The sequence below is a fragment of the Streptosporangium amethystogenes genome, assembly GCF_000721075.1.
GTDB lineage: Bacteria > Actinomycetota > Actinomycetes > Streptosporangiales > Streptosporangiaceae > Streptosporangium > Streptosporangium amethystogenes.
This window is the reverse complement of the sequence record NZ_JOEQ01000042.1, coordinates 1-51965: the sequence shown is the minus strand read 5'-3', so window position 1 is coordinate 51965 and position 51965 is coordinate 1. Positions and strand designations below refer to the sequence as shown.

Here is a 51965-nt window from a genome sequence, read left to right as displayed (position 1 = left end):
GTACGCATCCGCGGCGAGAAGGGCATCCGCTGGGGCGGACGCCCTCTCAAGGCCGCAGCCTGACAAACCCGGCGAACCAATGCGGTCACGGCACTAGCGAGGACAAACGACGGGCCGCACGCGCCGCGGGCGCCGTCGCCGTGCTCGACACGAGCGCCCAGAGCCTCAAGGACGCGGCCCGCGAGTTCTCCAACGGCGGGGTCGACCTGGTCTACGACCCGGTGGGCGGCGACCTGGCGGATCCGGCCCTGCGGTCGCTTCGGGTGGGCGGCCGTTATCTGGTGATCGGGTTCGCCTCGGGGAGCATCCCGTCGCTGCCGCTCAACCAGGTGCTGCTGCGCAACCGATCGGTCGTCGGGGTCGACTGGGGCGCCTGGTCGATGTCGGACGCCGCCGGTCAGCACGCCCTGCTCACCGAACTCCTGGACCTCGTCGCCGCCGGCCTCCTCACCCCGGCCGCCCCGGCGACCGCCCCGCTGGAGGCCGGCGCGCAGGTCCTGGACGACCTCCTGCAACGCCGGGTCACCGGCAAGGTCGCCCTCGTCCCCTGAGTACGGAGGCCTCGGGGGAAGGTGCAGGCAATCATCGGACGACGACTCCCCGACTCCCCGGCTGCGGGGCGACGGCTCGGCCAAGGTCTTGGCCGGCTCCGGTGACGACAGCGACGTGCAAGGGGGCAGCGATGGTCATTCCGTCAGGGTGGACAGTCGCTGCCCGAGGTCACCTCGGTCGGCAGGAGCCGAAGGCTCATCTGATGAGGCCGGGCCCGCCGCGCATGCGCCGCACGAGGTCGCCGGCGGCCTCCGGCCACTGGGCGTGGTCGAAAGCGAAGCCCGCTTCGAGCAGGCGGCCGGGGACGACCCGGCGGCTTTTCAACAGGAGTTCGGTGTCCGAGCGCAGCGCGAACGCGCCGAGCTCGGCTATCCACCTCGTTGCGGGCAGGCCCACCGGGACACCCCACGCGGCGCGCAGCACGCGCATGAACACGCGCTGTGGTAGGGGAACGGGAGCGGCGAGGTTCATCGGCCCGGCGAGGTCGTCCCGGTCGGCCAGGAACTCAACAGCGCGGACAAAATCGCGGTCGTGGATCCAGGACACGTACTGCGCGCCGCCCGCGACCGGGCCGCCAAGACCGAGCCGCGCCAGCCGCAGCAAGACGTCGAAGACGCCGCCGCGATCGGGACTCATCACCATGGCAGAGCGCATGGCGACCTTGCGCGTGTGCGGGGTTTCGGCTCGCTCCTGCGCCTGCTCCCACGCTTTGGCGATCTCGACGCTGTAGGCCCAGTAGCCCGGGACGCCGAGTTCGGTGCCGCCGAGCACGCCGGTCGCCTCGTCATTGGGCGCGTCGAAGCGGTGGGAGTAGACAGTGGCGGTGCTCATCTGCAACCAGACCCGGGGAGGCCGCACGGCGGCTGCGATCGCCTCACCCACAACCCGGGTGGAGCGCACCTGCGAATCCATCATGGCCTGCAGATTGGCTGCGGTGTAGCGACAGCTGACGCTGCGTCCGGCCAGGTTGACCACGATGTCGCTGCCGTCGATCTCCTCCGCCCACGGACCCAGGGTCTCGCCGTCCCAGCGGACTTCATGGTCGCGCACCGGCCCTCTGGTCAGGACCACGACCTCATGGCCTGCGGCGGTCAGCGCGTGATTCAGGATCGTGCCTACCTGCCCGGTTCCCCCGGGTATCACTATCTTCATCAGGCTTTCCCTAGGTGTGTGGGAAGAGCCTAGCGCAGTGAGTTGAACGCGTTCAAAAGAGAGTCGATTGATCCCGCGCTCCACTACGTGGCGCTCGCGGTGGTCATCCTTGTCGAACCTCGGCGGACGACCGCCGCGCGAGTCCGGCTTCTTGCGGTTATGGTGCGGCAAATGCCGCGTCGGCGCGGGTAGGCGCGGTTCGCGCGGGAGCCGTGGGCCTTGTCGGCGCGGACGTCGATGCCGCGTACGACGAAGTAGCCCGCAGAGCACCGAGGACGGAGAACGCCACGAAAGTCGGGCGTGCGCCCTCCAGGCCACCGACTGGAGGATGCACGCCCGATACGGCCAGGTTGCTCAAGCGGACTCGAAGCCGCGCTCGGCTCGGCCGGTGTGTTCGCCGGATTTCACGGGAGCATCAGCACATCCGGGAGTGGGGTGCGCGTCCCTGGATCCGTCCCGCTTCGGAAGGCGCTGTCAGCAGAACAGTTCTACGTGGTCGGCCCGATTGTTGTTCACGTCCCTGACGTAGCTCCAGCTCGAGTGCGGGCCCGAACTCCAGAGGGAGTAGTCAAACTGATGACCGTAGGCGGGGTTGCCCAGATCATCGTGCTCGTAGTAGGCCACCTGCCAGTTGGTGTTGTTGTGCACCGAGGTCGTGCGGTCGCTCCACCCCCACGTGGCGAGGTCCTGCCAGCCACAGGAGGAGAGCTTTCCCCGTGGGTATCCGAAGTCCTTCCCGTCGTAGAAGCAGTACCAGTTGGACGGGCAGTCGGCGACCGCGGCCAACGTGACCTGACCTGGGAGGGCGTAGGTCACCACGAACGTGCCGTTCGCGTAGGAGATCTCGTTGCGGCTCGTTTGCACGCCTCCCGGGGCGCTCTTCAACTGAAGCGCCATCTGCTGACGCAGTTCTGCCTCTGAGCGGGCCTGCCGGTGCGGAAGGGACGGGTCGTCCGCCGTGCTCACCGTGCTCGAGTCCGTGCGGTCCGCTCCGGTCGAGCCTGTCGTCGCGTATACGGCCGGGCCCGTCAGGGTGACCGCCCCGGCCACGCAGCCGGCCAGCAGGCCGGCGGCGATCCTCGATTTCGACATGCGTACCTCCAGAGATCAGGCGGAAGTTTTTCGTTCCCCAGTCGGGGACGAAGCCTTGATCGGCTCGGGTTGAGCATCAGACAGGCCGGTATACGTGCGGTATAGGCCCTGGTAGAACCCGCTTTGGCGGCTGCGGATCGGTCCGGCACAGGCAAGGGATCATCCTTGACCGAATGATTGACAAATTATGCGGCGGTCCAGGATTCTTCATTCCGAAGTCCGATGGGGGCGGAATCCGAGTGGAATTTCATGTTCTGGGGCCGCTCAGCGTCTCCCGTGACGGCGAGCCGGCTCCTGTCGGCGGAGCCCCCAAGCTTCAGCTCACCCTTGCCGCATTGCTGTCCAAGGCCGGCCAGCCGGTGTCGATCGACTGGCTGGTCGCCGCCGTCTGGGGTGATCGGCCGCCCGCGTCCGCTCGGCGCAACATCCACCTCTATGTCCACCAGTTACGGCGGGCGTTCGGCACCCACGTCCTGCCTGGCCGGCCGGGCGGGTACGCGATCGTCACCGACGCGCTCGACGCGGCACGTTTCCGCAGCCTCGCCGCGCAAGGGAGCGCGGCCCTGGACAGCGGAGATCTCGAATCGGCCCGTGACCGGCTGCGCGCGGCGCTGAACCTGTGGCGGGGGCCGGCGTTCGCGGAGTTCGGCGATCACGCGCTCATCGCTGAGGAGGCCCGGCGCCTGGAGGAGGCGCGGCTCACCGTTCACGAGAGGTTGGCGGAGGCCGAGCTCCATCTGGGGCGGCATATCGAGGTGACCGCCGAACTGGCCGACCTCACCCGGCAGCATCCATACCGGGAGAGCTTGCGGGGTCATCTCATGCTCGCGCTGTACCGGTCCGGCCGTCAGGTCGAGGCGCTGGAGGTATTCCGCCAGACCCGCGACCTGCTGAACGCTCAGCTCGGCATCGAACCGGGCCCTGTGCTTCAACGTCTGCACGAGGCGATACTCCGCGGCGACGAGGGACTCCTCCCGGACCTGGGTCCGCCGCCGCGGCTGCCGGCCACGCCGCACGAGACGGAGGGATGGGCTGCGGACGACTCCCCGTACCGGGGTCTGATGGCATTCCAGCCGGAGGACGAAGCATGGTTCTTCGGCCGCTCGCAGCTGGTCGACCGGCTCCGCGAGCTGGTCGACCGGCTTGCGGTGGTCGGCGTGTTCGGGGCGTCGGGAAGCGGAAAGTCATCTCTCCTGCGCGCCGGTCTGCTGGGGACGATCGCCGGTGCGCAGGGCACGACGGAGCCCTGGCGGGGCCTGATCATGACGCCCGGCGAGCATCCGCTGGACACGCTGGTCGACCTGGTCGCCAAGACGTCCGGCGGCGATCCCAAGGCGCTTCACGACGGCCTGTCCGATGATCCCGGCTCCTTGAACGCCGCCCTGGACATCGCGCTGTGTGGCGCGCAGGAGACCCGCCTGCTGCTGGTGGTGGACCAGTTCGAGGAGACCTTCACGCTCTGCGCCGACGACGGCGAACGCCACCGATTCATCGAGGCACTTCTGGGTCTGGCACTCGGCGCAGGCCACCGCACCGTCCTCGTGCTCGGCATACGAGCCGACTTCCTCGCCCACCTGACCCAGCATCCCGGTTTGGTCGAGGCTCTGGGCGGCGAGGCCCAGTTGCTCGTCGGACCTGTGTCGCCGGCGGACCTTCAGCAGATCGTCGTCCGGCCCGCCGCCCAGGCAGGGCTGACGGTGGAACCCGACCTGCTGGCCACGGTGCTGGCCGACGCCGCCGAGGAGCCGGGCAGCCTGCCGCTGGTGTCGCACGCGCTGCTGGAGACCTGGCGGAACCGCGCCGACGGCAGGCTCACGCTGTCGGCCTACCGGGCGGCCGGCGGCGTACGCGGGGCCATCGCGCAGAGCGCGGAACGGGTCTTCGACGAGCTCGCCCCCGCGGAGCAGCAGACCGCACGCCGGATCTTCCTGAGACTGACCGCGCTGGGAGACGGCACAGAGGACACCAGGCGCCCCATCTCCCGGGCGGAGCTCGTCGGCGTGGCCGACTCCGACGTCACCTCCGGAGTGCTGGACCGGCTCGCGGTGGCACGGCTGGTCGTCCTCGCGGAGGAGACGGTGGACGTGGCGCACGAAGCGCTGATCCGGGCCTGGCCCCGGCTTCACCGCTGGCTCACCGACGACCGCGAGAGCCTGTTCGTCCATCGGAGGCTCACCGACGCCGCGCAGACGTGGCGGGAACTGGGGCGTGACTCCGGGGCCCTGTATCGAGGCGCGCAGCTTCTCGCCGCCCGGACCTGGGCGGAGGATCACCCGCAGGAGCTGAACGACATCGAGAGCGCCTTTCTGCGGGTGAGCCGTGCGCTGGAGGAGAGCGAGCGCACCGCGACGAGACGCCGCACCCGGCTCCTGCAACGCCTCCTGGCCGCGATGGCCCTCCTCTTCCTGCTTGCCCTGTCCGGCGGAGGCGTGGCCGTACGGCAGGGCCAGGAGGCGGGCCGCCAGCAGTTGGTCGCCCTGTCCCGCCAGCTGTCCCTGAAGGCACGGTCACTCCTCGGCACCGACCCCGATCTGGCCGGTCTGCTGGCGATCGCCGCGTTCCGCCTCAATCCGGAGGCCGAGACGCGGGGCGCTCTGCTGAGCGTGTCGGCTGCGGCGCGCCGTCGGATCGAGCTCAACGCCGAAGGGCCGGCGATCTTCGGGGTGGCGTTCAGCCCGGACGGCTCGTGGCTGGCTTCGGCCGGCACCGACGGAACGGTCGGGCTCTGGAACCCGCGCAGCCGTACCCGTGTCGCGACCTTCTCCGCGAACGCGGGACTCGGCGGGAGGGGTGAGGTCCATGCCAGGGCGGCGGCGTTCAGCCGAGACGGCAGGCTGCTCGCCTCCATCATCAGGGAGGCCGCGCTCGGGGCCACCAAGGGCGCGATCGTCGTGTGGGATCTGGGCTCCCGCCGGGCGGTGTTTCAGCGGACACGGGCGAAACTCACCGACGCGCTGGCGCTGAGCCCCGACAGGACGAAGATCGCGGTCGGAGTCGGCAAGGGGGCGATCGAGGTGTGGGACCTGCTCGACGGGAGCAGACGCACCCTGAAAGGACACCGGGAAGAGGTCGTGGCTCTCGCGTTCAGCCCCGACCAGGCGTTTCTGGTGTCGACCACGGGCGGAACCGAGAAACCCCTCGTGTGGGACGTCGCCTCCGGGGCCAAGGTCGCCACGCTTTCCATCAAAAACGTCCACAGGCTGGGCTTCGACCCTGCCAATGGCACCCTCGCCACGGGGTCGTCACATTACGGGGTGCGATTCTGGCGAATCGCTCACGACGGTGTGACCTTTCTGTCCGCGCTGCCCAAGCAGTCGCCGTACACCTGGGACATGTCCGCTCCCGCCGCCGGTCGGATCGCCGTCGCCGACGAGGACGGCCTGATCACCGTCTGGGACATCGCGCGACAGCAGCCCGTCGAGACCTACCAGGACAGAAACCGCACTGAAACGCTGTCCCTCGCCTTCAGCGCCGACGGCTCGATGCTCGCCTCGGCCGGATTGGGCAGGACCATCGTGATCCGCGAGCGTGCCCTCCCTCCGTTCAGCGGACACAGCCGGGCCGTGAACGACATCGAGATCAGCCCGGACGGCCATCTCGTCGCGTCCGCGAGCAGCGACGCCACCGTCCGGCTGTGGGACGTGCACGGAAACCCGATCGCCACGCTCGGTGACCACCCGGATCACGTCCGGGCCGTCGCCTTCAGCCCGGACGGCCACCGGCTCGCGACCGTCACCCGCAGCCACACGCTCACCCTCTGGGATGTCGACAGCAGGCGGAGGCTCACCACGATCACCTACCGGGGGCTCGGCGCCTCCACCGACGTGGCCTTCGACCCGCACGGGCGCTTTCTCGTCGCGACCGCGCTCGGCCGGTTCCGCTGGGACGTCCACGATCCGCGGAGCGCATCCGAGGTGCCGTTTCCGGTTCCTGGGAACCTGTCCTCGGCCCTGGCGTTCAGCCCGCGCGAGCCGCTGCTCGCCACCACCGGCCCCGCCGGAGACCTGCTCGTCTGGGACCTGGCCAAGGACCGGCAGGTCCGCGCCCTCAGAACCAGGCAGGGCTCGGTGCTCGACGTCGCCTTCAGCCCGGACGGCAGGCTGATCGCCACGGCGGGGGCCGACCGGACCGTCAAACTCTGGGACACGCGGACCGGGGAGCCGTACGCCACGCTGCCCGGCCACACCGCCCCGATCCAGGTCATCGCCTTCAGCAGGGACGGCCGCGCACTCGCGTCCGCGGGCGACGATCGTACGATCACCGTCTGGGACCTGGCGTCCAGGAGGTCGACGGCGACGCTCACCGGCCACACGGCTCCGATCAAGGGCCTGGCCTTCACCGCCGACGGAGATCTGATCTCCGGAGGAGACGACGGCAGAGTCATCCGCTGGTCGCTCCAGCCCGATCCGCTCGTGGGAAGGCTCTGCCAGGAGATCGGCCGCGACCTCACCCGCGAGGAGTGGGCCACCTACCTCCCCTCCATGGACTACCTGCCCACGTGCTGAAGGGCCGTACAGCAGATCTCTCCCCCTGGCCGTACCCGCGCCGGAGCCGTCGTCGCGGTTGCGGTACGCAACGAGTGTGCCCAGCGACGCGCTGTCGGTGTCCACGTCAAGCGGTCGGACGCCCCGGCACCTCGAAGTGCTCCGATACGCGTTCGGCCTCGAAGGCGCCGCGCTCGGTCACGATCCTGGTCACCAGGTGCGGGGGAGTGGCGTCGAAGGCCGGGTAGTGGCCGGTCACGCCCTCGCCCGCGGTGCGCCTCCCCAGCACGTGCAGGACCTCGTCGCCGTCCCGACGTTCGATGACGACGTCGCCGATCCCCGGCGCCCGGGGGTCGGGCGCCGGGATCACCACGTAGTACGGGACGTCGAAGGCGCGGGCGGCCAGCGCCACCCCGAGGGTGCCGACCTTGTTCACCACGTGGCCGTCCATCGTCACCCGGTCCGCCGCGGTCAGCGCCACGTCGGCGAGCCCGTCGGCCAGCACCGAGGCGACCATCCCGTCGGTGATCAGGGTGGGCCGGTAACCCATCTCCACCAGCGTCGGCGCGGTCAGCCGCGCTCCTTGCAGGTAGGGCCGGGTCTCGGTGCAGACGAACTCCAGTCGCTTGCCCGCCTGCTGCGCGGCCTCGACCGTCGCGATCAGATAGGTGTCGGCCCAGCAGTGGGTGAGGACGCGGGCGCCGTCCTCCAGCAACGCCGCCGCGTGCCTGCCCAGGGCCGCGCTGCTGGCCCGGTAGGCCGCGTCGTGCTCGGTCGCGGCCCGGGTCACGGCCTCCACGAGTTCCTTTCCCGACGCCTCGGGGAGCGGCCCGTCCACGGTGGCGGCCAGGACCGCGTGGACGGCGTCGCGGATGTGGTTGTTCGTGGGCCGGGTCGCGATCAGCCGGTCGCCCGCCCCGCGCAGCCGGGCCGCCGCCAGGGCCGGCGGCTCGTCACGGGCCTCGCGGGCGGCCAGGACCATCCCGGCGGTCGCCGCGAAGGAGGGGCCGGTGCTCTGGGTGACCATCCGCTCGATGGCCACCGCGACCTCCTCGCTGTGGCGCAGCGCACCCAGCGGTGCTCGAAGGGATAGACGCGGCGGTCGAGGATCTCCACGGCGTCGTCGGTGATCCTGACGGAGTCGGCGAGGACGGGCCGTCTCCCGGTTGTCTTCATGGGGGCCTCCATCGGCGGGGGGACCCGATCACGGTACCGGCGTCACCGCGATCCGGTCGTGCCCCTCGCTGCTGCCCTCCTCCGTGCTGTTCGAACGGTGGCCTGCCGCCGAGCGGCGGGCCGCTCGTACGCCGACCGCGTCCCCGGGGGGCGAAGATTTCGGCCACGAGATCTCCGGCTCCGGCGGTGCGCCAGGTTCCGGGGCTGTCCCGGACGCGCCCTCGGGCGGGGGAGCGTCCGAGGGGCGGTCAGGGAGCCCAGGGCGCGCTGACGGCCCAGGTGGTGTCGGCCAGGTAGCTGGCCGGGTTGTCCCAGGTGTGCGAGCCCCCGTTGCTCGCGATGTAGACCTCCGCGCCGATGTGGCGCAGGTAGGTGCCGGGGATGTTGTACGACGACAGTCGCAGTGCGCCGGGCGGTCCCTCGGCGCAGAAGGTGGCGTCGGCCCTGAACAGCGCCGTGCCGTCGTTGGCGTCCTTGCGCACCCGGAATTCCTGGTGGCGCAGGAAGTGGCCGGGGAAGTTGCGCGACTCGAATGAGTAACAGCTCGCCTCCGCCAGGCCGGGCCGCACCACGAAGGTCGAGTCCTGCTTGAGTAGGGCGTCGCCGCCGGAGCCGACCACGTCGGTCCTGGCCAGGCTGAGCTGGTGGCGCAGGTAGCGGTCGGTGTAGCCGGGCGTGGTGACCCGCAGCGAGACGGCCGTGCCCGAGGTCAGCGGGCGCGTCCCCTTCGACAGGGCGATGAGCGCCTGCTGGGCCGACTTGATCCGGCCGAGGTCGACCTTCGCCACCTGGCGGTCGTAGGTGTAGATGCCGTTGAGCTCGTTCTCCACGTCGGTGATCTGGGTGTAGATCGCCGCGGACAGCCCGAACCTGGTCATCCGGGTCTGGACCTGGCCGAGCAGGTTGAGGTACTGGGCCGTCACGTCGTTGGTGTCGGAGGAGCCCACCGGGGTCCAGGTGTGGCCCTGCAACTGCTTGCGGATGCCGCCGTACTCCCCGAGCACCGCGGCCCGGGTGCCGCTCGGCTGCTGGGTGTCGCCGGGACCGGGGTAGACGTGGTCGTCGATGACGTCGCCGTTGCCGCCGTCCCAGCCGCAGCAGTTGGACCCGGAGTTGTTGTCGACCAGCCGGGACGCGTCGAGGCTCTTGACCAGGTCGGCGTTGGCGGCGGGCTCGTACTCGCCCCAGCCCTCGTTGAACGGGATCCACATGACGATCGACGTGGTGCTGCGCAGCTGGTCGATCATGCGGCGCATCTCGGCCTCGTGGTACTGCCTGCCCAGGGTGTCGGAGCCCCCGGACGGCATGTCCTGCCAGACGATGAGGCCCAGCCGGTCGGCCCAGTAGTACCAGCGCTGCGGCTCGACCTTGATGTGCTTGCGCACCGTGTTGAAGCCCATGTCCTTGTGGGCCTGCAGGTCGAACCTGAGCGCGTCGTCGGTGGGCGCGGTGTGGATGCCGTCAGGCCAGAACCCTTGGTCGAGGGTGCCCATCTGGAACACGTACGAGCCGTTGAGCACCGGCCGCAGCACCCCGCCGACCGAGGCCAGAGCGATCGAGCGCATCCCGCTGTAGCCGCCGACCGTCTCGACGACCGTGCTCCCGCTTCTGAGCTCGACCCGCAGGTCGTACAGGAACGGGTCGTCGGGACTCCACAGGCGCGCGTTGGGGATCGGGACCCGGATCTCGGCGCCGACGGCCCCCGAGGCGGTGCCCACCGCGGTGCCCCCGGCCGAGGCGGTCACCTGCGCGGTGTGGCCGGAGGTCCCGGCCCCCCTGACGATGACGTGCAGCTGCCCGGCGGGCACGTCGGGGGTGATGTCCAGCCGGGTGACGTGCGCCGTCGGAGTCGGCTCAAGCCAGACCGTCTGCCAGATGCCGGAGGTGGCGGTGTAGAAGATGGCGCTCGGGTTGAGCGTCTGCTTGCCGACCACCTGGGAGGTGCCGGTCGCGTCGTACACCGAGACGACGACGGTGTTGACGCCGCCGTTGAGCAGCGGGGTGATGTCGTAGCCGAAGGAGTCGTAGCCGCCGGTGTGGGCGGAGCCGGCCTGGACGCCGTTGACCCAGACCGTGGTCTGCCAGTCGACGGCGCCGAAGTTCAGCTGGACCCGCTTGCCGCTCCAGCCGGCCGGGACGGTGAAGGTGCGCCGGTACCAGAGCCGGTCGTTCCCGGTGATCTTGCGCATGATCCCGGACAGCGCGGACTCGGCCGGGTAGGGCACCCGGATCTGCTCGCTCCAGGCCGACGGCTGCCCCGCGTCGCGGCCGGTGACGGCGAAGTCCCAGATCCCGTTGAGGTTCTGCCAGTCGGGCCGGGTCAGCTGCGGTCAGGGGTACTCCGGCAGGGGGTTGTTCACCGGAACCTGCGAGGTCCAGGGGGTGCTCAGCGGCGGTGTCTTCGGCGTCCAGGCGGCGGCCGCCGCCCTGGTCACGGTGACCGCCGAGGCCGGCCGGAGCGGGAGGCCGGCGGGCAGGAGGATCAGCAGGGCGGTCACCAGGACGGTGGCGCACCGGGGTAAGGCGTACCGGGATAAGGAGGGCATGGTGGCAGGTGACACGGCTACTCCGAGGGGGGTGTCCCGAGCCCCCTGGGAGATCGGCGGCCCGGTGAGGGGTGGTTAACCACGTTGATACATTCATTGACAAATGAGGTCAATGTCCGATCGAATCTGATCGAGTTTGAATGCTCGCGTCGAGTCACTCCTCGTCGACACCGGTGGGGCGGGCCCCATCACCGGCACTCCCGGTGGTCACCCCGGCCTCCCGATCCCAGGTGGCCGGGGTGATCCCGGCCTTCCTGAGCTGGAACTTCTCCACCTTCTGGGTGGGCGTCTTCGGCAGCAGACCGAGGAACTCGACGTACCGGGGGACCAGGTGCGGCGCGGCGTTGCGGGCGCAGTGCTCGGTGAGTTCCTCGGCGGTGAGGCTCGCGCCGGGGCGCAGCACGACGCAGACCTTCAGATCCTCCTCGGTCAGCTCACTGGGCACGCCGATGGCCGCGGCCTCCAGCACGCCCGGGTGTCCCTCCACGACCTGCTCGACCTCATAGGCGGAGATGTTCTCGCCCCGGCGGCGTATCCCGTCCTTGGCGCGACCGCAGAAGTAGAGGTGGCCGTCCTCGTCGAGGCGGCCGAGGTCGCCGGTGCGCAGCCACTCGCCGTGGAAGGCGGCGGCGGTGGCCTCGGGCATCCCGTGGTAGGAGTTCATGACGAGGCCGGGCTCGCGGGGACGGATCAGGATCTCCCCGATCTCACCCGGCGGCAGTGGTGAGCCGTCTTCCGCGCCGATGGCGAGTTCGTACTGCGAGATGACACGACCGCACGCCCCGGGACGCCGAGGGGCGTCGAGCGGCTCGTAGACCGGTACGCCGCCGTCGGTGAGCCCGTAGACCTCCAGCAGCGGGAACCCGAACCGCTGCTCCCACCCGTCCCGCCAGGCGGGCATCGGCACGCCCCACGCCAGACGGACCCGGTGCGCCCGGTCCTCCGGCCGAGGTGGGCGCTTCCACAGGATGGTCAGGGTAGCGCCCATGAAGTTGAAGACCGTGGCGTCGAAGCGGCGGACCTCGTCCCAGAACCTCGACGCGCTGAACCCGGCGCCGATCGCCGCGACGGCCCCGAGCGACAGGGCCGCCACGACGGTCAGCGTGGCGGCGTCGATGTGGAACAGCGGGAACGGGCAGTACAGGACGTCCTCGGCGGTCAGCCGGAGGTTCTCCGCGTGCAGCTCGCCCTGCCGCACGAGGTAGCGGTTGGAGAGCACGCACGCCTTGGAAGGGCCGGTGGTCCCCGAGGTGAACAGCATCATCGCCGGTGCGAGCGCGCCGGTCTCCGCCGGTGCCACGGCCACGCCGGGGAGTGCCGCCCGCTCGAAACGGGCGACGCGCGCCGCGCCGTGCCAGGCGGGAAGGGCGTCCCCGGCTCCGCGCACCAGGAGTGTCTCCAGCCCGGACGGCTCGTGCGGCAACGCGGCCAGGCCGGGCAGCAGGTCCGCGTCGACCACCGCGACGCGCGCCCGGGTCACCCGGAAGGCATGGGCCAGGCCGGAACCGATCAGCGAGGTGTTGACCGGCACGTGCACCGCGCCCAGTCGGGCGACCGCGAACCAGGTCAGCACCGCGTCGGCACTGTTGCGCATCAGTACGGCGACCGGCTCGCCCGGCCGCACCCCGAGCGCCGCGAGGCCCGCGGCGAGCGCGCGGGACCGCTCCTGGAACTCGGCGTAGCCGAGGTCGCCCTCACCGGTGCGCAGGAACACCTTGGCCGGGTGCCGCCGGGCCCGCTCGTCGAGCAGCCGGACGATCATGACCGCCGTTCCAGGCCGAACAACCGGGCCGCGTTGCCCGCGAACAGCGCTTCCAGCGCGGGCTCGGGCAGGCCGGACGCACGCCATTCGGCGAGCGCGCGGGAGGGCTCCATCACCGGCCAGTCGCTGCCGTAGAGAACCTGGTCGCGCAGCACCGTGGACATCATGCCGAACATAGCGTCCCATCCGGTGCCCGGACGGGCCACGTACTTCGGGGCCAGCCCTCCGAACTCCAGGTAGACCGTGGGGTGCCGGCGCGCCACGGCACAGAACTCGGTGGCCCACGGCCATCCCGCGTGGCAGGCGACGAGCCGCAGATCAGGGAAGTCGCACGCCACCTGGTCCAGCAACTCGGGACGCTCGTGCCTGATGGGATGCATCCGTGAGTAGGTGATGCCGGTGTGCACCGCGACGACCAGGCCGAGATCCTCGGCGCGCGAGTACATCGGGTAGAGCGCGCGGTCGTCGATGTCCAGGCCGAAGAAGGCGGGCTGCACGGCCACGCCGAGCAGCCCCCGGGCGGCCGCGGCGGCGACCTGCCTGGCCGCACGCGTCGGGCGGGGCGGGTACAGGTCCACGGTGCCGATGCCCGAGAAGCGGCCGGGATGCTCGGCGACCACTTTGACCAGCGCCTCGTTCAGCGCCTCCGCGGACTCGCCGCCCTCGGACTCGGCGTGCATGACCGCCCGGTCGATGTCTTCCGCGTCCATGGCGGCCAGCAGGTCGGGCAGCGTGCCGTCGTTCATTTTGCCGGTCAGTCCCAGCACGCGGTCGTACTGCTCGGTCTGCCGAAAGGGGGCGTTGTAGGTCGCGGTCTCACGCAGGTGCTGGGGGAGCCGGACCCGCGCGTCGATGATTCTCATACGGAGGCCTTCGCGGATCGGCATGACAGAAAGCCCGATCGATCGATTGGCGATGAGGGTGATCTCTCGCCGTCACACCTTCATGAGCTTTGCTTTCATGCCTTGATTTTGCAGCCGGGGTGGCCTGGGGAAGAGTATCAATCAATCGATCGATTGGCCATCATGGGGCCGGTGGTGCGGTGACCCGGTGCCGGGCCACCGCACCACCACTCTCCCGGTACGGGCGGACGGATCAGCCGGGAAGGTCCCGGTGGTCGGAGATGCTGTCGAGCCAGGCGCGGTGCAGGCCGGCGTAGCGGCCCGCCCGCCCGACGAGCTCGCCCGGTGGGCCGTCCTCGACGATCCTGCCGCCGTCCATCACCAGCACCCGGTCGGCGATCTCGACGGTCGACAGGCGGTGCGCGATGATCAGGGCGGTCCGGTCCGCCAGGATCGTCTGCATCGCCCGCTGCACCAGCCGCTCGCCGGCGACGTCCAGGCTGGACGTCGCCTCGTCGAGGATCAGCACCGCGGGGTCGGCCAGGAACGCCCTGGCGAACGCCACCAACTGCCGCTGCCCGGCCGACAGCCGGCCACCCTGCTTGCCGACCTGGGTGTCGTACCCCTCGGGAAGCGCCGAGACGAACGCGTCGGCGCCGATAGACCGGGCCGCGGCCATCACGTCGGTCATGCTCGCGCCCGGCCGGCCGAACCTGATGTTGTCCGCCACCGAACCGCTGAACAGGAAGTTCTCCTGTGTCACCAGGACGATCGCGGCATGCCGCGACTCCTCGCCGAGGTCGCGCAGGTCGATCCCGTCCAGCAGCACCCGCCCCGCCACCGGGTCGTAGAACCTGGCGACCAGTTTCGCCAGCGTGGTCTTGCCCGCCCCGGTGGTGCCGACCAGGGCCACGGTCTGCCCGGCGGGGACCACCAGGTCCAGCCGGGGCAGTACGGGGGTGCCGTCCAGGTAGGAGAACTCCACGTGCTGGAACTCGACCCGGCCGCGCGGGCGCTCCAGGATCACCGGGGCGCCGGGCTCGGCCACCGAGGGACGCTCCTGCAGCACGCCGGAGAGCTTCTCCAGCGCCGCCCCCGCCGACTGGAACGTGTTATAAAATTGCGAGATTTCCTGCATGGGCTCATAGAACTGGCGCACGTAGAGCAGGAACGCGGCCAGCACGCCCACCGTGACCCCGCCCTGGATCGCCAGCATGCCGCCGTAGAACAGGACCGCCGCGACCGTCACGTTCCCGATCAGCTTGACGCCCGGAGAGAAGACCGCGATCAGCTGTGAGCCCCGCAGGTTGGCGGCCCGGTAGTCGGCGTTCAGCTGGGCGAAGATCGTCTGGTTGCGGGGCTCCCTGCGGAAGGCCTGGACCGCGCGCATGCCGGCCATCGACTCCACGAAATGGACGATCACCAGGGCCACGGCCTCCCGGGTCCTGCGGTAGATGATGCTCGACTGCCGCCGGAACCAATTGGTGAACAGCGCCAGGACCGGCAGCGGCAGCAGCGCGACCACGCCGAGGTGGACGTCCAGGACGAGCAGCAGGACCGCCGTGCCGACCAGCGTCAGCACGGCGGTGACGAGGTCGTCGAAGCCCGACTGGAGCATCTCGGAGATGGCGTCGATGTCGGAGGTGAGGCGGGAGACGACCCGGCCCGAGGTGTAGTCGTCGTGAAACGACAGCGACAGCCGCTGGAAGTGGCGGAAGACCCGTCGCCGCAGCTCCAGCAGGATGCTCTGGCCGATGCGTCCGGCCATCCTGAGGAATATCTGCCGGGTCACCAGCTGGATGACCGCCGCGGCCAGGATCGCCGAGACGACGGTCACCAGCGTCCCCGGCCCCGCGCCCGCGACCATCGGCGGGATGCCCGCGTCGATGCCCACCTTGACCAGGTAGGGGATGGCGAGCGAGGCGACGTTGCAGGTCACGATGATCGCGACGAGCAGGACGATCTTCCTGCGGTACGGGCGCAGCAGCTCACCCAGCAGCCGCCTGGACCTGCTGCGCAGCAGGAACGACACCTGTTCCGACAACTCGTCCTGGTTCTCGGCGGCGACCCCGCGCCACTCCCGGGAGCCGTTCCCGGTCTCTGCCTGGATCTTCGCGGAGGTCTCCGCCGGGGGAGTCGTGCCGCTCACAGCCGCGCCTCCTCCGCGTCGGGGTCGGCGGACAGCAGCGCGCGGTATTCGGGCACGCTCGCCATGAGCTCGTGGTGCCGGCCGACGTGCGCGATCGTGCCGTCCAGCAGCAGGGCCACCCGGTCGGCGAGCAGCACCGTGGAGGCCCGGTGGGCGACGACGATGCCGGTCGCCTCGCGCAGCACGTGCCGCAGCGCCTGCTCGACCAGGGCCTCGGTCTCCACGTCCAGGGCCGACAGGGTGTCGTCCAGAACGAGGATCCTGGGACGGCTGAGAACCGCCCTGGCCAGTGCGAGCCGCTGACGCTGTCCGCCGGACAGGGACATGCCCTGCTCGCCGATCCTGGTCTCCAGGCCCCACGGCAGCTCGTACGCGAATCCGGCCTGGGCGATCCGCAGCGCGGTCGCGATCTCCTCCTCGGTCGCGTCGTACCGTCCCAGCGTGAGGTTCTCCCTGACGCTCATCGAGAACAGCGTCGGCTCCTCGAAGGCGGTGGCGACCAGCGAGCGCAACTCGGGCAGTGGCAGGTCGCGGACGTCGACGCCGTCGATCGTGATCCGGCCCGTGCTCACGTCGTACAGGCGCGGCACCAGGGAGGTCAGGGTGGTCTTGCCCGACCCCGTCGCGCCCACGACCGCCACCGTCTCCCCCGGGCGGACCTCCAGCCAGATGTCGTGAAGCACCGGCTCGGTGGCGCCGGGGAAGCGGAACCCCGCGCCCTCGAAACGCAGGTGTCCGCGGGGCCGCTCGATCACGCGGGTACCCCCGACGATCTCCGGTTCGGTGTCGAGCACCTCCATCACCCGGTCCGCCGCGGTCATCGCCTCCTGACCCGCGGTCAGAATGAAGCCGAGCGCCGAGATGGGCCAGACCAGTTGCAGCATCAGGGTGGCGAAGGCCACCAGCGTGCCCAGCGTCAGGGTGCCGGAGCCGACCGCCAGCGCGCCGAGCAGCAGCACGAGCGCGAGGGTGATGTTCGGGATCACCTCAAGAAAGGTGAAGAACCTCGCGGACAGGCGGACCTTCTCCATCGAGGTCCCGTAGATCTTCACCGCCCCCTCCTCGAAGATCCCCGAGACGTGCCGGCCACGGCCGAACGCCTTGATCGTCCGGATGCCGGCCGCCGACTCCTCGACGACGGTGGCGAGGTCGCCCTGCTCGTCCTGGACCCGGCGGGAGATGAGGATGTACCTGCGCTCGAAGTGCAGCGAGGTGAGCACGATCGGCACCGCGGAGACGACGACCAGCAGCCCGAGCGGCCAGTACATCCGGAGCAGCAGCCCGGTCACCGTCACGATCTGGACGGTGACCAGGACGAGGAAGAGCAGGCCGAAGCCGAGAAAGCGCCGGATGGCCGACAGGTCGGTCGTCGCCCGGGACAACAGCTGGCCCGACTGCCAGGAGGCGTGAAAACCCATCGGCAGCCGCTGCAGGTGGCTGTAGAAATCGTCGCGGATGCTGGTCTCCAGGCCCAGGACCGCGTCGGCCAGCAGCCACCGCCGCAGGAAGACGAGCAGCGCCTCGGCCATGCCCAGCCCCAGGGCGAGCAGTGCGAGGGGAAGCAGTGCCTCGCTGTCACCCCGGGCGACGGGGCCGTCGATGATCTCCCTGCCGATCAGCGGGATGGTGATGCCGATCCCGACCGCGGCGAAGGCCGGCACCCAGACGAGGACCAGGCGGGTGGCGTAGGGGCGCAGGTAGGACCTCAACCGCCACAGGGAGCGGGCCCCGCGGAGGCGGGGGAGGGGTGGGGACGGCCGGGTTCGGGACTCTGTTTCGGTGTCCGAGATTTCTGTGTCCGAAGTATCAGGAGGCATCAACAGGCGGCACGCTCCTCACGGTGCTCACACCGGGTGATCGCCGTTCGAGGGCATGGCGAATCGGAGACCCATCCCCGCTCAACCGTTCTCCCGCACCACCGCTCCAGGTGGACGCCCCGTCGGATCACCCTCACCCGCACGGCGCGGGCGACCATTCAGTTTCCGTGCCCGAGTACGGGGTCGGCAATTGATGTGACGGCCCCCATCCTGTAACCGCCAGGTCAGAAAGGCCGATGACCCCGTGCCCTCCACCGGGGCACGGTCCGGGACCGGTCCCCGGCTCGAACCTCGCCGGGGACCGTCGCCGTGTGTCCGGTTTTTGGGGGTCCGTTTCAGCGGAAGGCGAGGCTCAGGCCCCGTCGCGCTTGGTCAGCCGAACCTCCAGGAGGATCCCATCGGTGTGGACGTCGCAGGTCCGGAAGGCACTCTCGGCGGCAAGGCGTTCGAACCCGGCCCCTGAGTAGGCACGGCGCCGGAGCGCCGTCAGCGCCATCCTCGTCACGAGGGAGTTCGGCCCGCTGAGCCCCATGCCCTTGATCTCCCGGTCGATGTCGGCACGGGAGGCGTCCCTGTTCATGTCGTGGATCACCGCCGTCCCACCGGTGCGCAGCACGCGGTGCATCTGGTCCAGGGCGCCGACGGGCCGCCCGAAGTTCTTGAAGGCGGCCTGGCAAACGACCAGTTCGAAGGAGTCCGCGTCTAAGGGAAGGTCGGCCGCGTCGCCCCACAGGAAGTCGGCGTGGACGCCTGTCCGGCGGGCCTTCTCGGTCGCGATCTCGACGAACGTGCGGCTCATATCCAGTCCGGTCACCGCGAACCCGAGCCGTGCCATCTCGACGGCCAGATATCCCGGGCCCGGAGCGACCTCCAGCACGGCGGCTCCGTCCGGCAGGCCGCCGGTGAGCTGTGTGGCCTGCCGCCTGACCGCCGCGACCTGGGGTGCCGAGCCGCGCTGGCGGGCGTACCACCGCGCCATCGCCCCCTCCATCTGTGGGGCCTGGGACTGCCTGTGACGTGTCTTCTCCATGGTTCCTCCGGTTTCGGATGTTGCGTGTCCGAACCGGCCCTGGGAGGAGCCCGGCTATTCTTGCGGTTGCCACCTTGTGGCCGGGTTCCGTTCCGCGGGTTTCGGTTCGAGGTCGACGACCCGGCGGCGGTGTTCCCGCACCCCGCCGGGTCCGTTCTCGTCGATCAGTCGGTGACGGCGCCCCTCTCCGTGAGCTCCTCGATCTCGGGCGGTATCCAGCCCGTCTCGTGCCAGGTCCGCCACATCGCGAGGTCCGGGAACGAGCCCGTGGTGAGCTCGTCGAGCAGCGACCGGGTCCAGTTCATCTCGGCCTCGCGGATGGCCAGGTCGTACTCGGACTCGACGAGGAACAACCGTGGGATCTCGCGGCTGCATCCGGCCAGGGCCTCCCGTTGACCCGCGACCTCCTTCTCCAGCAGGGCGAGTCGCTGTTGGAGCAGTCCCGTCACCTCGTCCGGTGGGATGACTCCCCAGACCGAGAGGCCGGCTTCGAACCGCGGCTGCTCCCGCTCGGGCACCGCGATCAGCTCGCGTACCCAGTCGACGAGCTCCTCGCGCCCGGCATCGGTGATGCGGTAGATCGTGCGCTCGGGGTGCGCGCCGTCCCTGATGCTCTCGACCACCGCGAGGAACCCGTGTTTCTCAAGGTTTCGCACCACGGTGTAGAGCGAGCCCCACTTGAACCTCATGTCCTGGTCCTTGCCGCGTTCGCGCAGCACCGAGGCCATCTCGTAGGGATGCATCGGCTTGGCGTAGACCGCCGAGAGCACGGCCAGGGCGAGCATATTGCCGACCTTGCGGCGCTTGGCCATACCACCACCCCCTTTTCTCTTCCTACTCGCCTGCGAGTATATGCAGACGAGTATGCGTTCCGCCATGACCGTGCCCGAGTGAAACGACGGGTATCCGCAGGACCGGATCCTCATACGGGCGAGAGCGGTGATCCTCTGACTTTCGGCGGGGAGAACGGGCGCCCGTACCCCGTGGGAAAGACGGCGGGAAAAAGGGGAGGCGGCGGTCGGCGAGGAGGTTGTAGGGTCGGCGGCATGACCTGGCGACATTGATCCTGAACCAGAGGCCGGTCCGGCGCGCGCTGCCGCGGACCCCCGGAGATGCCGAGCATCCCGAGTCCGTACAGTCCCCGCGAGAAGGACCCCGTGACCATTTCTTCTCTTCGCGTGCCCGGCGGGCGCGCGAAGCGCCTGGCCGCGACGCTCTACGCCTACACCTTTCTTGATGAGTTCGTCCTGCTCTACCCGTTCTATACGTTGCTCTTCGTCGACACGGGCCTGCCGACCGCCGAAATCTCCTCGCTCCTGGTGGTCTGGTCACTGACCTCCGTCGTGATGGAGGTCCCGTCAGGAGTGTGGGCCGACACCGTCTCACGGCGTGGGTTGCTCGCCCTCGCGCCGCTACTGGCCGCCTTCGGCTTCGGCCTGTGGGTCGCCGCCCCCTCCTACTGGGTGTTCGCCGCGGGCTTCGTCCTGTGGGGCACCTCGGGAGCGCTGCAGTCGGGCGCGCTGGAGGCGCTGGTCTACACCGAGCTCGACCGGCTGGGCGCCGCCGGCCGCTATGCCGCGATCATGGGCCGGGCCCGCGCGATCGGCACGGGCGCGGTCATGGCGTCCATGGCCGTCGCCGCCCCGGTGTTCGCCGTTGGCGGCTACCCGCTGGTCGGCGCCGGTAGCGTGCTGGCCTGCCTGCTCGCCGGGGCCGTCGCGCTGACCTTTCCCGAACATCGCCTACCCGGGCGGCGGGAGGAGACCTCCCCGGATGGCTACGCCGCGACCCTGCGCGCCGGGCTGCGGGAGGCGCGCGCCGACCGGACGACGCGCCGGGCGCTGCTGCTGGTGCCGGCGGTGACGGCACTGTGGGGATCGCTGGAGGAGTACGTCCCGCTGCTCGCGGTCGGCGCCGGGGTCGCCACGCAGGCCGTGCCACTCGTGGTGCTCCTGGTCTCCGCGGGGGTCGCGGTCGGCGGCGCGCTCGCGGCGACCGGGCGGAGCTTCACCGGCAGGGGGTTCGCGGCCCTTCTCGCGTTCGGAGCGCTGGCGCTCGGCGCGGGTGCGGCCAGCGGGGTCGCGGCGGGGTTCGTCGCGGTCGCGGCGGCCTTCTGTGCCTTCCAGATGGCGGGGGTGCTGGCCGACGCGCGGCTGCAGGAGAGCATCACCGGCCCGGCCCGCGCCACCGTGACCTCGCTGGCCGGGCTGGGCACCGAGGTGGGCGCCATCCTCGTCTACGGCGGCTACGCCGCGGCCTCGGCACTGACCGGTCACGCCACGATCTTCACCGCCGCCGCGGTGCCGTACGCCCTTCTCGCCCTGGTGCTGTTCCTCGGCGGGTCCCGCTCGGCGGTCCGTGAATCCGGGTGAGCCGAGCCGGGCCCATCGCGGCCCGGCTCGGCTCAGTGGCCCGTGAACCGGGGCAGGCCGAGTTCGGCGAAGACCGGGCGGTGGTCGCTGTCCGGCAGGGGGTGGACGCCGAAGCTGTTGACCGCCATGCGCGAGTCGGCGAGCACATGGTCGATCGTCACACCGGGCAGGGGCTCCCAGCCCTGCTGTGGCCAGGTGGGGATCAGGCCGTGCCCGGTGACGTCGGCCGCGTCGCGGTAGCCGCTGCCGAGCAGGTCACGTACCAGTCCGTGGTCGAGGGTGGCGTTGAAGTCGCCGGCCAGTACCCGCAGCTGCCCGCCCGCCCTGGGCAGCGCCCGCAGCCCCTCGTCCCAGCACCGGACCTTGTAGTCGTACCTGGGCGCGCAGGGGTGGACCGAGACGACCTCGATCTCGTGGCCGCTCGGATGCCTGATCACCCCCCGTGCCTGCCGGAACCTGCCCAGCGCGATCAGGGGTTTCTCGGTGATGGGATGCTTGGAGTAGATGCCGGAGCCGTGCACCCCGTCGACCGCGCGATCCACCACATGGGGCATGCGCCTGCGCAGGCCGACCGCCTCCAGGCGCTCGCGCGCGGCGGGAGTGAGCTCCTGGAGGGTCAGCACGTCCGGATCGAGGGATCGCACGAGATCCATCAGGGCGTCGGTGTCTCCCGAGCCGACGGCCAGGTTCGCGGCGAGCACCCGGAGCCGCCCGTCCGAGGCGGGTTGGTCGCCGTCGGCGAAGTGACGGGGGAGCACGGCCGCCGCCAGTACCGCACCGGTGACCAGGGCGAGGGCCGCGGCCGCCCAGCGGCGCAGCCCCAGGGCCAGGAGCAGCGGGATCACCGAGGCCACCGCCGCGTACGGGGTGAAGGCCACCAGGGGGACCCACTGCCAGACAGGGATCCAACCGCTCGTCCTGAGCGCCGCCCACACCGCGAACGGCAGCACCATCGGCCAGACCAGCAGGCCCACCCATCTCGATCTGATCATGAGCCCGGAGCGTAACGGTCCTCTGTGCAGATTCGGTGGAGATTAGCGGCTTTATCCGCGTAAGTCGGTGGCCTCGGACGAGGCGGCCGGAGCCGATGCCCGGCCGTCCGACCTGCGAGGGAAGATCCTGGCCTACGTCACCGGGGGCACCGCGAAGAACGACGGCCTGCCCGCCGAGCTGGAGTACGCCCGCCACCTGCGGGACCACCCCGTGGACGCGCAGGTGTTCTTGGTGCCCCAGGGGTACCACGATGGGACTGTGGCGCGCCCGCGCCGCATCCCGCCGACTCGGAGCAGGAGTGCCCGATGCCGATAGTCCTTCCCGAGGATCCGTTCCACCGCCGCCTGCACCACATCACCCCGGGCGGGCTCACCTCGGAGACCGCGCAGACCGGCGGCATGCACCGCCGGGCGGCGATCAGCGGAGCCACCACCGGCTCCAGCCGCCTGTGGATGGGCCAGACCCACGTGGCGCCGGCCACCGTTTCGGCCAACCACCACCATGGCGACTCCGAGACCGCCATCTACGTGGTCAGCGGTACCCCCTCGTTCGTCTTCGTCGACATCGAGGGGGAGGAGCCCGTCGAGGTGCGCGTCGACACCGCACCGGGCGACTACATCTTCGTGCCGCCCTTCGTTCCGCACCGGGAGGAGAACCCCGATCCCGACCTGGAGGCGATCGTGGTCATCGCCCGCAGCACCCAGGACGCCATCGTGGTCAACCTGGACGATCTCGTCTGGACGGGACCCGTGCTGACCTCAAGGTGACGACGGGCCCGGGAGCCGCCGGGTGGTCAGCCCGTGCCCGGCTCGCCGGAGACGTATTCCGCCGGCCGCTCGCCTGCCCGGACCCCGGTGTACACCAGGGCGGGCGGCACGTTGAACCAGATCGGGCCCAGGGTGTCGACGGTGGCGAAGGTGTCCTCCATGAGGCCGCGGAAGTGCCGGAAGCGCTGGAGCGGCAGCACGGTCAGCGTCGTGACGGTGCTGAAGGTGCCGCCGGGGACGAGCGAGGCCGAGATCTCCTCCAGGACGCGCCTCTGCCGCGCCTCCTCGAACAGGGTCCAGGGAAGGGAGGAGACGATCGCGTCGGCGTGGGACAGACCGGCCTGCCTCAGCAGCTTGCCCAGGTCCCCCGCGTCGGCGGCGATCACCTCAAGCCAGGGCCTGCTGCGTCGCAGATGGCTCACCATGCCCTCGTTGACCTCCACGGCGAGTTGTCGCCCTCCGGGCGGCAGGCGGTCGCGGATCGCGTCGCTGATCACCCCACCGCCGGCGCCGAGTTCGACGACCACGGCTCCGGGAGTGGCCGGGACCACCGACGCGGCCAGGCGGGCGACGGCCTTCGAACTGGGTGCGATCGCGCCCAGCTGCTGGGGATTACGCATGATCGCGCCGAGAAAGGTGAGTGTGTCCCCGCCGACGGGACGAGTTTGAGAGAGCACCGACAGCTCATTCCCCCAGCTGAGGGGGTTATGCCAGTTTAGCGGGCTTTGATGATCGAACTTCTGTCGTACCGGGGGATGGGGCGGCCCGGAAGCCGTCCGCGAGGCTTCCGCCGCCGACCCGCCTCTGCCCGGTGGCGGCGGAGCGAGGTACCGTCGTCTTATCGGATCCCGGTCGGTGAGGGGAGCCGCCATGCCAGACGATTCCGATCACGTGCTCGATTCCATCGACGGGGCCGTCGACGAATGGCTCGCCATGAGTGACGACTCGATGCGCTGGACGCCGCCGGAGAAGGCTCGCTCCACGTCCCAGCTGGGCCTGCCGGTGCCGCCGCTGCCGCAGATGCTGGAAGATCTTCTCCAGGAGGTCGGCAGCCACCTCGGCCCGCCCGCCCAGGCGGTGGTCGACGCGTTCCGCCCGCTGGGGGAGGGGGTGGTCGAGGCCGTCTCCACATTCCTCGACAGGCCGCCCGTGAGGCACCTGCTCGATCCGTCCGGCACGCCGGATGATCCGGAGACGCTCGGAGACCGTGCCTTTCCCGACACCTTCGGCCCGTCGCCTGAGGACCCGCCCGAGATTCGGTGAGGTTTCCCGGCCGTTCCCCCGGCCTTCGTCGAGGGAGGCTCGTCAGGTGTCTCCGTGCTCCTTGTCGACGAACGGACGGATGAGACTCACCGGTCACAGAGAGTGAGTTTACGGTTCGATTCTCTCCGGAACGGCCCGTGAAGTGCGGAACTGCTTTTTTCGGGCAAAGGACAAAAATCCCGGTGAGTCGGCGTACTTCAGGAGTGATGAAATGGCGGGTTTGGCGGGGCCGATCGCGGTCGGTGTCGAAGAGGAGTTCCACGTCGTCGATGTCGACACCCGGCACCTCGTCCCACGGGCCGGTGTCCTGCTGGAACAGCTACCGGAGGAGCGGTTCACCCACGAGCTGCAGCGTTCGGTGGTGGAGGCCAACAGCAGGCCCTTCGTGCATCTGGAGGACCTCGGGCACGATCTGACCGCGCTGCGTCGCACGGTGATCCAGGCGGCGGACGGTCTGGGGCTCGGGATCGTGGCGGCGGGGAGCGTGCCGCTGGTGGACCTGGCGGCGCTGAAGATCTCCCCGGACCCCCGTTACGAGCAGATGCTCGCCGACTACCAGTTGCTCACCCGCGAACAGCTGATCTGCGGCACGCAGTTCCACGCCGAGGTCGAGGACCGCGACCTGGCAGTGGCCGTCGCCCACCGCCTGGCCCCCTGGCTGCCCCCGCTGCTCGCCCTGAGCTCCAGCTCGCCGTACTGGCTGGGAGCCGACACCGGGTACGCCAGCTACCGCCCGCTGCTCTGGCAGCGCTGGCCCACCGCGGGGCCCGTGGCCAGGTTCGAGTCGGCCGCAGAGTACGACCAGGTGGTGCGGGAGCTCGTGAGCTCCGGTGTGATCACCGACCCCGGCATGATCTATTTCGACATCCGGCCCTCGGCCCACCTGCCCACCATCGAGCTGAGAGTGTGCGACGCCTGCCCCAGGGTGGGTGACATCGTGCTGATCGCCGGCCTGTTCCGGGCGCTGGTGGCCAGGGAGTTGGAGGCGGTGCAGCACGGCCCCGAGCGCTCGGTCCGGCTGGAGATGGTCCGCGCCGCGACATGGCGGGCGGCGCGCTCAGGGCTGGAGGGTGAGCTCGTCGACCCGGTCAAGGGCACCCCGGGCCCGGCCGCCGAGGTGATCTGGAGGATGGTGGACGGCCTGCGGCCACAGCTGGAGGAGTCCGGTGACCTCGAGCTCGTCACGTCCCTGGTCCGGGAGTCGCTGGCGCGGGGAAGCTCCTCGGCCCGCCAGCGCGAGGCGTTCGCCCGCGACGGCCGGCTGGCCGACGTGGTCGACCTCGTCATCGCCGAGACGCGGTCCGAGGACTGGGAGACCGCCTTCGGCGGGCCGACGCCGAGGATGCACACCAGCCTCCTCGACGGCTACGACGCCCCCGGCGACGAGGCGATCATCGAGGGCACGGTACGCGAGTCCTACCAGCCGGTGCTGCGGGTCCTGGACCGGCTGGGCGCCCGCGGTCTGCGCGGCAGGGAGCGGCTCCGCGACGGCTACCAGCGTCGCAACGGCATGACCTTCCACGTGGAGGGCGGGAGCGAGAGCCGGATCTTCCCGTTCGACCTGATCCCGAGGCTGGTCCCGCCCGGAGAGTGGGCCGAGATCCAGCGGGCACTGCCGCAGCGGGTGCGGGCGCTGGAGGCGTTCCTGCGCGACGTGTACGGTGAGCGCGAGATCATCGGGGACGGCGTGCTCCCCGCCTGGGTGGTCGACGAGTCCCCCGGCTATCGCGAGCACGGGCGGAGGGTACCGCCGGGCACCGTGCGCTGCGCCGTGGCCGGGCTGGATCTGGTCCGCGACCACGTCGGCCGCTGGGCGGTGCTGGAGGACAACCTGCGGGTGCCCTCCGGCCTCGGGTACGCGGTGACCAACAGGCACCTGATGGCCGAGTTGCTGCCGGAACTCGTTCCCGGCGAGGGGATCGCCGATCCGCGGCAGAGCCTGCGGACGCTGCGGGAGGCACTGCTCGCGGCGGGCACGGTCGACTCGCCGGCCATCGCCGTGGTCTCGGCGGGGCCGGACGACTCCGCCTACTACGAGCACCGGATGCTCGCCGAGGAGATGGGGGCGATCCTGGTGGTCCCGGCCGACCTGGAGATCAGGAACGGTCATCTGGAGGCCGCGGGGCGCAGGATCGACGTGCTCTACCGCCGGGTCGACGAGAACGAGCTGGTCGAAGGCCCCCTGGGGCCAGAGATCATGGACGCCGTCGAACGCTCCGCGCTCGTCCTGGCCAACGCGCCGGGCAACGGCGTCGCCGACGACAAGTGTCTGTACCGGTACGTGCCCCGCCTGATCGAGTACTACCTGGGCGAGGAGCCGCTCATCGACAACATCACCACCTACCTGTGCCGTGACGCCGCGGACCGCGAGCAGGTGCTCGACCGGCTGGCCGAGCTGGTCGTCAAGCCGGTGGACGGATTCGGCGGCCAGGGCGTGGTCGTCGGTCCCGAGGCGTCCGCCGAGGAGCTCGGCAGGGTCAGGGAGAAGATCCTCGCCGCGCCCCAGGGATGGGTCGCCCAGGAGACGGTCCAGCTGTCGACGCACCCGACCTTCGACGGGGAGCGGCTGAGCCCGCGCGTGGTCGACCTGCGGGCCTTTGTCTGCCTCGGGGAGACGGCGACGGTGCCGCCGGCGGCGCTGACCCGCGTCGCACCGGCCGGCAGCCTGATCGTCAACTCCTCCCAGGGCGGCGGCTCCAAGGACACCTGGCTGCCGGGAGGGGCCGCCGATGTGTGATCTCAGGGATGAATCCGCCCGGCTTCGGGGTGGGCAGGTCATCGGGGAGTGCCGATGTGCGGTCTGAGCGGTGAGATCCGGTTCGACGGCCGTCCCGCGGACGTCGCCGCGGTGGCCCGGATGAGCGAGGTGATGAGCGACCGGGGCCCCGACGGGTCGGGCCTGTGGTCGCTGGGACCCGTCGCGCTCGGCCATCGGCGCCTGAAGATCATCGACCTGTCGGACCGGGGCGCCCAGCCGATGACGGACAGCGCCCTCGGCCTGACCGCGGTCTTCAACGGGTGCCTGTACAACTACCGCGAGCTGCGCGAGGAGCTGGAGGGCCGGGGCTACCGCTTCTTCTCCGCCTCCGACACCGAGGTGCTGGTGAAGGCCTTCCACCGCTGGGGGATCGACTGCGTCGACCGCTTCAAGGGCATGTTCGCCTTCGCGGTCGCCGAGCGGGACACCGGCCGGCTGACCCTCGGCCGTGACCGCCTCGGTATAAAACCCCTGTACCTCTCCCAGGACGCCGATCGCCTCCGGTTCGCCTCCACGCTGCCCGCGCTGCTCGCCGGAACAGGGGTGGACACCGGCATCGACCGGGTGGCACTGCACCACTACATGACCTTCCACTCGGTGGTGCCGGTCGAGCGCACCATCCTGGCCGGTGTGCGGAAACTCCCCCCGGCCACCGTACGCACCGTCGAACCCGACGGCACCGTCACCGACCGCCGCTACTGGCAGCCGCCCTACACCCGCTCGGCCCTGCCCGGCCGCGCCGGGCTGTCCTCCTCCGAGTGGCGCGAGGCGGTGCTCGACCAGTTGCGCGTCGCCGTGCGCAGGCGCATGGTCGCGGACGTCCCGGTGGGCGTGCTGCTCTCCGGCGGCCTGGACTCCAGCCTGATCGTCGCGCTGCTGGCCGGGGAGGGGCAGGCGGGCCTGTCGACCTTCAGCATCGGGTTCTCCGCGGCGGGCGGGGAGCGGGGCGACGAGTTCGCCTACTCCGACCTGGTCGCCGATGAGTTCGGCACCGACCACCACCGCATCCCCATCGGTGACACCCGCCTGCTGCCCGCCCTGGAGCACGCGGTGCGGGCGATGAGCGAGCCGATGGTCAGCCACGACTGCGTCGCCTTCCACCTGCTGTCGCAGGAGGTCTCCAGGCACGTCAAGGTGGTCCAGTCCGGCCAGGGCGCCGACGAGGTGTTCGCCGGCTACAGCTGGTACCCGCCACTGGCCGGCGTGTCGCGCGAGGACGCGGCCGTCACGTACGCCGAGGAGTTCTTCGACCGCTCGCACGGGACGCTGGCCGGGATCCTGTCACCCGAGTACATGCTGGAGCAGGACGTCAGCGGCGAGTTCGTCCGGCGCCACCTCGCGGCGCCCGGTGCCGACACCGCGCTCGACGCGGTGCTGCGCCTGGACACGGAGGTCATGCTCGTCGACGACCCGGTCAAACGGGTGGACAACATGACCATGGCCTTCGGGCTGGAGGCCAGGACTCCGTTCCTCGACCACGAGCTGGTCGAACTGGCGGCGGCCTGCCCTCCCGAGCTCAAGATCGCCTCCGGCGGCAAGGGCGTCCTGAAGGACGCCGCGCGCGAGCTGCTGCCCGCCGAGATCATCGACCGGCCCAAGGGCTACTTCCCGGTCCCCGCCATCAGGCACATCCACGGTCCGTTCCTGGAACTCGTCAGGGACGCGCTGACCGGGCGGGCCGCGCGGTCACGCGGCCTGTTCGAGCAGCCGTACGTCGACAAGCTGCTCGCGGCACCGGACGAGCACCGCACCACCCTGGGAGCGAACGCGCTGTGGCAGCTCGGACTCCTGGAGCTGTGGTTGCAGGCACAGGGCATCTGATGGCCGACATGCCCGGAGCCGGTGCCCGCCCCTCGGCGGGCACCGGCCTGACCGCCTGGAGTTGCCGGGCGCCCGCGCTGGCGCCCGACCTGAGCGCCGTCGCGTTCATCGCCGACAGGGACGGCTCTCCGCGCGTCTGGGTCCAGCTTCTCGGCGGTGATCTGGAGGCGTTGCTCCCGCAGGGAGCGTCGGCCGGAGGGCCGGCCGGCGGAGAGACGGAGGCGTGGTCCCTCGACACCGGTCCCGAGCCCGCCGCCGATGTGAGCTGGTCTCCCGACGCCAGACGGCTGGCCGTCCTCGTCGTGCCGGGCGGCGGGGAGCACACCCAGGTCTGGACGGTCAGGCCCGACGGGAGCGATCTGCGCCCGCTGGCCGCGCCGGAGGGGGGATCGGCGTCGTTCGTGCGCTGGACCGGGCAGGGGGAGATCCTTCTCGTCGCCGAGGTCTCCGCGTCCGGCCGTACGGACGCGGTGCTCATCGACGCGGGCTCCGGCAGCCGGGAGGTCATCGCGGGCGGCGCGCTGATGCACCCGGCGGCGATCAGCCGTGACCATCGGCGGATGCTGCTGCGGCGCGGCCCGCGCGGCGTGCGCCGGATGTACGCGGCCGACCTTCCCGCCTTCCCCGGTGATCCCACCGGCCTTCCCGCCGCCCGTCCCGGCGACCTCACCTCGGGCATGTCCGGTCCCGACGGCGCCGCCGGTCCCGGGGCCCTCGCGTCCGGCCTCTCCGCTCCGGGGGATCTCGAACCTGGTCTTCTCGAAACCGAGGACCTCACCCCCGGCCTCCGCTCCGCCCTCTCCGCCGACCCCCCGGCCGGGCTCCGCTCCGATCTACCCGAGGGGCATCTCGAGGACTTCCCGCCCGGCCTGCCCTCGGGTCTGCCCGACGAGGCCGCGGGCGATCTTCCAGGACCCGGGGAACAGCCGCTGCTGGCGGGACTGAACGGCTCCACCGACTACGGCATCCTCTCTCCGGACGGGACGGTCGCCTACCTGCTGTCCGATGTCGGCCGTGACCGGGCCGCGCTGCTCGCGGTGGGTGAGGACGGTACGGAGGTCGTGCTGGCCGAGCGGGTGGACGCCGAACTCGACCAGTTCGCGCTGAGTGCCAACGGCCACTGTGCCGTCCTGGTGTGGAACGACAGCGGCCGGTCGGAACTGGAGGTGATCGAGCCGGCCACCGGTGCGGTGCGCCCGCTCCCGCCGTTGCCCGCCGAGGTGGTCTCCTCGATCAGGGTCTCCCTGGACGGTAGCCTGGCCGTCCTGGCGGTCGAGGGGCCCGGTGCCCCCTCCCACGTGGTGCTCTGCGATCTGGAGAACGGCGGTTACCGGCGGATCGCGGGGGACTCCCCGGTCGCCGAGGCGGCCGAGGCGGAGTTGATGCGCTTCCAGGCGCGCGACGGCATGGAGCTGACCGGCTGGCTCTACCGGGTCCCCGGAGCTCGGGGCCCGATGCCCTTCGTCGTCTACCTGCACGGCGGTCCGGAGAGCCAGGAACGGCCCACCTTCAACCCGCTGTTCCAGAATCTGCTGGCCGCCGGTATCGGGGTGCTCGCGGCGAACGTCCGCGGCTCGTCCGGGTTCGGCAGGGCCTTCCGCAACGCCGACAACCACGGGCTCCGCTTCGACGCGATCGACGACGTCGCCGACTGCGCCGTCGAACTGGCGCGGTCGGGTGTCGCCGAGGAGGCCAGGATCGCCTGCATGGGACGCTCCTACGGCGGTTACCTGACGCTGGCCGCCCTCGTCACCCACCCCCACCTCTTCCGCGCCGGGGTCGACGTCTGCGGCATGGCCGACTTCGAGACCTTCTACGACCGGACCGAGCCGTGGATCGCCGCGGCGGCCGTCAGCGAGTACGGCCACCCGGTCGCCGACCGTGACCTGCTGCGGGCGCTGTCGCCCCTGCACTCCTTCGACCGGCTGGCCGCCCCGCTGCTGGTCGTGCACGGCGCCCGCGACACCAACGTCCCGGTGTACGAGGCCGAGCAGGTGCTGCGGGAGGCGCGGGCCCGTGGCATCCCCTGCGAGTTGCTGCTGTTCGAGGACGAGGGGCACGAGATCCGGCAACTCGCCAACCGGGTGACCTTCGTCAAGAACGTCGTCGAATGGCTCAGCTGGCATCTGACCGCCCCCGACCCGGCATGACGCTTTCCCACTGGGACAGGCTCAGCGACAATGACGACATGCCGCGTACGCAGACACCGTGGGGAATATGGGAGCCGGCTCCATTGGCCGAGGTCGTCGAGCTGTTCGGCGGGCTGGAGACGTCCTGGTGGATCGGCGGAGGATACGCGATCGAGCTGGAGGTCGGCCGCGCCTACCGCGAGCACGTGGACATCGACGTCGGAATCCTCCGCCGGGACCAGGCCACGGCGCGCCGGTTGCTCGCGGGGTGGGACTGCTGGGCCGCCGACCCGCCGGGCACGCTGCGCCACTGGCCACAGGACGAGATCCTCCCGCCGGGTGTCCATGACGTCTGGGTCCGCGAGGACACAGACGGTCCGTGGCGGATCCAGCTGATGCTCGACGAGGCCGACGGGCAGGACTGGGTGTACCGGCGAGATCCGAGGATTCGCCGTCCGCTGGCGTCGTTCACGGTCGCCGACGACGGTTTCTCGCGGATCGCGCCGGAGATCCAGCTCTTGTACAAGGCCAAGTCGCCGCGTCCCAAGGACGAACTCGACTTCGACGAGGCCCTGCCCCGGCTCGACGACGCGCAAAAGGCGTGGCTGGACGAGGCTCTGGCGACCGAACACGGCACCCACCCCTGGCACACGCGCCTCCGCCGCTGAGTGGAAGAAAGGCCCCCTAGCCGGAGGTGGACAACTCAGCCCATGTGCCGCATTCACGCGTCTCGTCCACCGGGCACTCGCCGACGTCGAACACCACAGCCCTGATCACGACCAGTAGCCTACGACGCACCACCGTCTTCCGTATGTCAGCCCCAGGCTCTCGTGGCAAATTTCGGTGGGCTCGGCCGCTCGCATTGGGGATGTCCGGATACGTGGCTCTGGTCATGGGAAAAGCCGCTTTGGTGGGGCTTCTGGTCTTATGATCACTCGCATCGCCCGGAGATCGCGAGGAAGGACCTCAAGTGACCGACAAGAGGGATGAGCGGGACGACGGCATCGACACGACCAGGCCCAGCATCGCCAGGGCCTACGACGTCGTCCTCAACGGCAAGGACAACTTCGAGGTCGACCGGGCCTTCGTCGCGGAGATCGTGAAGATCGTTCCCGAGATCTACGACGTGGCGACCTACAACCGGGAGATTCTCGGCCGGGGGGTGCGGTTCCTGGCGGAGCGGGGCATCACCCAGTTCGTCGACCTCGGCTCGGGGCTGCCGACGGTGGAGAACACCCATCAGGTCGCCCAGGGGGCGAATCCCGAGGCGCGGGTCGTCTACGTCGACAACGACCCGATGGTGCTGGCCCACGGCCGGGCGCTGCTGGCGGAGAACGACCGTACGGCGGTGGTCACCTCCGACCTGCGTGACACCGAGGCGATCCTCGCCGATCCGGCGGTCAAGCGGCTCATCGACCTCGACCGGCCGGTGGGCGTGATGATGGTCGGGGTCCTGCACCATCTGCACGACGACGACGACCCCCGGGGGATCGTCGAGGCGTACATGGCGGCGGTCCCGTCGGGCAGCTACCTCTTCATCACCCATTTCTGCGCCTCCAGCCAGGACTCCCGTGACGCCGAGCAGAAGTTCCTCGCGCTGCTCGGCACCGGCCGGTTTCGCACGCCGGAGGAGATCACCGCGTTCTTCGACGGGTTCGAGCTGCTCGAACCCGGTGTCGTCGCGCTGCCCCTGTGGCGGCCCGACGGGCCGGTCCCGGCGAAGCTGACCGTGGGCCAGCGGCTCATGTACGGCGGGATCGCCTACAAGCGCTGATGCGCCGCCCGACCTGTTGGTGAGGCAGACCCCGTCAGCCGTCGTTCGCGGCATCGCAGTCGGGTCGGCCCGCGCGGACGCGGAAGGCGGAGCCGGTGATCGGCCCCGGGACGAACCGCTGCTTCGCGGTACGGAGTTCCTACGGTTCGGGGCGGCGGCGTGTGAAGGGGCGCAGGCACTTCACCCGGCCGCCTGCAGGGCCGGTCGCGGGGCGGCCAGGCGGGTGCCGCGGCGCCAGACGGCGCGGGTGTTGAGCGTGTCGGTGATGGTGACGGTGGGGTCGCCGTCGACCAGGAGCAGGTCGGCGCGGAGTCCCGGTGCGATGCGGCCGCGGTCGTCGAGACCGAACCGGCGCGCGGTGGTGGCGGTGGCCGAGCGCAGCGCCTCGGTGGGGGTGAGGCCGGCCTGGACGAGGTACCGCAGTTCGTGGTGAACGCTGGCCCCGTGCGCGAGACCGCCCAGGAACGGCATCGGTATCGACACGTCGGTGCCGGTCAGAATGTCCACACCCGCGTTGTGCAGGGCCTTGACCGAGGCCAGGACGTCATCGATGTCGCCCTGGGGGTAGTGGTCGAAGCTGGAGCGCAACGTCTCCAGCCACGCCTGGTCCAGGCGGGAGGACACTCGCGGGTCGGCGGCGAACTCGGCACCGGTGATGCCCATCATGGAGGCGTTCAGCACCACGCACGGGACGACGAACATCCCTGCCTGAGCGATGAGGTCGATGATCTCGTCGGTGTGCGGCCGGTCCATGAACAGGTGTGCCAGGCCGTCGATGCCCGCTTCGACCGCCATCCTGGTCGCGTCCACGGTGAGCGCGTGCGCGACGGTCAGCATGCCGTGCCGGTGCGCCTCGGCGACTCCGGCGTTCAGGGTGGCCTGGTCGAGCATGGGCAGGCCGGGGTGGCCCTCGACGGAACCGTCGTCGATCATGAACTTGATGTAGTCCGAGCCGCCTGCGACCAACCGCGGGATGAAGGCGACGGCCTCCTCGGGGGTGGTCGAGAACGGCATCAGCGGCGGCCCGCCTCCGGGCTTCCGGCCTCCGGCCTTCTCGCTGTGCTCACGAGGGGCGAAATCCTTGGGGAACAGCTCGCTGGGATGTCCGCCGGGCGGAGTGATACCCATGCCCGACGAGCGGACATCGGCCATCGCGTCGTTGTCGGTGATGTGTGCCCGGTTGTTCCCGGTGTTGGTGCCCTGCATCTCCAACTCGGTCGTCACCCCGAACCGCAACGCCAGCGCCAGTGCCTGCTCGCCGGTGTGCACGTGAGCGTCGATCAGGCCCGGTAGCAGCGTGGCGCCGCGCGCGTCGACCGTGTCGGCTCCCGCGGGGGCCTGTTCCCCGACCGAGCTGATGATCCCCCCGTCGACCACGACGGTCGGCTCACCCAGCATCCGCTCCCCGTCGAAGACGCGCGCGTTGACGATTGCTGTAGCCATGATGTCCTCCTGTGCGCATTAATCATCACGAAATGTAGCAGCATGGTCACTTTGTGGTGGCTCTGCGGGCTGCTGCTCTGACTATACCCAGAATGATGCTGAATTTAGAATCAGTTCATATTTTGTATCGTTCTGGAGTTGGGTAGCCTGGACGGCGTGCAGACCATGGGGCGCCGCGAGCGCAGAAAGGCCCAGACCCGGCAGGCGTTGAGTGATGCCGCGCTCGGGTTGTTCCTGCGGCACGGCTACGACAACGTGACGATCGCCCAGATCGCCGAAGAGGCCGACACCGCCATCGCCACCGTCTTCGCCTACTTCCCCGACGGGAAGGAGAGTCTGATCTTCGATGACGGGAGCGAGCGTTGCGACGGCATCGTCGCCGCGGTCCGTGACCGGCCCGAAGGGCGGTCCATCCTGCGGGCGCTGCGCGAGTTCCTGTCCACCCGGGGCCCCTTCGTCGCCGACCCCTCCCCGCGGCTCGGGCGCCGCACCGAACTGGTCATGAGCACCCCCGCGCTCCGCGGCTACCAGCGCAGGCTCTGGAACCGCAGCCAGGACGCCCTGGCCGAGGCCGTCGCAGCCGAGTCCGGCCGCGATCCCGACGACATGACCGTTCGCGCGCTGGCTCGCTATGTCCTGGAGATCCCCGACCTCGCCGCAGGCGAGCCCGACCCCCGGTACGCCCTCGACGCCGTCTTCGACCTGCTGGAAGCAGGCTGGACCGGCCCCTGAGCGACCGCTCGGGGGGAATGGCCGGGGGCTTCGAAAATCTACATTGTAAAGGGGGGTGGGTCGTCATTTATGACGACCCACCCCCCTTCAGGGGCAGAGGAGGCAAGGGTGCCGGTGCCGTGTCACCTGGAGCCTCGATCGTCCGGGTACGGGTCTCCGGCCGCCGAGTCCGGGTTCTGCTGAAGCATGGGCGGTTCTTGTCTTTACCGGCGAGGCCGGTCTTTCAGCGCATTTCTTTATCTTTGCGGCCTGCTGCTGATAACAGATCGGTAAGACCGTACTGTCATGGGCCGCATACAGTGTGTGATTTTTGCCAGGCTGGGGGAGGTCGGACGCGATACGGGAGGCGAGATGTACGGTGAGCACGATCGGACTCACGGCCACGGCCTCAACACCAGACCGCGAGGGCGCATGCCCTACAGCGACTCGTGGCTCCGGCCATCGGGTGATCCACCCCGCTCCGCCGGGCCCGCGACCCTCCCCGAGCCTGATGGACGGCCGGCACCCCACCGGGCCGCGCGGCACAGGAGGAACGAGGAGGTAGGTGACGACGTCGCCAGATCGCCGGCCCACCGCTCCTGGACGTACCTCGACAGCAGGCCGTTCTCCATGCCCCCGCCGCCCAGCCCCTGGCGGCGGCCGTGGTCGAGGCTCTCGCGCGACCAACTCCTGGGACCCGCGCTGATCGCCGGATTCCTCGTCGCCGCAGGGGTCGGCGTCTGGTCGTCCGGTTGGTCCCCGTGGGCCGGGACGCCCACCGCGAGCACGGTGCCCGCGCCTCCCGCGGGGCGCCTCCTCGCGGATCACGACACGGTGTTCACACCACCGCGAGCCCCGGCGGCGGCCGGGGTGGGAGCAGGGGCGAAGGTCTCTGTGGGAGAGCGGGGGACCTCGGCGGGCAAGGGGAGGGCGGCCGGGCGGCGGAAGGCGCCGCGCCGCGCCCCGGCGCGGGTCATGCCGGCGGAGCGGACCCTTGCCGGCCCTGCCGGAAGGTCCGGCAACGGATGGGTCAAGCGGGTGGAGCGGCGCCGCGAGAGCGGGGAGGGGCGAGGCTCCGCGCGGACCGGCGCCGGGTCGGGAAAGGCTGGGAACACCGCACCGGTGACCGGAAGTACCGGTCAGGGAGCGGGCGATGCCGCAGGAGGCACCCGAGGGAGCGCCGGGAGCGCCGCATCGGGACGGTCGCGCTCCGGGGTGCGGAAGGCCCGGTCGCAGCCCCGTACGGCCAGGACGGGTGCCACCACCAGGTCGCCTTCGCCCTCGGCGTCCAGGAGCAGACCGCCGGAGCCGAGCGCCGGGGGCGGGAGTGCCGCCGGTATCAGCGCCGCCTACGCCTGCCGCCACCTGCCCGTCGGCGACTGGCGCTACGCCTACTGCGTACGGGTCTGGAACGACTACAAGAGCAGGAACGGCCTGCCCTGATCGGACTCGAACGCCTGGGGGGCGCGAAGGTTGCCCGGTCATGCCACCCAAAATTGACTGATCGTTCTAATAAAGTGTACGTTCTCGGTCATGGCGAGAACCAAGGAGTTCGATCCGGACGCGGTGCTGCAGCGGGCCATGGAGCTCTTCTGGGAAAAGGGCTACGAGGCGACCTCGATGGCAGACCTGGTCGAGCATCTGGGGATCGGCAGGGCGAGCCTTTATGCGACGTTCGGTGGCAAGCGAGAGCTTTACCTGAAGGCGTACGACCGCTACCTGGAGAACGGCATCGACTTCGTCGGCCTGCTCTCCCAGCCCGGCCCCGTGCTGCCCGCCGTGCGGGCGCTGGTCGAACGCTATGCGGAGGAGGCCGCGCGGGACGAGCTTCGGCGTGGCTGCCTGGTGGTGAACACCGCCGTGGAGTTGGCGCCGCACGACCAGACGCTGGCCCGGCGGGTCGAGGCGAGCTGGGACTTCGTCGAGGCGACCCTGACCTCGGCGCTGGCCAGGGCCCGCGCGCAGGGCGAGTTGGCGGCGGAGAGGAATCCGCGGGCGCTGGCCCGCTTCCTGTTGACCCTGATGCAGGGCATGCGCGTCATAGGCAAGGGTTCGAACGACCCTGCCCGGTTGCGTGACACCGCGGAGCAGGCCCTGTCCGTTCTCACCTGATCCGCGACTCGCTCGTCGGTGAGGTCGGTTTTCGCTGCTCAAATAATAGAACGATTGGTCAAATAATGAGGTGTCATGCCTGCCCTTCCGATCGGCTCCGTAACGCGTACCGGTCCGGCCTTCACGCTGCTGGGCTCCTATGCCACCTCCAAGGCCGGTGTGAGCACCCTGACCCGTGCCGCCGCTCGCGACCACATCGGCGACGGCATTCGTATCAACGCCGTCAGCCCCGGCGCCTCCGACGGGCCGATGTCCTACCGGCCCGGTGAGACCCGCGAGGAGCGCGACGCCCGGATCACGCCGTCGATCCCCCTCGGACGGGTCGGCACGCTCGACGAGGTCGCCGCCACCGTGCTCTGGCTGGCCTGTGACGAGGCGGGTTTCGCCGTCGGCCACGACCTCGTCGTCGATGGCGGGGCCACCGCCTGATCGGGTGGGCGCGCGCATGCTCTCTCCGTCTCGGACGTGGGCGGCCTGTTGGCAAGGGAGCTGCCACCGGACGTCATCTGTGACGTTCTCGCCGGTGGGGCGGTCGAGCGGTGAGTCTCGGAAAGCGGTACGGCCCGCGAGGAGGACCGAAGTGGCCGTAGTGATTCGTCCGGCCTGGAACTGCTGTGGCCACGGTGAGTCGCCACTCGGCTGGTCGGGTCCTCGGCCGGGGCTGGTTCGAGCCGTGGCGGGAGCGTCGACGGCTTGACCGTCGACGCCGGCCTTGATCTCGGGCGCGTACTTGTAGGCCCTCCACTCGCCGGGTAACCCCGGACCGGGAACACGGCCGGCTTCGTCCCATGGCTGCGACCGTCGAGACGGCTGTCTATCCGCGATCCGAATTTGGCTTGACGGTGCCGCCCGAGGTCACTTCGGGTTTGGTGTGGAGGATCTCGCGGGCCTGCTCGGCGGAGCGGGCGATGCTCTCGGAGACGAAGTCGACGAAGCGGGCGATGTTCTCCAGGCGGGTGGCGGCCGGGGTGCCGGCACCGAGGACGCCGACGCCCTGCCGTGCGATCTCGCCGAGTTGGGCGGTGCCGCGAGCGCTGGCCATCATCGACTGGTACCAGACGTCGTCGTCGACGACGTAGCGCTCGCGGCGGCGTTCGTCGCGTTCCCGGCGGACGAGGCCCTGGCTCTCAAGGTACGTGATCGCCTTGGAGATGGACGCCGGGCTGACCCGGAGGCGCTGGACGAGTTCGGATGTGGTGAGGCTGCCGGCGTCGGTGGTGTAGAGGCAGCACAGCACCCGGGCCATCATCTTGGGCGTGCCCGCTTGCATGAGGACGGTGGTGAGCGTCTCCTCGTAGTCGCGCACGGTCTCGGCATCACGTCCGTGGGGCTGCGGGGGCGCCTCCGATCCCTGGGGTGCGGCCTGCCTGCGGCGGTGGGTGCGGCGTTCGGTGGCGCGGTGGGCCAGGTCGGCGCGGTAGGCGGTGGGGCCGCCGTTCCGCATCACCTCACGTGTGATCGTCGAGGTGGGGCGGTCGAGACGTCTGGCGATCTCGGCGTAGGCGAGGCCGTCGGCCAGCCCCAGCGCGATCTGCTGGCGTTCCTGCTGGGTGAGTCTGCCTCCCGGCATCGCGATCTCCTTCGTGTTCCTCGATGCCTCCACTATAGCGTTCGCTCTCAATCCATTGCAACGCAATGAGGGGTTGTTGTTGCATTACCTTCAAAGCCATCGCAACGATTTTTCGGCTCTCACCTGCATGGATGGTAATTTAGTGCAACGGGACTGTTGCTAGATATTGGAATGCAACGTAGCGTTTCCAATGTCAGAAACAACGAGCGCAGGAGAGCACGATGCAGAAGTTCGACACCCCCGCCCCGATTTCCGCCGTCCTCGACATCCCCGCGGGGCGCGTCCGGTTCATCGCCGCCGACCGGGCCGACACCACGGTCGAGATCCTGCCCGCGGACGCCTCGAAGGGCCGCGACGTGAAGGTGGCGGAGCAGACCAAGGTCGAATACGGCGACGGAGTCCTGCGGATCGAGGCCTCGGCGAAGAACCAGTTCCTCGGCCCCTCAGGATCCATCGAGGTGACGGTTCAGCTGCCCGTCGGTTCCCGTATCGAGGCGAAGGCGGCCAGCGCCGAATTCCGGGCCGTCGGACGGTTCGGCGACGTCGCCTTCGAGGGCGCGCACGGCTCGATCAAGCTCGACGAGGCCGCGAGCGTCCGTCTCACCGCCGTCGCCGGTGACGTCTTGGTCGGCCGCCTCAACGGCTCCGCGGAGATCAGCACCGGAAAGGGCGACATCTGTATCGCCGAGGCCGTGCGCGGCACGGTCGTGCTGCGCACCGAGGTCGGTGAGGTGTCGGTCGCCGCCGCCGCCGGAGTCTCGGCCTCCCTGAACGCCGGCACCCCCTGTGGCCGGATCCACAACGCGCTCAAGAACACCGAGGGCGCCGCCGCCCAGCTCGACATCCACGCGACCACCGCCTACGGCGACATCGTCGCCCGCAGCCTCTGACTGGGACTTGTGGCGCTGTCTGTGCCCTCGCTCCGGGGTTTCGGCTGCGGACCGGTGCGCGGCACAGGGGACCGGATCGGTGACCTGGGGCGATGCGATCCGGGAGATCGTTCACCCCCAAATCCGATCCAATGTCCCGGGGAGGGGCGCGGGAGTGCGCGGTGCTCACGATCCTTGGGGTGAACTTGAGGTATCCCGACGATTACTCACGGTCATCGCGGTGCATGAGGTCACGTGCAGATCAACCCTCAGCACCAAAGGGAGTACCCATGCACATCCGTATCGCCGCGACGGGGCTCGTTACCGTCGGCATTCTTGCCACCCTGGCCACCGCCGGCGTCGCCACCGCCGCCACTGACGTCGCGGTCGTTCCCACCCCGGCCGGGTGTACCCAGGAGCATCTCGCGCTGCTGGACGCCGAGGACGCCATCGCGGGCGTCGAGACCGTCCCGGAGGTCAAGGCGGCCCGTGACGCCCTGGTGAAGGCCGGCGCCGCCGCGGACGTGGACAAGCTCGCTCAGCAGACGCCTCCGAAACCGCTCGGGGCAGGCGCGCCGGAGGCGGATCCCGCCAACGCGAAGGCGATGGAGGCGTACAACGCGGCCGGGGCCAAGTACCTGCAGGCGCGCGACGCGGCGCTTTCGAAGGTCACGCCACTGCACCAGAGCTCCAGGGACGCGCTCAAGAAGTGCCTCAAGGCCGGCTCCGCCTGAACCCGACCGGATGACACGGGCCGGAGTCTCCCAGGCCGTGACCAGGGCGGACGGTCAGCGGCGGCCGGGGACTCCGGCAGGAGGGGCGGACACGGGCTGCTGCCGGAATGCGGGTCAGTGCTCCGGCCTTCAGGCCGGGGAGCGCGTCAAAGAACTTCTGCCTCAGGGGTGGGTCGCCCTGCCGCGTGACCACTTCGCGTCGGAGGGCGGAGTTCCGAGGAGGCGCCGGTGTCGCCCGGGTCTGCCGTGCCTCTCCGTGTTCTTCCAGTGCCGCTCGTGGTTTCCGGTTGCGTCGTTCGGCGTGAATACGGATGTCCGGTCGCGGTAATCTCCAACAATCCCGCAAGTGGCGCCGTGTTTCGCCGAGGCGTGCGGCCTGTGGCGCGGCCCGGTCCTGGCGGGCATCGAGAGCGCGTTCGTCGAGTCCGAGGCGCGACGGCTGGACGACCGCCAGCTGACACTGACCGAGGAACGCGTCCAAGTGGAGCTCGCCCTCGGCCGGCACCGGGAGTTGATCGACGACCTCGCCGTCTTCGTCGACGCCAACCCCCTGCGCGAGCGGCTGCGCGCCCAGCTGATGCTGGCCAGATACCGGTGCGGGCGCCGGGCGGAGGCGCTCGACACCTACCGGATCGGGCGGATGCAACTCGTCGAGGAGCTCGGCATCGAGCCGGGCACCGAGCTGCAGGCCCTGCACGACGCCATCCTGCGCGACGCCCCCGAGCTGACCTCGGCATCCGTCCGGGTGAGCGTGCCCGCCTCCGAGGCCGCCGCCGGACCGGAGCCCGTGCCCGCGGAACCCGTCGCGGCGGCCCCGGTCGAGCACGGGGTGGTGCCCGCGCAGCTGCCCGCGGACGCGCCCTACTTCGTCGGCAGGACCACCGAGATCGCCGAGTTGGACGCCCTGCTGGACAAACGGATCGGCCAGGGGCTGCTCACCGTCGCGCTCATCACCGGAGTGGGCGGGGTCGGCAAGTCGGGGCTCGCCGTGCACTGGGCACACCGGGTCGCCTCCCGATTCCCCGACGGCCAGCTCTTCGTGAACCTGCGCGGCTACGACCTCAACGCCCAGCCGTTGACGCCCGGCGCGGTCATGGACCGCTTCCTGCGGGCCTTCGGCATCGCCGGCGAGCGTATCCCCGAGGACCTGGACGAGCGTGCCGGCCTGCTGCGCACCGTCATCGGCAGGCGCCAGGTGCTGCTGCTGGACAACGCCCGGGTCATCGACCAGGTCAGGCCGCTGCTGCCCGGCTCCGGCACCTGCTGTGTGATCGTGACCAGCAGGGACCCGCTGGGCGATCTGGCCGCCAGGGAGGGCGCCAGCGTGATCCATCTGGAGGTGCTGGGCGCGGCGGACTCCGCCGTGCTGCTCGCCGGGGTCGCCGACTCCGTGGTCATGGACGAGGACCCCAAGGCCGCCGCGCTGCTCGGCGAGCTGTGTGACGGGCTGCCACTGGCACTGCGGATCGTGGGCGCCCGCCTCACCACCCGTTCGTACTGGACCTCGGCCCGACTGGCCAAGCGTCTCGCCGACGAACGGCGCCGGTTGGACGAGCTGAGTTACGGCCAGCTGACCGTACGGGCCAGCTTCGCCCTCAGCTACCGCGACCTGAACCCCGAGGCGGCGCTGATGTTCCGCAGGCTGGGGCTGCTTGAGGCGCCCGACTTCGCCTCCTGGGCGGGCGCGGCGTTGCTCGACATCGACGGTCTCGACGCCGAGGACCTGATCGACCAGCTGGTGGACGCCCAGCTCGTCGAGGTGCTCGGACCCGACGGCGCCGACCAGATCCGCTACCGCTTCCACGACCTGGTCCGGCTGTATGCCAGGGAGCGGGCCGATGAGGAGGAGCCGCCCGAGGACCGGCTCGCCGCCGTGACCCGCGCCCTGAGCTGCTGGCTCGTGCTGGCCGAGGAGGCACACCAGCGAGAGTACGGCGGGGCCTTCACCCAGCTGCACGGCGCGGTGCCCCGGTGGCGGCCGGCCGACGCGGACGAGCTCCTGGAGCGGCCACTCGACTGGCTGGACGCCGAACGCGGCGCGCTGGTCGCCGCCATCTCCCAGGCCGCCCACCTCGGCGCGTCCGAGCTGTGCTGGGACCTCGCTGTCACCGCCACCACCCTGTTCGAGGCCAGGAGCCACTTCGACGACTGGCGCACCACCCATGAGACGGCCCTCGCCGCCGCTCGCCGGGCCGGTGATCTGCGCGGTGAGGCGGCCGTTCTCTGCTCGACGGGAAGCATGCATCTCTTCCAGCAGGTGCCGGAGCGGGCGGGCGAGTGCCTGTGGGCGGCGCGTGAGCTGTTCGAGCGGCTTGAGGACTCGTACGGGATGGCGCTGGCGCTGCGCAACATCTCGCTGCTGGACCGGCTCGCGGGCCGCTTCGACACGGCGCTCGACGGGTTCCTCACCGCGAAGGGGATCTTCGCCGAGGCCCACGTGCTCGGCGGCATCGCCCAGGTCCACGTTGACCAGGGGAGAGTGGAGCTCGCCGCACCCCTGCTGAGACAGGCCCTGGAGGTCTTCCGGCAGCTGGGCAGTGAGCGGGGTCAGGCGCAGATACTCAACAGGCTGGGGGAGACACTGCTGCGCCAGGATCGGCTGGGGGAGGCGGAGGCGACCTCCCGGGCCGCGCTGACCCTGGTCAGGGAGCGGCAGGACGACATCGGGCAGGCCGTACATCCTGTGTGGGCTGGGGGAGATACAGGTCCGCCAGAACCGGCTGGAGGCCGCCGTGGAGAGCCTCGACGAGGCACTGGCCATCGCCCAGGGGGTGCGTGAGCGCTTCGTGGAGGTGCGGATCCACCTGGCCTTCGGCCAGTTGCACGCCCGGCGCGGCCGGTTCGACGAGGCGGTGGCCTATCTGCTTGAGACCTTCGAGATATCCACCGAGCTGGATACCCGGCTGTGGCAGTTCAGGGCACTGTCCGCGCTGGGAGAGGTGTTCATCCTCAAAGGGGACGAGGCCGCCGCCTCCGACGCGCTGAATCACGCCCTGGATTGTTGCACCGATACCGATTCCGAGGATTACCGGCAAATCAGGGCGCGACTGGCTACTTTATCGGGAATTTCCGCTGAATCATCAGGTCCATGTGCTGTCGCCAGTGACGTGGGCGACTGACGAGGCTGCGGTGATCGTACCCTGAACGACGGCCACAGGCAGGGTGAAGAGTGCGGCAGTGGCGGTGTCCTGCACGCCGCCGGGGTGCTGCGCGACCGCACCATCGCCGCCGCCGACCTCGACAAGGTGGCCGAGGTGCTGCGCCCCAAGGTGGCCAGCACCCGCAACCTGCACCGGCTGACCTGCGATGACCCGGTGGAACTGTTCGTGCTGTTCTCCTCGGCGGCCGGGCTGCTCGGCTCCGGCGGCCAGGCCGGTTACGCGGCGGCCAACGCCTTCCTGGACGGTTTCGCGCACTGGCGGAGAAGCCAGGGCCTGCCCGCCACCAGCGTCGAATGGGGCGTCTGGTCACAGGTCGGGCTCGCCGCCCGGCCGGACCGGGCGGGCAGGCTGGCCGACCGGGGCATGGGTTCCATCGACACCGCGTCGGGCCTGCGGATCCTGGCCGGGCTGCTCGCCGAGCTGCCGGCCCAGGTGGCGGTCGTCCCGCTGGACGCTCCCACCTGGTTCGCGAACAACCCCGGACACGAGCACTGGTCGATCTTCGCCGGACTGGCGGCCGGCCACACCGGGGCCGGTCGGCTGAGCATCACGACCCCCCAGGAACTGGAGCGGGCGCTGACCGAGTGGGTGGCGGGGGTGCTGCGCACCTCACCGGCCGCGATCGACCCGAAGACGTCGCTGACCCGGCTGGGACTGGACTCGCTGATGGCCGTCGAACTACGCAACCTCCTGGAGGCCCGGCTCGGGGTGCGGCTGCCGGCCCCGGCCTTCCTCGACGGTCCCACCGTCACCGAGCTGGCCGGGCGGGTGAGCGCCCAGCTGGACGACCGGCCGGCCAGTGAGACCAACGGCGAGACCGATACCCGTGACCCGATGGCGGCGCGGCTGGACGCCCTGCTGGACGAGCTTCTCAACGACCACATCGGAGGTAAGGCATGGGGCGAAGGCTCGTCGCCTACGTCGTCGGCACCGCGACGGCGGCCGAGATGCGCGCGGGTCTCGCCAGGAGCCTGCCCGAGTACATGGTGCCCTCGGTCTTCGTGCCGCTGCCCGCGATCCCGCTCAACCGCAACGGCAAGGTGGACCGATCCGCGCTGGCGGAGGTGAACGCCGCGTGGGACACGGAGAAGGAGCCCGCCCCGCGCCGGGCGCGCACCGCCGTCGAGGGGCAGATCGCCGACCTGATCGCCGGGCTGCTCGGGATCGGCTCCGACGACGTCGGCGCGGACGAGGACCTGTTCGCCAGGGGGATCGACTCCCTCGGCGCGGTACGGCTGATGGCCAGCGTGGAGCAGCGGCTGGGTGTGAAGGTCAAGCTCCGCAGGTTCCTGGCCAACGCCACGGTCAGCGGCCTGGCCACCCTCGTCTCGGCCGCCCTTCCCGAGCGCGCTCCCGCCGCACCGCTCCCCGTGATCACTCCGTTGACCGTCTCCTCGTCCGCCGGTGATCCGCTCTACTGCTTCCATCCTCTCGGCGGCTCCGCGCGCTGCTACGCGGGACTGGCGGCCAGGCTCGCCGCGTACCGGCCGGTCTACGCGGTGCAGGCGCTGGAGTCGGGGATGAAAGCCGGTTCCCTGCCGGAGATGGCCGCCAGGTACGCCCGGGATCGGCATGACGTCCTCCCAGGTGGCCGCCTACCACGAGGCGTACGGGCCGGAGCTGCTGCGGCTCTGGCGCGACAGCCTGCGCGGCCTGGCCGGCTACCGGGCCGGCTGGTTCCACGGCCGGGTCACCCTGCTGGTCAGTGAGTCGCACCCGCCCGCGCTGCGCGCCGTCCAGGAGGCGGGCTGGCGCCAGACCGTCTCCGACCTGACCGTCCACGAGATCCCCGGCGAACACCACGAACTCCTCCGCGCCCCGTACGTCGACCGGATCAGCCGTTTCCGCACCGGCTGAGGATCGGCCTTGGTGTCTCATTTCTTTTTCGGTACCCTCGATCTTCAGGTCGAGAGGCGCTGCAACGGGTTCAGGCCCGCCACGCTCGGCCGCGATCTTCAACCAAGGGCGCCTCCCACAACGGGAGGTGGTCTGATGAACGATTCTTCGAGGCACAGCGACGAGCACGGGAACGGCGTGCCGGGAGCGGGCGACCGGGTACGGGCACTGCGGGAGATGCTGGAGCGGCGGATCGCGGTGCTCGACGGAGCCTGGGGCACGATGCTGCAGGGCGCCTCGCTCACCCCGGCCGACTACCGCGGCGAGCGGTTCGGAGAGCACCCGCGTGACCTGACCGGTGACCCGGACCTGCTGAACCTGACCCGCCCCGACGTCATCCTGGACATCCACCGCCAGTACCTCGCGGCGGGCGCGGACATCACCACCACCAACACCTTCACCGCGACCAGCATCGGCCAGGCCGATTACGGGCTGGAGCCATGGGTGCGGGAGATGAACCTGCGGGGCGCCCAGCTGGCCCGCCAGGCCGCGGACGAGGCGGGCGGGCGTTTCGTGGCCGGCTCGATCGGTCCGCTGAACGTCACGCTCTCGCTCTCCCCGCGCGTCGAGGACCCGGCCTACCGGGCGGTGACCTTCGACGAGGTCCGCGCCGCCTACGCCGAGCAGATCCAGGCGCTGGCCGAGGGCGGGGTCGACCTGCTGCTGATCGAGACGATCTTCGACACGCTCAACGCGAAGGCCGCGGTCGCCGCCGCCCGCGAGGTCGCCCCGCACCTGCCGCTGTGGATCTCGGTGACGATCGTCGACCTGAGCGGGCGCACGCTGTCGGGGCAGACCGTCGAGGCGTTCTGGAGCGCGATCCGGCACGCCGAGCCGCTCGTGGTCGGTGTGAACTGCGCGCTGGGCGCCAAGGAGGCGCGCCCGCACGTCGCCGAGCTGTCGCGCCTGGCCGGCACCTACGTCGCCTGCCACCCCAACGCGGGCCTGCCCAACGCGTTCGGCGGCTACGACGAGACCCCGGAGGAGACGGCGGCGCTGCTCGACGAGTTCGCCAGGGCGGGCATGGTCAACGTCGTCGGCGGGTGCTGTGGGACCTCGCCGGGGCACATCGAGCGGGTCGCGGCCGCCGTGTCCGGCCTCCCGCCCCGCCAGATCCCGGCACCGGAGGCCCGCACCCGGTTCAGCGGCCTGGAGCCCTTCGAGATCGGCCCGGACACCGGGTTCGTCATGATCGGGGAGCGCACCAATGTCACCGGCTCGGCGCGCTTCCGGCGCCTGATCGAGGCGGACGACCACCAGGGCGCCGTCGACGTCGCGCTGGAACAGGTACGAGGCGGGGCCAACCTGCTCGACGTCAACATGGACGCCGACCTGCTCGACAGCGTGCGGGCGATGACCACCTTCCTGAACCTGATCGCGACCGAGCCCGAGGTCGCCCGCATCCCGGTCATGATCGACAGTTCGCGCTGGAGCGTGCTGGAGGCCGGGCTCAAGTGCGTGCAGGGCAAGGGCGTCGTCAACTCGATCAGCCTCAAGGAGGGCGAGGAGCCGTTCCTGGAGCAGGCGCGGATCATCCGGGACTACGGTGCCGGCGTGGTGGTCATGGCCTTCGACGAGCAGGGACAGGCCGACACCGTCGAGCGCAAGGTGTCGATCTGCGCCCGCGCCTACGACCTGCTGACGCAGAAGGCCGGGTTCGCCGCCGAGGACATCGTGTTCGACCCCAACGTGCTCGCGGTCGCCACCGGCATCAGCGAGCACAACGGCTACGCGAAGGCGTTCATCGAGGCGCTGCCGCTGATCAAGCAGCGCTGCCCGGGGGTGCGGACCAGCGGAGGCATCTCCAACCTGTCGTTCTCCTTCCGCGGCAACGACATCGTGCGCGAGGCGATGCACTCGGCGTTCCTGCTGCACGCGGTGCGCGCCGGGCTGGACATGGGCATCGTCAACGCCGGGCAGCTCGCGGTCTACCAGGACATCCCCGCCGACCTGCTGGAACTCGTCGAGGACGTGATCTTCGACCGGCGTGACGACGCCACCGACCGGCTCGTCACCTTCGCCGAGACGGTGAGCGGCTCCGGCACGCGCCGCGTCGTGGACCTGGCCTGGCGCGACGCCCCGGTGGAGGAGCGCCTGTCGTACGCCCTCGTGCACGGCATCGTCGACTTCATCGAGGCCGACACCGAGGAGGCCCGGCAGCAGAAGGCACGCCCCCTGGAGGTGATCGAGGGGCCGCTCATGGACGGGATGAAGGTCGTGGGCGATCTGTTCGGGTCGGGGAAGATGTTCCTGCCGCAGGTGGTCAAGAGCGCGCGGGTGATGAAGCGCTCGGTCGCCTACCTGGAGCCCTACATGGAGGCCGAGAAGGAGCAGGCGCGGCTGGAGGGGCGCATCGACACCGGCCGCGGCCAGGGCAAGGTGGTGCTCGCCACCGTCAAGGGCGACGTGCACGACATCGGCAAGAACATCGTGGGCGTCGTCCTGGGCTGCAACAACTATGAGGTCGTCGACCTCGGGGTGATGGTTCCCGCCTCGGTCATCCTGGACACCGCGGTCGCCGAGGGCGCCGACGTCATCGGGCTCTCCGGGCTGATCACCCCGTCGCTGGACGAGATGGTCACCGTCGCCGCGGAGATGCAGCGCCGGGGGCTGAAGCTGCCCCTGCTGGTCGGCGGCGCCACCACGTCGCGCCAGCACACCGCGGTCCGCATCGCCCCCGCCTACGACAACCCCACGGTCCACGTGCTCGACGCCTCCCGCGTCGTCGGCGTGGTCTCCGACCTGCTGGACGCCGACCGGGCCGAGGCGCTGGCCGTGAGCAACCGCGCCGACCAGGAGCGCCTGCGCGAGCAGTACGCGAACAAGCAGCGCACCCCGCTGCTCACCGTCGACCAGGCCCGCGCCAACCCCGAGCGGGTCTCCTTCGAGGACCTGCCGGTCCCCGCCTTCACCGGCGTCCGCCTCGTGGAGCCGGACCTGGAGACCCTCCGGGCGATGATCGACTGGCAGTTCCTCTTCCTGGCCTGGGAGCTGAAGGGCAAGTATCCGGCGATCCTCGACCAGCCGGTGGCCCGCGAGCTCTTCGACGACGCCAACACCATGCTCGACCAGATCATCGCTGAGGGGAGCTTCCAGGCCAAGGGCGCCTACGCGTACTGGCCGGCCCACTCCGAGGGCGACGACATCGTGCTCGAGGACGGTCTTCGGCTGCCGATGCTGCGCCAGCAGACGGCCAAGCCCGACGGCCGGCCCAACCGGTGCCTGGCGGACTACATCGCCCCGGCCGGAGACCACCTCGGCGGGTTCGCCGTGGCGATCCACGGCGCCGAGGAACTCGCGGCCCGCTACGAGGCCCAGAACGACGACTACCGTTCGATCATGGTGAAGGCCCTCGCCGACCGCCTGGCCGAGGCGTTCGCCGAGCACATCCACCTGCAGGCGCGGCGCGGCTGGTTCGAGCCGGACGCCGACCCCCGCATCGAGGACCTGCACGCCGAGCGCTTCCGCGGCATCCGCCCCGCGCTCGGCTACCCCGCGAGCCCCGACCACAGCGAGAAGCGGGAACTGTTCGAGCTGCTCGGCTCCGACAAGCTCGGGATGGGCCTGACCGAGTCCTTCGCGATGACCCCGGCCGCGAGCGTGAGCGGGCTGATTTTCGCCCACGAGTCGTCGCGCTACTTCACCGTGGGGCGCCTCGGCCGCGACCAGGTCGAGGACTACGCCAAGCGCCGGGGCATGGACCTCGCCGAGGTCGAACGCTGGCTGAGGCCCAACCTCGCCTACGACCCCGAGTAAGCCGCACAGGCTCCCCCGCGTCGCGCGTGAGCGATGCGGGGGGCTGGCCGTCGTCTTGGCTCCTACTCTCCGTGGGGCAGACGGCACCGGGCTCTCCAGGGGGAGACAGCACCGGGCTCTCCAGGGGGAGACGGCACCGGGCTCTCCAGGGGGAGACGGCACCGGGGGCGGGAAGCCGCAGGCCGACGAGATAGCGGATGAGGTGCCCGATCACGCACCTGCTGGCCGACCCGCTGATGCCCGGCAGGTAGAGGACGTGGCCAAGTCCGTCGTACTGGGCGGACAAGGCGACGGCCAGGTTCGCGGCCCGGTGGTTGCTGCTGCCGGTCGAGCGGGGCGGTGCATCGCACATCGAGGACCGGCCGGCCCCCCGGCATTCTCAGCGCTGGGCGCCATCCTGTACGTCGTGCACACCGGCTGCGCCGCCCAGTTTTCAGGCTCGGTAGCGGCTACCAAGATCTAATGACTTGCCTAAAAGAAGAAAAATTTGCTAGTTGAGCATAAAGATTCTTGTCTAGCATAGTTGAGCAATGGGAAGTCATTATGCATGTTACCTCAGATGATCCGCATTATTTGGATAGAAAACAAGAATTCTGATCAGATTGAGGGGTCTTCGAAGAGCCAGAATGAGGAGCAACTACGCAAGCAGGCCGATCGGCTGGTGAGGGAAGGCCGAGCCCTAACCAGGGAGATAGTCGCAGGTTTGTCACTCATAGTCATTACATGGGTAGTCTGGATTGTTCACGACTGGTGGAAGTGGCCGACATTGGTGACGTTGGTGGTATTGTTCGCAATGCTGATGCGCCTGTTATCCTTCCGGGTGTGGCAACCCATCAAAGCGAAGAAGTTGGAGAAGAAAATAGATAAAATAGCCAAGTGTGTGGATTTCGAACAAAATAATTATTGAAGTGTTCTTGTATTGTGGCGAGATGTGGCTTCCCGGAAGTCGGCTGCGCGGGCGAGCGTAACAACGCGAAACCTGGCAATGTGGTCAGCTTTTGATTGTGGTTCGAAGACGGACTGATGTAACGTGGAGCAAATCTACATACGAAAGGTGATCACACAGATCGGCTTGCTGTTATTTCCATTCGTATCGAATCTTATTCACCAGATCATGATATTCGTGTGGCACGTCCGCAAGCCTTCTCTTCCTCTTCGCTATGACCTTCTCCGCCGCATTTCGAAGCTGGACCTTCTCTTTTGTGGCTCCAGGCGCCTCTGGAAAGCATGTGATCAATGCATCGAGTAGGATGGCTGCAGCCGAACGGATGGTTGGCTCGAAATCCCGCTTAGCGCATTCTATCCAGGTCCTGGTCGGAAAATTTGGTAGTTGGCCGTCGACGGCCTCACGCCACCATTCCCATTCTCGCGACAAGAGTGTGTGCGCCGATGCGCGCAGCGTAAAGTCTTTGGAGTAAAACGTCATAGTCCTGTTCCAGTTCCCCTTAAAGAAGTAACTGGGGAACCACACCTCGGGAGGCTGTATTTGTGTGAGGAGCCCGTTCTCTGCATACTTGTGAAGTAGCGATGCCGCCTCATCGGCTACTCCCGTGTCGATGAAGTCACTGTCACCGCCAAAACGGCTTAACTTGTATCCACTGTTAAGGATTTCATCGATTACCCAGACGACCGTGTCCATGCTCAGGAAATCCTTGGTAACGGCCTCATCAAGTGCACGAAGAGCCACATTTTGCTGGCCAAGCATTACCATTGCCGGAAAAACTCCTGACATTCGACCTTTGATTTCCTTTTCTGGGAGTGATTTCAAACTTTCGAGAACGGCCTGGAGTTGAAGACGCCGATGCTCGCGCCTGTTATGCGACCGTGTCAAAAGGGCGCCAAACAGGGTGGCTGCCGTAGCAAGGCCGCCGCCGATGAAGGTCTGAAAGATACTGACTTGACCAGAAGACGGCATACCCTCGAAGGGGGAGTAGAGTTTAGAGCGTATCGTTAGTGCCGCCGCTATCCAATACATTGGAACGGCAATAAAAAAGAACAGTAAAAGATAAGGCCAGTTACGGCACAAGTATTGCCATACATGTCGAACGCCAATGCGATCGGTGGTGGCGGCGAGACGCAGCGCCGCTTCACTTACCCTTTGGTCAACCCTGGGTTGACCATCCCACTCTGGAAAATTATTCATCTTCTACTGGTAGCCGAAGCCTCCTCTAGCAGAACTCAAGCTGAACTAAAGATACTTAATTGAGCGCAGACCCCGATCTCGCCGGGTCCAATATCGTTCAGCTAACGATCACTCTCTGGCCCGGGGTTACCGGGCAGGAGCGCGACGGTGGGTGGCCCTGTGTGCCGGATGCCCTTGTTGGAGGGGCGGTGTTCTCTGTAGTTGCTTTGTCGGGTGCGTTTGGCGGCTCGGGAGTAGCTGCGCGGCGGGGGACTGTACGGTTTTCGGCTCTGGCTCACTTTCGGTGGTGACCGAGTATGGGAACAGGTGGTGAGGAGGCACTGGAGACGAATCAGCCGGCCAGGAGGGTGTCGTGGCGCGGTGCGGCGAGCAGGGTCACGGGCGACCGTGCGGTCCGGCACGCGTCTCGGCGGTCCTGTCCGTTGGTCGATCTCCCGGTGAGCCGCCACCCCCTTCTCCCGACTGGTCATTCACAGCTGTCAGAAAGAGAGCCGACCGCCGATTTCAAGAAGCCGTCTTCCGCCTCTTCCGATCAAGGCCGACGCCTTTCTGACGCGGGGTGCCATCCCGTCCACGCTTCCGATTTGGTGTGTCGCGAGAGTCTGACAGAGAGGGAAGGTGCACGCTCCGGTACTGATCGACATGTAGATCGCCTCGGCGGTGCGCGGTCATGTGATCATCAGTAAGCCGGAGGTGCGGATCTCCGAGGCGCGGGGCCGGATCATGCTGGAGCGCTACGCCCAGTTGCGGATCGTCCGGCATCCGATGCGGCCTCTGCAGCCGCGGGTGCTGGAACTGCGCGACAGTCTCACCGCCTTCGACGGCATGTACGTGGCCCTCGCCCAATTGCTGGGCATGCCGCTGCTGACCGACGACGCCAAGTTCACCGGTGCGACGGGGCACCGAGCGGAGAACCACCGCTCCCCCCGCTGCCGTGACCACGACCGGAGAAAGCGCGAACGCCGGGTCCCCGACTCCACCCGGCGGCGGAGTCGGGGTTCCGGTAGCAATGAAGAAATTTCCAACGAAGTACCGTCTGACCTGCGCTGACGAAGGTTTCGTAGAAGCCGGGGTTTCGGCTGTGGATAGCC

At 69.7% G+C, this 51965-nt stretch carries 40 protein-coding genes, 1 pseudogene and 1 riboswitch; of the genes and pseudogenes, 26 read left to right on the top strand and 15 right to left on the bottom strand.

The window, feature by feature from the left end:
* On the top strand, positions 1–551 hold a 551-nt coding region (locus IG98_RS0138155), incomplete at its 5' end, for a zinc-binding dehydrogenase (RefSeq protein ID WP_157594764.1).
* A gap of 196 nt (positions 552–747) precedes the next feature.
* Here IG98_RS0138155 and IG98_RS0138150 read toward each other — a convergent pair.
* Both IG98_RS0138150 and IG98_RS0138145 read right to left on the bottom strand, forming a co-directional pair.
* On the bottom strand, positions 748–1704 hold the full coding sequence (locus tag IG98_RS0138150) for a DUF1731 domain-containing protein (RefSeq protein ID WP_030924093.1): 957 nt from the start codon (positions 1702–1704) through the stop codon (positions 748–750).
* Between the two features lie 474 nt (positions 1705–2178).
* A complete protein-coding gene (locus tag IG98_RS0138145) occupies positions 2179–2796 on the bottom strand; it encodes a peptidase inhibitor family I36 protein (protein ID WP_030924091.1) in 618 nt (205 codons plus the stop codon).
* Positions 2797–3035: 239 nt separating this feature from the next.
* Between IG98_RS0138145 and IG98_RS0138140 the strand changes: the two genes are divergently transcribed.
* A complete protein-coding gene (locus tag IG98_RS0138140) occupies positions 3036–7301 on the top strand; it encodes an nSTAND1 domain-containing NTPase (RefSeq protein WP_169750263.1) in 4266 nt (1421 codons plus the stop codon).
* Positions 7302–7407: 106 nt separating this feature from the next.
* On the opposite strand, the gene IG98_RS45835 is transcribed toward IG98_RS0138140, so the two are convergent.
* The gene (locus IG98_RS45835; RefSeq protein WP_211264292.1) at positions 7408–8322 is read right to left on the bottom strand and encodes a translation initiation factor eIF-2B alpha/beta/delta subunit family protein; all 915 of its coding nucleotides are present in this window, start codon (positions 8320–8322) and stop codon (positions 7408–7410) included.
* 382 nt (positions 8323–8704) lie between these two features.
* The gene (locus IG98_RS45830) at positions 8705–10681 is read right to left on the bottom strand and encodes an AbfB domain-containing protein (protein WP_483855314.1); all 1977 of its coding nucleotides are present in this window, start codon (positions 10679–10681) and stop codon (positions 8705–8707) included.
* Between the two features lie 46 nt (positions 10682–10727).
* Here IG98_RS45830 and IG98_RS52860 point away from each other — a divergent pair, with 46 nt between their 5' ends.
* On the top strand, positions 10728–11081 hold the full coding sequence (locus IG98_RS52860; RefSeq protein WP_211264291.1) for a hypothetical protein: 354 nt from the start codon (positions 10728–10730) through the stop codon (positions 11079–11081).
* Between the two features lie 75 nt (positions 11082–11156).
* On the opposite strand, the gene IG98_RS0138125 is transcribed toward IG98_RS52860, so the two are convergent.
* From IG98_RS0138125 to IG98_RS0138100, 6 genes are all read right to left on the bottom strand, one after another.
* Complete coding sequence (locus IG98_RS0138125) at positions 11157–12764, bottom strand: AMP-binding protein (protein WP_063766360.1); 1608 nt, start codon at positions 12762–12764, stop codon at positions 11157–11159.
* The gene (locus IG98_RS0138120) at positions 12761–13627 is read right to left on the bottom strand and encodes an amidohydrolase family protein (protein WP_084195964.1); all 867 of its coding nucleotides are present in this window, start codon (positions 13625–13627) and stop codon (positions 12761–12763) included. The genes IG98_RS0138125 and IG98_RS0138120 overlap by 4 nt, the downstream gene beginning before the upstream one ends.
* Before the next feature lie 232 nt (positions 13628–13859).
* The gene (locus tag IG98_RS0138115) at positions 13860–15755 is read right to left on the bottom strand and encodes an ABC transporter ATP-binding protein (RefSeq protein WP_037972405.1); all 1896 of its coding nucleotides are present in this window, start codon (positions 15753–15755) and stop codon (positions 13860–13862) included.
* The gene (locus tag IG98_RS0138110) at positions 15752–17464 is read right to left on the bottom strand and encodes an ABC transporter ATP-binding protein (RefSeq protein ID WP_030924079.1); all 1713 of its coding nucleotides are present in this window, start codon (positions 17462–17464) and stop codon (positions 15752–15754) included. The genes IG98_RS0138115 and IG98_RS0138110 overlap by 4 nt, the downstream gene beginning before the upstream one ends.
* 460 nt (positions 17465–17924) lie before the next feature.
* On the bottom strand, positions 17925–18602 hold the full coding sequence (locus IG98_RS0138105; RefSeq protein WP_030924077.1) for a class I SAM-dependent methyltransferase: 678 nt from the start codon (positions 18600–18602) through the stop codon (positions 17925–17927).
* Between the two features lie 164 nt (positions 18603–18766).
* Entirely contained in the window at positions 18767–19414 is a 648-nt protein-coding gene (locus IG98_RS0138100) for a PadR family transcriptional regulator (protein WP_030924076.1), read from the bottom strand.
* Between the two features lie 345 nt (positions 19415–19759).
* On the opposite strand from IG98_RS0138100, the gene IG98_RS0138095 reads away from it, so the two are divergent.
* Positions 19760–20974 carry an MFS transporter gene (locus IG98_RS0138095; protein ID WP_030924075.1) on the top strand — a complete coding sequence of 405 codons (1215 nt, stop codon included), beginning with the start codon at positions 19760–19762 and terminating at the stop codon, positions 20972–20974.
* 32 nt (positions 20975–21006) lie between these two features.
* Here IG98_RS0138095 and IG98_RS0138090 read toward each other — a convergent pair whose 3' ends face one another.
* Positions 21007–21966, bottom strand: a complete 960-nt coding sequence (locus IG98_RS0138090; RefSeq protein WP_157594763.1) for an endonuclease/exonuclease/phosphatase family protein — start codon at positions 21964–21966, stop codon at positions 21007–21009.
* Between the two features lie 67 nt (positions 21967–22033).
* Between IG98_RS0138090 and IG98_RS0138085 the strand changes: the two genes are divergently transcribed.
* The gene (locus tag IG98_RS0138085) at positions 22034–22282 is read left to right on the top strand and encodes a hypothetical protein (RefSeq protein WP_030924071.1); all 249 of its coding nucleotides are present in this window, start codon (positions 22034–22036) and stop codon (positions 22280–22282) included.
* On the top strand, positions 22273–22734 hold the full coding sequence (locus IG98_RS0138080) for a cupin domain-containing protein (RefSeq protein WP_037972403.1): 462 nt from the start codon (positions 22273–22275) through the stop codon (positions 22732–22734). Before IG98_RS0138085 ends, IG98_RS0138080 begins: the two co-directional genes overlap by 10 nt.
* Before the next feature lie 26 nt (positions 22735–22760).
* On the opposite strand, the gene IG98_RS0138075 is transcribed toward IG98_RS0138080, so the two are convergent.
* Positions 22761–23411: a class I SAM-dependent methyltransferase gene (locus tag IG98_RS0138075; protein ID WP_051753468.1), complete on the bottom strand. Its 651-nt coding sequence runs from the start codon at positions 23409–23411 to the stop codon at positions 22761–22763.
* Positions 23412–23604: 193 nt separating this feature from the next.
* On the opposite strand from IG98_RS0138075, the gene IG98_RS0138070 reads away from it, so the two are divergent.
* From IG98_RS0138070 to IG98_RS0138045, 6 genes are all read left to right on the top strand, one after another.
* Positions 23605–23997 (top strand): hypothetical protein, encoded by a 393-nt coding sequence (locus tag IG98_RS0138070; RefSeq protein WP_030924064.1) that lies wholly within the window; start codon positions 23605–23607, stop codon positions 23995–23997.
* Positions 23998–24208: 211 nt separating this feature from the next.
* Positions 24209–26734 carry a carboxylate--amine ligase/circularly permuted type 2 ATP-grasp protein gene (locus tag IG98_RS0138065; protein WP_030924060.1) on the top strand — a complete coding sequence of 842 codons (2526 nt, stop codon included), beginning with the start codon at positions 24209–24211 and terminating at the stop codon, positions 26732–26734.
* A gap of 54 nt (positions 26735–26788) precedes the next feature.
* Positions 26789–28576 carry an N-acetylglutaminylglutamine amidotransferase gene (locus IG98_RS0138060; RefSeq protein ID WP_030924057.1) on the top strand — a complete coding sequence of 596 codons (1788 nt, stop codon included), beginning with the start codon at positions 26789–26791 and terminating at the stop codon, positions 28574–28576.
* Positions 28576–30726, top strand: a complete 2151-nt coding sequence (locus IG98_RS48210) for a S9 family peptidase (protein ID WP_030924054.1) — start codon at positions 28576–28578, stop codon at positions 30724–30726. The genes IG98_RS0138060 and IG98_RS48210 overlap by 1 nt, the downstream gene beginning before the upstream one ends.
* Before the next feature lie 38 nt (positions 30727–30764).
* The gene (locus tag IG98_RS0138050; protein ID WP_030924052.1) at positions 30765–31373 is read left to right on the top strand and encodes a nucleotidyltransferase domain-containing protein; all 609 of its coding nucleotides are present in this window, start codon (positions 30765–30767) and stop codon (positions 31371–31373) included.
* 302 nt (positions 31374–31675) lie between these two features.
* A complete protein-coding gene (locus IG98_RS0138045) occupies positions 31676–32479 on the top strand; it encodes an SAM-dependent methyltransferase (protein WP_030924049.1) in 804 nt (267 codons plus the stop codon).
* A 180-nt stretch (positions 32480–32659) separates the two neighbouring features.
* Here the strand turns inward: IG98_RS0138045 and IG98_RS0138040 are convergent, their stop codons facing one another.
* Entirely contained in the window at positions 32660–33922 is a 1263-nt protein-coding gene (locus tag IG98_RS0138040) for an amidohydrolase family protein (RefSeq protein ID WP_030924047.1), read from the bottom strand.
* Positions 33923–34060: 138 nt separating this feature from the next.
* Between IG98_RS0138040 and IG98_RS0138035 the strand changes: the two genes are divergently transcribed.
* The 4 genes from IG98_RS0138035 to IG98_RS0138020 all read left to right on the top strand — a co-directional run bounded on the left by IG98_RS0138035 (position 34061) and on the right by IG98_RS0138020 (position 37174).
* Complete coding sequence (locus tag IG98_RS0138035) at positions 34061–34654, top strand: TetR/AcrR family transcriptional regulator (RefSeq protein WP_245651893.1); 594 nt, start codon at positions 34061–34063, stop codon at positions 34652–34654.
* A gap of 351 nt (positions 34655–35005) precedes the next feature.
* Positions 35006–36076, top strand: a complete 1071-nt coding sequence (locus IG98_RS51385; RefSeq protein WP_157594761.1) for a hypothetical protein — start codon at positions 35006–35008, stop codon at positions 36074–36076.
* A 90-nt stretch (positions 36077–36166) separates the two neighbouring features.
* Complete coding sequence (locus IG98_RS0138025; RefSeq protein WP_030924037.1) at positions 36167–36745, top strand: TetR/AcrR family transcriptional regulator; 579 nt, start codon at positions 36167–36169, stop codon at positions 36743–36745.
* 75 nt (positions 36746–36820) lie between these two features.
* Complete coding sequence (locus IG98_RS0138020; protein WP_245651892.1) at positions 36821–37174, top strand: SDR family NAD(P)-dependent oxidoreductase; 354 nt, start codon at positions 36821–36823, stop codon at positions 37172–37174.
* 385 nt (positions 37175–37559) lie between these two features.
* Here IG98_RS0138020 and IG98_RS0138015 read toward each other — a convergent pair whose 3' ends face one another.
* The gene (locus tag IG98_RS0138015; RefSeq protein WP_030924031.1) at positions 37560–38315 is read right to left on the bottom strand and encodes a helix-turn-helix domain-containing protein; all 756 of its coding nucleotides are present in this window, start codon (positions 38313–38315) and stop codon (positions 37560–37562) included.
* Positions 38316–38536: 221 nt separating this feature from the next.
* Between IG98_RS0138015 and IG98_RS0138010 the strand changes: the two genes are divergently transcribed.
* The 9 genes and pseudogenes from IG98_RS0138010 (at position 38537) to IG98_RS51380 (ending at position 49638) form a co-directional block, all read left to right on the top strand.
* Entirely contained in the window at positions 38537–39205 is a 669-nt protein-coding gene (locus IG98_RS0138010; protein WP_030924030.1) for a DUF4097 family beta strand repeat-containing protein, read from the top strand.
* Positions 39206–39474: 269 nt separating this feature from the next.
* Positions 39475–39918: a hypothetical protein gene (locus IG98_RS0138005; RefSeq protein WP_030924026.1), complete on the top strand. Its 444-nt coding sequence runs from the start codon at positions 39475–39477 to the stop codon at positions 39916–39918.
* Positions 39919–40264: 346 nt separating this feature from the next.
* Positions 40265–42697: an ATP-binding protein gene (locus tag IG98_RS45825; protein WP_051753467.1), complete on the top strand. Its 2433-nt coding sequence runs from the start codon at positions 40265–40267 to the stop codon at positions 42695–42697.
* Positions 42651–43037: a tetratricopeptide repeat protein gene (locus tag IG98_RS47790; RefSeq protein ID WP_051753466.1), complete on the top strand. Its 387-nt coding sequence runs from the start codon at positions 42651–42653 to the stop codon at positions 43035–43037. The genes IG98_RS45825 and IG98_RS47790 overlap by 47 nt, the downstream gene beginning before the upstream one ends.
* Positions 43038–43058: 21 nt before the next feature.
* The gene (locus IG98_RS54500; protein WP_342666880.1) at positions 43059–44147 is read left to right on the top strand and encodes a beta-ketoacyl reductase; all 1089 of its coding nucleotides are present in this window, start codon (positions 43059–43061) and stop codon (positions 44145–44147) included.
* A pseudogene (locus IG98_RS54495) lies at positions 44039–44632 on the top strand (phosphopantetheine-binding protein); the annotation flags it as partial. The gene IG98_RS54500 and the pseudogene IG98_RS54495, both read left to right, overlap by 109 nt.
* Positions 44633–44666: 34 nt before the next feature.
* A complete protein-coding gene (locus tag IG98_RS55000; protein ID WP_030924017.1) occupies positions 44667–44936 on the top strand; it encodes a hypothetical protein in 270 nt (89 codons plus the stop codon).
* A gap of 45 nt (positions 44937–44981) precedes the next feature.
* A riboswitch (S-adenosyl-L-homocysteine riboswitch) is annotated at positions 44982–45057 on the top strand.
* Between the two features lie 14 nt (positions 45058–45071).
* Positions 45072–48731, top strand: coding sequence for a methionine synthase (gene metH, locus IG98_RS0137980; RefSeq protein WP_084195955.1), 3660 nt, complete (start codon positions 45072–45074; stop codon positions 48729–48731).
* A 559-nt stretch (positions 48732–49290) separates the two neighbouring features.
* Complete coding sequence (locus IG98_RS51380) at positions 49291–49638, top strand: hypothetical protein (protein ID WP_157594760.1); 348 nt, start codon at positions 49291–49293, stop codon at positions 49636–49638.
* Between the two features lie 171 nt (positions 49639–49809).
* On the opposite strand, the gene IG98_RS51375 is transcribed toward IG98_RS51380, so the two are convergent.
* Positions 49810–50874 (bottom strand): hypothetical protein, encoded by a 1065-nt coding sequence (locus IG98_RS51375; protein WP_157594759.1) that lies wholly within the window; start codon positions 50872–50874, stop codon positions 49810–49812.
* A gap of 672 nt (positions 50875–51546) precedes the next feature.
* Between IG98_RS51375 and IG98_RS47785 the strand changes: the two genes are divergently transcribed.
* Positions 51547–51924, top strand: coding sequence for a type II toxin-antitoxin system VapC family toxin (locus IG98_RS47785; RefSeq protein ID WP_051753465.1), 378 nt, complete (start codon positions 51547–51549; stop codon positions 51922–51924).
* The last annotated feature ends 41 nt before the right edge of the window (positions 51925–51965 follow it).

What these genes read in the sequence shown, in the direction of transcription:
- IG98_RS0138150 (WP_030924093.1), bottom strand. Translation starts at nt 1,704, where the DNA reads ATGAAGATAGTGATACCCGGGGGAACCGGGCAGGTAGGCACGATCCTG.
- IG98_RS0138145 (WP_030924091.1), bottom strand. Translation starts at nt 2,796, where the DNA reads ATGTCGAAATCGAGGATCGCCGCCGGCCTGCTGGCCGGCTGCGTGGCC.
- IG98_RS0138125 (WP_063766360.1), bottom strand. Translation starts at nt 12,764, where the DNA reads ATGATCGTCCGGCTGCTCGACGAGCGGGCCCGGCGGCACCCGGCCAAG.
- IG98_RS0138120 (WP_084195964.1), bottom strand. Translation starts at nt 13,627, where the DNA reads ATGAGAATCATCGACGCGCGGGTCCGGCTCCCCCAGCACCTGCGTGAG.
- IG98_RS0138105 (WP_030924077.1), bottom strand. Translation starts at nt 18,602, where the DNA reads ATGGAGAAGACACGTCACAGGCAGTCCCAGGCCCCACAGATGGAGGGG.
- IG98_RS0138100 (WP_030924076.1), bottom strand. Translation starts at nt 19,414, where the DNA reads ATGGCCAAGCGCCGCAAGGTCGGCAATATGCTCGCCCTGGCCGTGCTC.
- IG98_RS0138090 (WP_157594763.1), bottom strand. Translation starts at nt 21,966, where the DNA reads ATGATCAGATCGAGATGGGTGGGCCTGCTGGTCTGGCCGATGGTGCTG.
- IG98_RS0138080 (WP_037972403.1), top strand. Translation starts at nt 22,273, where the DNA reads ATGCCGATAGTCCTTCCCGAGGATCCGTTCCACCGCCGCCTGCACCAC.
- IG98_RS0138070 (WP_030924064.1), top strand. Translation starts at nt 23,605, where the DNA reads ATGCCAGACGATTCCGATCACGTGCTCGATTCCATCGACGGGGCCGTC.
- IG98_RS0138065 (WP_030924060.1), top strand. Translation starts at nt 24,209, where the DNA reads ATGGCGGGTTTGGCGGGGCCGATCGCGGTCGGTGTCGAAGAGGAGTTC.
- IG98_RS0138060 (WP_030924057.1), top strand. Translation starts at nt 26,789, where the DNA reads ATGTGCGGTCTGAGCGGTGAGATCCGGTTCGACGGCCGTCCCGCGGAC.
- IG98_RS48210 (WP_030924054.1), top strand. Translation starts at nt 28,576, where the DNA reads ATGGCCGACATGCCCGGAGCCGGTGCCCGCCCCTCGGCGGGCACCGGC.
- IG98_RS0138050 (WP_030924052.1), top strand. Translation starts at nt 30,765, where the DNA reads ATGCCGCGTACGCAGACACCGTGGGGAATATGGGAGCCGGCTCCATTG.
- IG98_RS0138040 (WP_030924047.1), bottom strand. Translation starts at nt 33,922, where the DNA reads ATGGCTACAGCAATCGTCAACGCGCGCGTCTTCGACGGGGAGCGGATG.
- IG98_RS51385 (WP_157594761.1), top strand. Translation starts at nt 35,006, where the DNA reads ATGTACGGTGAGCACGATCGGACTCACGGCCACGGCCTCAACACCAGA.
- IG98_RS0138025 (WP_030924037.1), top strand. Translation starts at nt 36,167, where the DNA reads ATGGCGAGAACCAAGGAGTTCGATCCGGACGCGGTGCTGCAGCGGGCC.
- IG98_RS0138020 (WP_245651892.1), top strand. Translation starts at nt 36,821, where the DNA reads ATGCCTGCCCTTCCGATCGGCTCCGTAACGCGTACCGGTCCGGCCTTC.
- IG98_RS0138015 (WP_030924031.1), bottom strand. Translation starts at nt 38,315, where the DNA reads ATGCCGGGAGGCAGACTCACCCAGCAGGAACGCCAGCAGATCGCGCTG.
- IG98_RS0138010 (WP_030924030.1), top strand. Translation starts at nt 38,537, where the DNA reads ATGCAGAAGTTCGACACCCCCGCCCCGATTTCCGCCGTCCTCGACATC.
- IG98_RS0138005 (WP_030924026.1), top strand. Translation starts at nt 39,475, where the DNA reads ATGCACATCCGTATCGCCGCGACGGGGCTCGTTACCGTCGGCATTCTT.
- metH (WP_084195955.1), top strand. Translation starts at nt 45,072, where the DNA reads ATGAACGATTCTTCGAGGCACAGCGACGAGCACGGGAACGGCGTGCCG.
- IG98_RS51380 (WP_157594760.1), top strand. Translation starts at nt 49,291, where the DNA reads ATGATCCGCATTATTTGGATAGAAAACAAGAATTCTGATCAGATTGAG.
- IG98_RS51375 (WP_157594759.1), bottom strand. Translation starts at nt 50,874, where the DNA reads ATGAATAATTTTCCAGAGTGGGATGGTCAACCCAGGGTTGACCAAAGG.